Source organism: Faecalicatena sp., from assembly GCF_058819085.1.
In genome coordinates, this window is the sequence record NZ_JBZUUL010000007.1 from 1 (window position 1) to 57,671 (window position 57,671).

The following is a 57,671-nucleotide window of genomic DNA, read 5'->3' on the forward strand; positions in this document are numbered from 1 at the left end:
GGCAGAGGTGGAAGTGCAGCAATGCATGGAGCTGACTGTTACTAATAGGTCGAGGGCATAACCAAACATGGTGGTAGGATAATGGATGTAAAAGAATCTTTGTATGTAGTTTTGAAGGTACACACTTATAGCTAATATTCCTCGATAGCTCAGTGGTAGAGCATTCGGCTGTTAACCGAAGGGTCGTTGGTTCGAGCCCAACTCGGGGAGCTTGTAGACCGTGAGCACTACTTACGGTCTATAAAATTGTTAAGACTGTTGTTATTTAAGGCTCCGTGGTCAAGCGGTTAAGACATCGCCCTTTCACGGCGGTAACACGGGTTCGATTCCCGTCGGAGTCATTTAGTTTTGGACATTTGGTGATGAGTACTGGTTATGATCAGTTCTCGATAAAAGTTAGTATGCCGATGTGGCTCAATTGGCAGAGCAGCTGATTTGTAATCAGCAGGTTATCGGTTCGAGTCCGATCATCGGCTTTGTTCCTTTAAGGGACATAATACACGTGGACCTTTAGCTCAGTTGGTTAGAGCAATCGGCTCATAACCGATCGGTCCTGGGTTCGAGTCCCCGAAGGTCCACTAATTAAATAAGGCCCAGTGGCTCAGTTGGTTAGAGCGCCGCCCTGTCACGGCGGAGGTCGAGAGTTCGAGTCTCTTCTGGGTCGTTGACATCGGAGTAAAAAAGGTGTATAATCTTATCTGGTGGACAATTAAATATTATGGGATCTTAGCTCAGCTGGGAGAGCATCTGCCTTACAAGCAGAGGGTCATAGGTTCGAGCCCTATAGGTCCCATATATTATGCCGCAGTGGCGGAACTGGCAGACGCCCGGGACTTAAAATCCCGTGGGTAGTGATACCCGTACCGGTTCGATTCCGGTCTGCGGCATTAGTAAAAAGTGAGAGAAACGTTGAATTTACAGCGTTTCTCTTATTTTTTGTCTTCAAAAGTGTTGATTACACTTGATTACACATCCAAGATTTGTGTCATAATTTCGTTAGCCTGCCTGTCAGCTCCCTTTTGGCGGATATAATGAAATGTGGTTCGTGTATCACTATGCCCCAGAAAAGTAGAGAGCTGATTAACCTTGATCCCTCCCTCATAGAACTTAGTAGCCATAGTAAAGCGTATTTGATGGCTTGACCTATAAGGAATATCCAAAGTGGCACAGACCCTTTTTAAATGCTGATTAAACGAATCTGCAAAAATAGGCTGACCATTTCTCATAAACAAATATTCCCCTTCTGGATATAAAGACAAAGTCTTTTGAACAATTTTTTGTGCTTGTGGTGTCAGGGGGATAGAACGGAATCCTTCAATCTGATTTCCTTTTATACGTTCTTCCACATCATAGTAAACATTTCCAAACGTTAAGTCATCATTCATAGTTTGTCTTTTTCTGGTAGAACGTTGGATAAAGATTTGAGTTCCCTGTATATCAGCTTTTTTAATTGAAATTAGTTCCCCAATCCTTAAACAAAGGAAAAAAGCTAGTTGGATACTTAGAGAATATACATCAGATTTTGTGCTTAGATAGTCTAAAATTCGTCGCCGCTCTTCATCTGTATAATTCTTTTTTGTAGAGGAACCAGGCTTACAGCGTGTACGAAATTGTTTGAAATCAACATTTTGCATAGGACTATATTCAATGATTTTTAAACGGATAGCATGTTTAAAAACTCCATTCAAAACGCTTTTAACATTTGTTAAACGTTTGTAAGTGATTGCGTGCCCTTTGGTTATTTCAAGAAAAAAAGTTTCAATATCTGTAAATTCGATTTTTTTGACTTCTTTCTTTATAAACTGATTTTTAGCAAGAAAGCGGTTCCAATCATTTTTATTTTCCTTAATTGTTTTAGGGTCTGTACCAGTATCACGTCTCCATAACATCCAGAGCTCAAATAATTTTTCAAGGTTCATTTTCCCATTGCTATTCTTTTCGTTTCGTAGGTTATAGTCTTCAATAATTGCCTGTTGAATTTTTTCCTCAGATGATTTTGCAATTTGTCTTCTACCATGTGGTTTTGTATCATCTGGAAGATAGGTATACCAGCGGCCATTTGAGCCTTGAGAAATAGCATAAGGGTGTTGCTGAAGAATATCCATATTTTTCATAATTTCAATGTCGTTCAGCACATCTTCTAATGACATATTACACTTGTTACTTAAATATTTCAAGAGTATTTGTTCTGTATCTGGCATAGCTAAATTAACCTAGTAAATACTCACTAAATTTAACTTTCTTATCAATATCTTACTACCCCAAAGAGGTCTGCTTTACTGTACAGAACGATACATTACGATACGGTGGGTGTATTGACTAAGAATGTCTCCTTTCTTACTTTAGTTCATCGGTGAGCTGACCTACAGCTTCCATAAAGGCTTCTGCGCCTTGATTGCGAGGGTTATCACTCATACTAAATTCATCTTCCAGAGGGAAACCCTGTCTGGCGAAGAAATACCGGAGTCCTTCCAGTGTCACGTTACCATTAATGATTTCTTTTGTTTCATCATTGATAATACAGTAGTGTTCCACATATCCCGGATAACGATTCCCCTTGTAGCCTGCCCAGATGTTTTCCAGGTGACAGCCGCATTCCTTTACCATGCGTTTGACTCTGTCATTTGAGTAGGGGAGATAATCTGGCTTTGGTGTTGAAACTTTAAAGTTACCTAAATCAAGTTCTTCATCTGCCATAATAAGACCTCCCACTAATTAATATCAATCATACAGCGGTCGTCTTCGAGACTGACGGTGATGACTTCATCATCATCAAATACAATGTCTAACATTTCTGGAATGACATTGTCTGTTACTGGATGATGGTAGTTTATGTAGCTGATTCCTTCTGAATTTTTAATTAAATACAGCAGATACAGGAAAAAATCAGGATAGTGCATCTGATTCACCATTGACTCCAATACCTCTTTCAGTTTACGAACTTCTTTTTCTCTTGTTCTCATAATTGTTTCCTCCTTAATCTTTAAATGGTAATTCTTCTTGTTCCGCTTTGGTGACCTGGTGGAACGTATGCTCACGGTTCAGGTACTGATCTACAGAATCGTAAACCGTTATCGTTCCGTCCTCTTCATAAATCCTGACTTCATGGATACGGCGTAAGAACGCTTTCCACGTTTCTGGATTGTCCTTTTGCACTTCTGGGTATTGTTCCTCAAGCGGAATGTTTGTTGTAATATAAACAGCGTTATAACACGCATATTTATTTGTGTATCTGGCAGGTAATTCAATCGGATATATATCTAAGTAATTCAGCATATCAGATATCCTTAAACTACTCCTGAACTCTTCAAAGGCGATAACAGGCTGGCAGGAATAGCTGTCAAAGGGGTGCTGATAATCACTGACTCTGTATACATTTGCGTCACCATGTTCGTCTAAAACACCTCTTGTCTTGCCTCTACCTGTCACGCCGCTGATATATACCACCTTTAAATCAAGACGGCGTGTGCCCTTGTATTTCTCGATTAGAAGCATTGTTCTGACCTTATCCAGCTTATCTATATTCAGGATGTAATCTGTATTTAAAGCCAGTATTTCGGCATTACTGTACCCAGCCTGAATCAGCTCATAAAGCTCCTGCATATCGGCATTATTGCCTTTCTGTGTGGGAACTGTTCCCCATTCCTCAAAAGTACCTTCTACACGGGTGTCCGCTTTGTCTGTGTCCTCCCATTTCCCGGACTTTTTGATGTAGTTTATATTCGCCTGAACGGTTCCGGCAGGAACTACGATATGCGCCTCATCAAAATATTTCTTGACTTTTTTGAACCTGACACGGGAACTGAAACATACATAAATATGTGTATGTGGTGTTCCTTTTTCCCCGATTTCATCTGCCATACAGAAGTATTTCAGGGTGGGGAAATTCATAATCAAAATCTCTTTGATTTTATGGTGGTCATAACCATAATCCAAAGGATTATTGATGGTCAATTGGAATGCATGGCGTTGTACATTCGTTGCCGCTTTGGGGACGGTTTTTTCCTCTGGCGGTTTAACTATTTTACGGTTTAAATTGCACATAGTAACCATCTCCTTTGTTTTTAATGGCGGCAGTGTACCGCTGAGATACACCGCCTGTATTGATAAAGCATTCTATTCCTCATATTCTAAAGTAATAGAAATATTGAATTTTGCACCGGGATGCTTTTCTTCAAATTCTTCCAGCTTTGAAGTGACATCGGGATTTTCTAATTTCAAAAGCGTATTAACATCCTGCGTTTTCCATAACTTCTTGGTCTTTACGGATTTCTTCACAGGTTCCTCTGTATCACTTTCAGAAGCAGTACCTTGAAGTGATTTCTGTTCTTCACAGATGCCACGTTTTCTTTTCATATCCCGTACAGACATCTCCGGCTTAAATTCAGAAAGATACTGCTTAGGAACTTTCAGCATCTCCACAAGCTGGGAAGAGGAATATTTCTCATATTCCGGCAACAGACCTTTGCAGTCCTTACCATCGTTTTCAAGCTTGCCGAACTTCTTACAGATATTTATGTAATTACTGCAAGTGGCACGGCCTAACCCATACTTTTCCTGTACAAAGGCATAAATGTTGGGAAAGTTCTCGATTTTATACCACTCATGCGCATGGATAGTATAAACGCTTACTGCAATTTTCAAAAATGAAGTGTTTACCTGCATGATGTTCTTGTCGATGTTTTCACACTGCATGTGGAATTGCTTACATTCCTCAGCAGGAAACAGACGGGTGTCGATCACGTCACCTGTTACCTTTTCTATAGAATCAGGGGCAGGAGTTTCCTCCGGCTTTATAATCGGGACTGCCGCTTCTACTGCATCGGCCTTCTTCGCTGTACCAGCCTTCTTAGTGGAAGGACTTTTTTTCTCAGCTACAGTTTTCTTCGTTTCTTTTTTCTCTTCGATTTCTTGTACCTTTACTTCATTACTCATAGTATTGTCTCCTTCTTATCTTAGTTGTTCAGACGTTTGAACCTTTGCATCTGTATAAAAAGTTCAATAGTTCTTTGAAATACCGTTTCGTAAACCAGACGGGATTCACTTCCATACATAAGGTTTATCAAAGTAATCTTGTTCGCTGTGTTCATTTCATGCGAACAGGATTTTGGAAGGCTGAAACGCCCAGAATACAGGGGCTTTTGACCATTTTGAGATTGTTTGTGCAGGTCGGGGTAATACTATACCCCGACCTGCACCCGGAATCCCTTTCACCGCCCCTCGTTCCTGCCTTCGGCAGTCACTTGGGGCAGTGTCGGGATATCCGGCTACCTGCGGCAAAGAGAGCCTGTCCTACCTAAATCCTGCCCAAATCTTTACAATGGATTTGCTACCTTCTTTCTGGCATTCTATGGAATGGAATTTCAATTCGTGCCGCAAAATCTCATATTTACGTTGTAGCTGTAGATTCGCCACCTGCAACTCTGCTGGGTTGGCGTTCCCCATTTCAGACATCATCCCCAGTTCCAGAAGCTCGTTTTCCATTTCCTGCCGAAGCCGGGCAAAATAGATGTCTTTGGACTGATTCAGGGAGACAACGACTCTTGGACTTTCCAGATCAAGGGAGGTCTCAACTACGCACTCGCTTGCAATCCTCCACAGGCCGTTTGCGGCATCATAGGTACAGCAGGGAAGACTTATCTTTATTTGGCTATGGAAATATGGGCATTCCCCTAAAGGCGCCTCAATATGTGGTTTTAGAAACGCTTTCAGTTGCGCTTCTATTTTTAATTGTTCATTTCGATGAAGGGCGTTCTGCTGTTGCTGGTATTTCATATTTGTCATTTCGATTTTCTTCAAAATAGTATCTGCTAATTTATTTAACATAGGTTTGTCCTCCTGATTGATTTATTTTAATGTTTCGGTGGGTACATCGCACCCACCTGTGACTTTTATTCCCTGACAAGCAGGATGTTGTCTGCCGTGAACGACTCTTGGTAAGAATTTGAATATGTAGACCAATACAGCTTAACGCTTGCATTCTCGAACTCAACAAAAACCTTTTCATCCATTTCCCGGTGTGCCTGTAATTCCTCGGGTGGCATCAATGGAACGACGTGAGGAACTTTGAATGTATATTTTTCGTAAGAAGCTATATTGGCTACGGTGTATGCGTACCCGACAACTTTATTAGTTTTATTACTACTTCCAGTGTATTCATATACCTTCTTTATTTCTAGCAGAGCGTATACCTGTTCGGTTTCAATGACAGCCATTGGTACAACTTTGTTCCGCAGGCAAAGTTTGTGATAAGCCATGAGCGATATCTCCTTTTCTTTAAAAGCTCGATGTGTTAGTATGATATTGTGAAGTATCGTAACCACACATCATTGACGAGTTACGGTTGGTATGTCCTCTGCGTGTCAGCAGAGGGCATATCATTATTTTGGTTCATGAGACACAATCATTAGCACCACCCCCCTTTCTTAATTTGTTGATTATAATATCCCACATTTTACCTAAACTGAAAACCGCGCAGTATGCGGGTATACCGCATTTAATGCGGGGGTGGGTTTTCGCTACTTACCACAATGAATCAAATCATTTATGGCTTTACTGGTAATTTCTAGTAATTCCGCTAAAGCTATTATGTCAAAGTCCTCTGTCTTTCGACGATACTGTTCTATAAAAGAATTTGAATCATCCACATCTGGCTCGTCCTCACCGATAAACACTTGTAATGGTTCATTCAAAATACTACAGAGACGTTTCAGATTATTTATATCATCAAGTCCTTGTCCTCTTCCTTCCCATCTTTCATAATTTTTGATGTCAATTCCAAGTTCATCTGCCATATACTGCTGTGTATAAATTTTATCAATCTTTTTTTTCTTTTCACGAAGTTCCTTAAGTTTTTCTCCACGTTTGATTTTTTCTTCTGTATTTGTATTCATATACTCTTCCTGTATATGATGCGCACCACATGTAACCTTTCATTTGTATTTAAGTAAACGTTTATCTTATGATTTTATAATATACAAATAACTGATAAACGTCAGTGGGTAACAGATTCCCCAAAAACCAGCATTAAAAAAACACCCCGAAGGGTGTTATAGGAATGTTATTCTTTTAATATGTATTTGCTTCCTTAACTAAACTCTGTATCTCATCCAGTAAATCTTCACACTGCTGGCGCAACGTAAGATAATCCGGCGTGGAAGATGAAAAAGCCGGACGGTTACTCTTGTGTGATTCATAAGAGTATTTTCTTGTCAGAAATAAAATAAAGGCATTGACCGGGTTTTCCGCTTCATCTATATAATAAAGAAGCAACTCAAACAACTGCTTTAGATTTTCTGTTCCTAATGTTTGTAAATATTCTTCCGGGGTTTGTTCTGAAACTATAACAGAATCTAAAGACGTATATTTAATGTTTGGTTGTTCCGGTTTTTTGATTCCGTTTTTACTCTCTTCACTAAAAGTGCATTTCCGTATAAAATCTACATTGTATTTTGAGGGATGTTTGTTGTCTAAATATGCTAAGAAATTTGCTTCCTTACATTCCTTTTTTTCATCCTTATAGTTTTCATATAGATGGCGGATTTCTTTTACTTCCTCATAGCGGTATAAATCATTGCAGTATTTTCTCCATGCTTCTTTACATTTCAGCAAGGCATCATATTTTTGTTTCATCATATCCCGGTCACGAATTTCATGGATAAAATTTTGAATGGCATCAGTCACATACTGTCGGGTGGACTCTGGATATAAATTGCAAATATCAAAAATAGATCTCACTAATTCTGAATCAGTTGCCGTTTGAAGATATTCATGAATCTGTTTATTTTCTTCTTCTGAATAGGAAACGTTGTATTGTGGAATTGCATTTTTCATATATAGACCTTCCTTTTACTTTTGTAGCGACAGCGTTCAGACGTCTGAACTCATGCTAATTATCAATTAATTTTAAGATATCGTTCGGTGTACATTCAACATATTCACATATTTTAGCTAAAATATTTAAATCAACACGGGTTACTTTGTTTTTACAATAATTATTTAATTGTGTACGTTGCATATCACAATTTTGACATAGTTTGTTTTTGCTAATCTTTTTTTCTTTCAATAAATTTTCTAATTCAATATAAATTTTCATTCATTGCAACCGCCTTTTTCTTTTAGTATATCTGTGACTGTATTGCAATATAAGCTGGATTGTGATAGACTGTATTAATATACAGGTGTATTAAAATACATACCAAGACAAAACGGAGGTTACGAAAGATGAAAAGGAAAACGGTAGTTGCCTTATTAGCAACAATGACATTAACTGCTGGCAGTGTTGGCACTGTATTTGCCATGAATAGCAGTCAATTTTCAGATGTGAAAACGGGTGCATCTTATTTCAACTATGTTCAGACAGTATACGATGCAGAAATTATGCAGGGGTTAAGTGAGAATGAATTTGGTGTTGAGGAAAAGGAAAAACGATCAGACTTTATACAGTCTCTCTATGTGATGGCACAGAAGCCTGTTATGATGGTGGAAATGCCTTTTGATGACGTGGAAGCGGCTGAGGATCAGCTTGCTATTTCATGGGCCAGCCAGAAAGGGCTTTTTGAGGGATTAAAGGCGGATTTCTTCCAGAATGGAAAGTTTGACGCAGAAAAAGCACTGTCACGGGAAGAAATGGCAGTGATCCTTTACAACTATGCGAAAAACATTGACAGACTTGATATGACTTATGGAATTGGTTCCTATAATTCTTTTGCCGATCAGGCGGATAATAAGGTATCAGAGGAATACTCTGTACAGATGAAATGGGCTGTCGGAAATCAGATATTAGTCGGCGATGACAGACTGACCGATGAAGTGGAAAACAACCTGCGTCCAACCACAGAAGTAAATAAAACGGAAGTGGCAGAAGCTTTGGCAAAGTACATGGATTTAAGGGATGCATTGAATGCGGAAGCTGTAAAAGCAAGACAGACAGAAAATAAGGAAGCTGAACAGGATAAATCAGAGACAGTGAAAGAACATCAGCATAGTTGGGTTGACAACTATACAACAGTGCATCATGATGAGGTAGGTCATTGGGAAAATCAGAAGGTAAAGGATGCTTGGTCAGAAGAAGTGAAACATGACGCTGAGGGTCATTACGAGAAAGAACTGGTGAAGGACGCTTGGAGTGAGACAGTACATCATGACGCTAAGTACGAAGACAAATGGGTAGTTGACCATAAGGCTTGGACAGAAGAAATCCGGCATCCTGAGAAAGGTCATACAGAGTCCGTACTGGTAAAAGATGCATGGGTAGAAACTATCGAGCACCCGGAAGAGGGTCATACCGAATCCGTCCTTGTAAAAGAAGCCTATGACGAGGTTGTAAATCACCCAGCAGAATACGAAGACAGATACATTGTCGACCAGGAAGCCGTTTATGACACCATTCATCATGACGCCGTTTACGAAGACAAGTACATTGTTGACCAGGAAGCCGTTTATGACACCGTTCACCACGACGCCGTTTACGAAGACAAATACATCATCGACAAAGAGGCTTGGGACGAACCCGTATACGAAATAGGTACTCGCTTTATTTGCAGCGTTTGTGGTGCTGATATCACAAATATGGATATAGACGCTGAGCAGTCTGCTCATATGCTTGCAGGCGAGGGTAGTGGATGGCACACCGAGCAGCGTCAGGTTCAGGTAGACACTATTCATCATCCGGAAGAAGGTCATACTGAATCAGTCCTTGTTAAAGAAGCCTATGATGAACAGGTACTGGTATCTCCAGAAGTAGGTCACACTGAATCTGTTCTTGTAAAGGAGGCTTGGGAAGAGACTATCAGTCGTCCAGCAGAGTATGAAGATAAGTGGGTAGTCGATAAGGAAGCGTGGACAGAGACTATCAATCACGAAGCCGAATATGAGGACAAATACATTGTTGACGAAGAAGCATGGGTAGAAACCATTGAGCACCCGGAAGAAGGGCATATGGAAACTGTATGTGTACAGGAAGCCTATGATGAAGTAGTTGAGCACGAAGCCGAATACAAAGACGTTTGGGTAGAGGACAAAGCAGCATGGGTAGAAACAGTTTACCACGAAGCCGAATACAAAGACGTTTGGGTAGTAGATGTAGCAGCCTACGATGAGCAGGTACTTGACGGCAAAGTTTGCAGTGGTTGTGGTGAAGTACACAAGTAGATTTTATAATATTAAGAAACGGAAAGTCAGTTTTCGTACTGGCTTTCTTTTTTTAAAAATAAGTTTAGACGTTTGAATTTATATATTACTTATAACATTCTAATATTAGTGCAGGAAACAAGTGAATAAAAACTTTAAAGATTTTGACTGAGATATACTTGCAGATACCGGACGCTTGCACAGCCGGCCCACCGCCCTGTTAGGAACCGCCGCTCTGTGCATTTCCCTGTGGGAAAACGCTGGAAGAGAAGAGGACGAACAAGGAAATAGCTTATAAGAGGATGATTACACTTTTGATTACAATTTGTTGAAGATGTGCTGAAACCTCCTTTCTGTAAGTGGTTTGTAGTGTATAGGATTGTTCGATTCCGGTCTGCGGCATTACCTAAAAGTGAGAGAAACGTTGAATTTACAGTGTTTCTCTTTTTTTGTGTCTAAAAGTTTGAACACTTTAGGATGAAATCCCAAGTTTTTGAAAAGCAAGCATATCATTTTCACGTTTATTGATGTTTCGCAGATAGTGAAGCGTTGTTGCTGTCTCACTATGACCCATTAAATAAGTAAGGGTTGTGAGATTGTTTCCGTCAAAAGCAGTAGAAGCGTTGTAAAAGCGGATTTTATGGCTGGAATGATAAGGAACACCAGCTTCGTTACAATATTTCTTTAAACGGCGGTTAAAACTGTCCGTAGTCATAATTGAACCGTCGGGTTCAAGGACATATGTTCCGTTTGGATTTAATTCTTTTGCCTTTTCAAGAATTTTTAGTGCTTCATCTGTTAAGAACTGCTTACGAAAACCATGAGAGGTGTTCCCTTTCATCTGGTTTACCACCTTTACTTCCCTTTTGGAAAAAGATAGATCATCGTTCAGTGTACGTTCACAGGTTGCCTGTCTGTGCAGATATACGATTCTTTTATTGTAATCAATATCTTCCCAGCGTATTGCCGTAGTCTCACCTACACGGATAAACAGATAAAAGGATAGCTATCCCGCAAAGGGAATAAGGCTCTCTGATGATTTTTCAAGATCCTCCTTACTCTTTCTCTTGATAGATTGGCGGTTATTAGGTTTTGTCTCATCGGGTAAATAGGTACTCCAGCTTTTTTTAGATTCCGAGTAATAAATTTCATATTTGTGGCATTCCAAGATTTTTTGTTTGCCATATTTGTTAAATCTTTGAAGATTTCATCTGCTGGCAAGAAACTGGATATACCGAAGTCAAATTTTAACAGATATTGCAGAAATGAATTTCAAAGACTGGATACGAATTTAATCTGTAAAGTGTTCCATTATTTTGGCTGTGAAGTCGGAGAATTGATTATCTATGTAAAAGAATAGTGGAGTATTGCTGTTAATGGCATGGAGTGAATAAAAGGGGATACAGAGATATGGAAGTCTCTCATGCCTTTTTGCTTGTGCATTTTATAAAATAGAATTATACTGTGAGTAGTGGAAGCTGGACGAGTTAGAATTTACGGAGGTCGTATTAATGGAATTACCTATTCAAGAGTGCACAAATGAAGATAAAGAATATCTTGTGGAAAAACTTGTGGATTATAATTTATCAAAAGTTCAAGCAGAACAATCAGAACTGTTTATAGATTTAAGCCATAAAATAGAAAAAGGTGGAAAAATTATTGCTGGTATCATTGCTAGGATGTATTGTTGGAATGTCGCTTACATAGATACCCTTTGGGTTGATTCAAATTATAGAAGTGAAAAGTTGGGTACATTACTATTAAAAGCAGTCGAACAACAGGCAGTGAGTAATAATGTGTATTTAATCCATTTAGATACTTTTGATTTTCAGGCAAAAGAGTTTTATGAAAAGCAGGGATATGAAGTGTTTGGAGAATTGGATAATTGTCCTCGAAACCATACCAGATATTATATGAAAAAGGATTTTTAGATTCAGTTTTAAAAGCAGAAAATTTCAGTTTGTGGGTAGAAACCTTTGAACACCTAGACCGTGATGAAGTCTTCAAATTCCCTTCCTATTAGTAGTTGTTATTGTTTGAAACGGTTCGATCCCAGTCTGCGGCATTCGAAAGTGGTGCTTCACCCCCTTGTGAACAAAGGGCTTGGGGCACTTTTTATTTTCCCACAAAAGTTGTACAAAATTGTACAGCATAAGCGAAATCCCCCATAATTTTGTTATTGCAAGTAATATTTGCACAGCATATTATTCAATGCAATTCAGGCTTGCTAGTCATCTGAGGATACATAAAGCATAATAGATACTGAAAGGAGAAGACATGAAATTAGGAGAGACAATTGTAGGTATACGAAAAGAAAGAAAAATGACACAGGAAGAATTTGCCCAAATCTTTCATGTTACGCGGCAGACAGTATCAAACTGGGAGAAAGAAAAGAATTATCCAGATTTAGAAACTTTAGTTTCTATAAGTGAGGAATTTAATATCTCCCTAGACGTTATGCTAAAGGGGGATAAGCATATGGTAAAAAAATTGAATAAGGATATTAAATTCAGTGAAAATTTTAAGAAGAATGTACTTAAAGTTTTACTGGTGGTTGTGATTGCATTGGCAGTTAGCGCGCTTATTTGGGGCATAGCCTGGAAGAACGCAAAAGATTCCTTGGGAGTCAAATTTGCTGAGGGAGTTGAAGCAAATGAGTTTTATTTTGACGAACAATTAGGTTATTACAAAAAAGTAGTTGATCAAGATTCTTATTATACACTCCCCAATCAGTCAATGCCCGATTACTTCGAGTTTGTTCTTCACTATTACTCAACTGTTTTAGATTATTATACAGTGGAGAATGGAGAGAATATTCAAATACGGTGGTGGGAAAAAGAGGCCGGAGAGATCATCTACAATATCCATTATCTGGACGAGCATGGAAATATAAAAAGAACTCTTTCTGATAAACAGAAAAAAGAGTTATGTGAGGGGGATTCTGCAATAAACAGGATTATTAAAGAAGGCGAAAAAATATACGATAGTGTTTACGAATAGCATGAATGTCAGTCTTAGCAGGAAAAGCTACATTTGATGATTTTCCGGGGTCGGGAATTGTAGACAACAATATGATTATAGCCAGGATGCCGGAAAAGGAATTTGGGATACGGGGATATAAGAAATTGTTTGAGCTGATCAAAGGAAAAAAAGTGGCAGATACAACTATTAAAGTGATATTTTGACCCCACTAAGAATGCAGCGAAGCGGATTTTAAATATCCGCTTTGACTCTTCTTTCAGAAAAGCACTGTTTCATTTATCAGATACTTAAAACGTGATGAAATCAACAGATTTTGTGTTTATTATTGCGAAATAGGAAGGTGTAATCTATAATTACATTTCGGCTTGCGATGCTGTAGTGACCTGAGTTCAAGCCGGTGAGACTTACGAAGGCAGAGGAAACGTTGATCGCGACGTTTCCTTTATTTTGGCTTTTTTCGATTTGGGCAGAAGACGTTTGGGTAATGTGATAAAGTTTTCTGGAAGGGGTTAAGTGGTTTGGAAATCAACGAAAAAAAACGTATTTTAATTTTGGGAAGCCGTATCGTATGTGTATTCCTGGCTGCTTTTTTAATTTTGATCTTTACGGTGTATTCAGTGTTTTCCAAGAATTTTCAATCAATGCTTGCGGATTATACAATAAATTTGATGAGGTCAATGGTGGACCAGGGAGTCATATCCGTAGAAAATGAATTAAAAAGCAGTAAGGTGGTATTAGAGGATCTTGCAGATACTTTTGTTGTTCCTAAAGAGGAGGAAGCAGTTGAATTTCCAGAGAACATTTCTGGGTCCAATCTGCTGCGCCTGGTATATGTATCTGAGGAGGGAAGTGTTTCTTCTGATGGCAGGAAACTTGATATACGCAGCCGCGAGGATGTTAAGATGGCCTGCAGCGGCCAGATCGGTGTTTACGGGCCCTATTTTAATGAACAAAATGAATATGTGATGTGTTATTCAGCTCCGGTGTTCCAGGATGGCAGGATTGCCGGGGTGCTGAGTATGGAAAAGGATGGTTATTATTTTTGTGACCTGATCGAAAATCTTACATACGTGGATACAGGAGAATCTTATATTATCAATGGAGAAGGGACAGATATTGCAGTCAGCAATCAGGATCATATATCCTGGGTAAATGATTCTTATAATGCGAAGCAGATTTTTGAGGAAACGGAAGATGCAGGGGCACGATCTGTGATGGAACTAGAGCAGAAAGGCCTGGATGGGGAGTCAGGAGTCGGTACTTATTATTGGGATGACGGTCTGTGCTATGTTGTTTATGCCCCGATCCCTTCAGTACAATGGGTTCTGTTAGCAAAGATCCGTCAGGAGGAATTGGTTTCCATGATGGACTCCACATTTTTGACATCTATTTCTAAAGGTCCGGTACTCCAAGTGTGTCTTATTGTATTTTTGCTGTTAATTTCACTGGTTATTTACTGGATCCTCAGCAGTTCAAAAAAAAGTGCCGTAATTAATGCAAGATTAAACGTGATTGCCAATTATGATTCGCTTACAGGTACAAAGAATAGAAATAGTTTTCATACCGCGATCGATAAATTCGGGAGCCTTAATCTGTCACAGTTTGCCTGCGTATATCTGGATGCAAATGGACTACATGAGATTAATAACCGTCTGGGGCATCAGGCAGGAGACCGGATGCTCAGATCGGTAGCAGATATACTATGCCAGAATTTTCCACACGAATGTGTTTACCGGATTGGCGGAGATGAATTTGTGGTCCTATGCCAGAATATGGATAAACAGGATATAGAGGATCGGATGGATAAGGTTCGTCAGAATCTGATCTCTCTGGATTATGAGATCTCTTTTGGGATCGAATGGCGGGATCAGGATATTGATATCAAGGAAATGGTCAATCTGGCGGAAGGTTCGATGCAGCATGATAAGCAGCAGTATTATAAGGAAAATGGAAAAGAGCGTCAGATGCGTACCCTGAACCGGGCGCTAGAACAGATGGTCCTGGAGAAGCAGGATGCAGATACGTTTCTTTCTGTATTGTCGCCGGAGTTTAAAGGGGTGTACTTTGTTGATCTGGCAAGTGATACGATCAGGCATTTATTTATTCCATCTTATTTTGAGGAAATGCTAAAGGAATCCGGAGATATATTTAGTAAAGCGATGGGACTTTATGCAGAACGTATTGTAAAATCAGAATACCGCAGTGAATTTATAGAGTTCTGTAATTATGAGAATCTGGAAGTAAATCTGAATGAAAATGCCACGACAGAATATTCTTATCAAAGAGTAGACGGAAGCTGGATCACACTGCGGATTTTAAAGTTTAAAAATTATACGCCGCAGGCAAGGGAGACTTTGTGGATTTTTGAAGTAAATGAGAATGAGGAGGAGAGTGAACTCTGATCTCTTTTATATGTGTATTTGTTAGGAACAGGAGTGCTATTTATCTGGCACTTCTGTTTTTTTTGTACGGGACATTTGTTTAAATTTTTCCATGTGATAAGTATTAAGTAATATTTACAAAACCATTACAATAAGTAAATTATATTGACAAATATAAAAATTGTGTATACAATATTGTATACAAATACATATACAATACCAAGTTGAGAGGAGGACACCTCAATGGGGATGAGACAGATCGGAAATAAGAAGTCGCTGTCAGAGCAGGCATATGAAGTTTTAAAAGAAGCGATCATCACAGGTGAATTAAAGCCGGGACAGATACTGATTGAAGAGCAGCTGGCCAGTCAGCTTGTGATCAGCAGAACTCCGGTCAGAAGTGCAGTCAGGAGACTGGAGGCAGACAGCCTTGTGGAGATCACACCTTCTAAAAATATCGTTGTAGCAAGCATTACACAGAAGGAGATCCAGGACGCACAGCAGGCCAGACAGCTTGTAGAAGTGGAGGCAGTAGGGATGTTAGCCGAGACGATCACGAAAGAACAGTGCCAGGAGCTGGAGGAGGTCATCCTAAAGCAGCGGGATTCGATGGCCAGAAAAGAATATCTGGAATTTATGGAATATGAATATCAGTTTCATGTAAAGATCGGCAAATTTTGTGGAAACGTCTGGTATGAGAAGATGCTGGAGAGTATCAGCCTCCTTCAGCGCAGAGTATTGATTCTTACATGGCATCTCGAAAAGGATTGGGATTATGTGATCGATGAACACGCGCAGATCCTGGAAGCACTGAGAAGCCATGATAAAGAGAAAAGCCGTAAGGCGATGCAGTTTCATATCATAAACTCACCGATGGAGCTGAAGACTCAGAAATAAAGAAAGGGGCAGTAAAATGGGAACAAAGAAAAAAATCGTGATGGTCAACACAGAGGGCGTCGGAAAATCTGTAGAAGAGGCGTATTTACAGAGAAACGGCTATACGGATTATGAATTGATCCGTATTGACAGCGAGGACGATGAAGATTTCTTTCAGGAGGCCGAGGATGCGGACGGTGTGATCATCGTCTATGCAAACATGAATGAGCAGGCATTTTCCAGATTAAAGAAATGTAAGGTACTTACTACGCAGTGTATTGGAGTGAACAATATTGATCTGGAAGCGGCAACAAGGCATGGTGTCTATGTAGGAAATGTGCCGGATTATTGTATCGAGGAGGTGGCAGTACATACCGTCGCCATGTTCCTGGCATGCGTGCGTAAGATCGGGATTTATGACAGAAGCATCCGTGCCGGAAAGTGGGACGTAGCAGTCGGAGGGGAAGTTCACCGCACAAAAGGCAAGACTTATGGGCTGGTTTCTTACGGAAATATCCCGAAAAGGATCGCTGAGCTGCTGCAGCCGTTTGGAATCAGAGTAATCGCTTATGATCCATATGCGAAGGACAGTGCATTTGAAAATGGCAATGCTAAGCGTGTGGACACTTTGGAGGAACTGCTGGCAGAAAGCGATTATATTTCCATACACACGCCCCTTTTGGACAGCACCAGACACATGATCGGAAAAGAGCAGTTTGAAGCGATGAAGGATGGTGTAGTGATCATCGCAACAGGACGAGGCGGTGTTGTGGACGAGGAAGCGTTAAAGGAGGCTATTTTAAGCGGAAAAGCAGCTGCAGCGGGGATTGATGTGATCGAGGATGAAAAGGGCTGTAACAGTGTTTTAAAGGGGCTGGAGCAGGTGATCATGACACCCCATGCTGCGTATTATTCGGAAGAGGCACTCGTAGAGGTCAGGGAGAAGGCTGTTTCACAGATCCTGGAAGTTTTAGAAGAGAACAAAAAGCCTTCCTATCTGGTGAACAGACAGCAGTGAGAAGAGGTAGTAAATATGAAGAAAAAAGCCATTAATAGTTCTTATTTTGCACACAGTAACGCACCTTATTCCCATGGGATATTAATGAACGGAATGGTGTTCACAACCCAGATCGGGGAGACAGAGGATGGAAGCGTGATCAGTGAGGATGTCTATGAACAGACAAAGCAGACGATCGAGAATGCTGAGCGGATCATCAAGGAGGCAGGAGGTACTCTGGAAGATGTCTGTAAGGTAACGATCTATATGCTGGATATGAAAAATGATTTTGATAAGATGAATCGGGCATACAGGGAATTAATGCCGAATGATCCTTTCCCTGCAAGGGCTTGTGTCCAGGTAGGCGGCATGATCGAAGGAGTAAAGGTGGAGATGGAATTTACAGCATTTGTCGGCGCATAAACAGATCATAAATTAGAAGGGAGAAACGGATATGACAAATGCAGTTTGGACCTTGTTGGCTCAGATATTATTAATGATCGCATTTGGGATATTTATCACGAAGAAAAAAATCCTGACGGAGGGGATGAAGAACAATTTATCGACTTTTCTGCTCAAAGGAGTACTTCCTATCAGCATTTTATCCTCAGCCGGATCAGAATTTTCGATGGAACGTATTGGTGGATTTGGAATGACAGCGTTGATCGCCGTGGTCTACTATATCATCATGCTGGTCGTGATGAAAGCACTTTCTAGGCATTTAAAGCTGCCGGAAAAAGGGGAGCCTATTTTCGTAACGATGTGTACCTTTGCAAATGTCGGATTTATTGGACTGCCTCTTGCATCGCAGCTTTTCGGCGAGCTGGGCATGCTCTGTGCGATCGCGTTTAATATTCTTTATAACCTGATACTGTTCTCTTTCGGTGTGATGATGCTGAGCGGTGAGAAGACATTTAGTCCGAAGGTTATTTTTGGAAATTCGGCGATCCAGATGTCAGTGGTCGCAATGATCTTATATGTACTGCCGTTCAGATTCCCGGCATTTATCCAGACCACATTATCTTCTGTGGGAAGCATGATGGTGCCGTTGTCCATGATTATCATCGGATACGAGATCGCAGTGATGGATCTGAGGGATATCATTAAAGACAAGTATTCTTATCTGATCTCTTTGATCCGGCTTTTGATCGTCCCGGTCATTGCATGTGTGATCCTGAGTTTTCTGCCGGTCAATCATACTGTAGCCAGTGTCTGTGTGCTTTTGATGGCACTGCCGGCAGGCAGCTTTAATGTTATTTTAAGCCAGCAGTATGACTGTAACCCATCGTTTGCTGCGAGGTCAGTCACACAGAATATGCTGTTCATGGTTATTACACTGCCGGTTATTTTGTATCTGATGGGAGTTTTATTGTAGTTGAAGCATAGAGGAAACGTTTGAAAAGGAGGTTTCATCATGGTAGCGGATAAGATTTTTTACAACGGAAAGTTCTATACGATGGCAAAAGAAGGAGAGATCGTAGAAGCGGTCGCAGTGTATGACGGAAAGATCGCAGCAGTGGGGACAAATGAGGAAATCAAGGCCATCGGTGCAAAAGAGTTTATCGACATGAAGGGCCAGCCGGTCCTGCCCGGGATGGCAGATACCCATATGCATCTTTACTCAGACTGCCTGGAACAGGAAAAGGTGACGGCTGCAGATATCCACTCCTTTGCTGCACTTGTTGAAAGATGTAAGGAACATCTGGATGAGGTGAAGGAAGGCCAATGGCTGTTGATCGAGAATCTGCATATGGATTATCTGGAAGAGGGATGTTTTCCGACAGTTAAGGTTTTGGATGAGGCGTCCACAGAGATCCCGATCTGTGTGGGAAGCTTCTGCCATCATGTACATATCCTGAACTCAAAGGCAATGGAGCTATGTAATCTGGGACCGGATGTGGTGGAACATACACCAAACACGATTGATAGATATGAGGATGGGACACTGACCGGTGTGATCAGTGATCAGTCATACAGCGAATATGTGGAGCCTTATCTTCCGAAGCACACGATGGAAGAGAATATTGAGAAGGTCGATAAATATCTTCAGTACTGTTCTTCTGTGGGGCTGACACAGATGCATGCTTATCAGGAGGACAACCCGGATGGAATCAGAATGTATCAGGAAATGAGGAGGAAAAAAGGTCTGAAGTGCAGGGTTGCTTTCCATTTTGTGCTGGATGAGAATACCCCTCGTAATATCGTGACCGGATTTGGAGATGATATGCTGAAATTAGGTTCTGCAAAGTTCCTGCAGGATGGTTCTGTGGGTGCAGCCTCATGTCTGATGAATGAACCATTCACGGATCAGCCGGATAATTATGGAAAAGGCTGTTATACGCAGGAGGAATTGAACAAGGTAGTGAAGGATGCCTATGATGCAGGGCACGAGGTTGCTGTCCATGCAATCGGAGATAAGGCAAATGATATGCTGCTAACGGCGATTGAAAATGCCTACCGTCCGGAACTGGGATGGAACAGGCGCTTTTACATGATTCATGCCACAGTGATCAGTGAGACTTTTATTGAGCGGGCAAAGAAGCTGCCAGTCATCATCAGTATCCAGCCGATCTTCATTCGTAATTATGTCAGCATGGCCAGAAAACGTCTTGGGGATGAAAGGCTGCATTACTGCTTTGCGCTAAAGGATATGATGGATGCAGGACTGATCCTGACAGGCGGTTCTGATGCACCTGTCTGTGAAGTCAACCCATTCCATGGCATTCAATGTGCACTGACCAGAATGGACCTGAACGGAAACCCAGAGGTCATTTCGAAGGAACAGGCAGTTTCTGTATATGATGCGGTTTCACTTTATACAAGAAACGCGGCTTATTTCCTGGAGGAAGAGAATCTCAAAGGTACAATCGAAGTCGGGAAAGTGGCAGACTTTGTTGTGACAGATCGGGATATCTTTGAGACAAAGGCTGAGGAAATAGCTTCTATTAAAGTAATGCAGACTGTACTCGGTGGGAATACGGTTTATCAGGCTTGACCTACTGCAGGATATTTGCCATATCATCAGGCAGCGGTGCGGTAAAATCCATGATCTCACCGCTGATTGGATGCCGGAATGTCAGGCGGTGGGAGTGGAGGGCCTGCCTCTTTATATATTCCATGTCAGGATTGTAGAGATAATCTCCAACCAGGGGAAACCCGAGGTATTTCATATGGATTCGGATCTGGTGGGTACGGCCTGTCTCTAAAATGAGAGAGACAAGGCTGTGCCCATTCTTTTCTTCTGCCACTTGATAATGAGTGACTGCAGTCTCGCCATTCTCAAAATCCACAGTCCGCTCGATGATCGAACCAGGTTTTCGGGACAGCGGTGCATTGATGGTGCCGGCAGACGGCATGACATGCCCGCGTACAATGGCGAGATATTCCCGGCGGATCTCCTTACGCACTGCCATGCCGGACAGGATATTGGAGCTGAGCATGTGCTTGGCGATCACGGTCAGTCCCGAGGTATCCCGGTCAAGTCTGTTGGTACAGCGAAAAATGAACGCCTTGCCTTGATTCTGAAAATACCAGGCCAGCCCGTTAGCGAGAGAATTTTTATAATTATTCATAGAAGGATGGATCGGCATTCCCGCGGCTTTGTTGATTACAATAATATCCTCATCCTCATAGATGATATCCAACGGAAGCTGCATAGGAGGAATGTGCTCGGAAGATTCTGTCTCTTTGATATGGACGGTGAGGACATCGCCGGCATGTAATGTTTGTTTAAGATAGAACCATTTTCCATTGACAAGAATACTCTCGGGCATCTTCTTTAAGTCTGTAAAGTTCTGTTTGGAATAACCGTGTCTTTTCAGATACTGCTCGATGCGCAGACCGCTGTCAGATTCTGTAATGTGGTAAGTTAAAATTCTTTCCATGTCAATACTCCCATTTTTATTCAATGAGTATAGTATAGCTGTATCCTATTTATCTGTCAAAAAGTATTACTTTAATTTCATCAGGGAAGATACCTGTTTAATGGCGGGGAAATTTTCCAATATCCCCTTGAAAAGACTGTGCCAAAAACTTAAAAACAATAATTGATAATTAATTAACAAAATATCATGAATCACTTGACATTCACATAAAAAGGTGCTATATTTTAAGACAAGCAAGTAAAAGGGAGTAGCCGAACACCGAAAGGTGGGTTTGAAACCGTCACCCGATACCGAGAGGTATCCGTATCAAATGAGATGTGCAAGACTTTTATTGCGGCAGATATGTCGTGAATAAAAGTCTTTTTTTATTACCATCTTATAGAAGAACATCGACGATCTGCGGTAGGAAAGTGCACCAGAAAGGAGATTCTAATGATGAGAGAAAAGGAAAATGTTGTGGAGATGAATGAGGCGATCATTGCCGGGAAGAAGTCCCTGAATTTGATGAAAAGCGCGAGAGATGCCCTGAACAGTGCAGGAAACTGGGGAATCGCAGATCTGTTAGGAGGCGGCTTTATCGTAAATATGGTGAAGCATTCCAAGTTGGAGGAAGCGGCCGGAAAGCTGGAGGATGCAAGATGCCAGCTGGAGCTTTTCAGATGTGAATTAAAGGACGTGGATCTGCCATATGATTTTACAATACAGATTGATGACTTCCTGACATTTGCTGATTTCTTCTTTGACGGATTGATCACAGACTGGCTGGTCCAGTCCAAAATCAAAGAGGCGAAGGAAGAATTAGATTACGCGATCGAACGCGTAGAAACAATGGTTGCCAGTTTACAGACGTGGGAGAAGCAGCTGCTTCTTGGAAAGGAGGGGTAAGAGTTATGGGATGTCTTGGTAATGTCTTATGGTTTATATTTGGCGGATGTCTCAGCGGATTAAGCTGGGCGTTTGCCGGACTTTTATGGTGTCTCTCTATCGTGGGGATACCAGTAGGGATGCAGTGCTTCAAGTTTGCGGCACTTAGTTTTTTCCCGTTTGGGAAAGAAGTACATTATGGCGGCGGAGCCGGCTCTATGCTGCTCAATATTATATGGATGATAGTGTCCGGGATTCCGCTTGCACTGGAATCTCTGGTGATCGGGGCACTGCTTTGTGTGTCAATCGTGGGGATCCCATTTGGAATGCAGCAGTTTAAGCTGGCGAAGCTGGCATTGATGCCGTTTGGGTCTGAGGTATACTAACATATATTTGTAGAGAAGATGACGCCGATGATGATGCTGTCAGTATGCGGGACACTTATTTTTTGCGTGGTCATGTATCTGATGACGAAGGTCATGATCGACCGATCCTCAATGGGGATTTCATTAGTCAAGATTTTCGGATACCGAGAGAAAGAGATCAAAAAACTGTATCTCAGTGGTAACTTTCTGATAGCTGCTGCAGGAGCGGCTGTGTGCATTCCGCTTTCCAAGGCGGCTATGGATGTACTGTATCCTCTGTTAGTGTCCAATGCGGCATGTGGAATCAACACGCAGCTTCCTCCGGGATCTTATCTGGGACTTTACGGGGCAGTTCTTGGATTATATGTTATCATGAATCAATTTGTGGCCCGGCGGATTGAAAGGATCCTTCCTGCCGAGGTTTTAAAAAACAGGGAGTAGAATCGGAAAACAGAGGAAAAACTGTTGTAAAGGAAGGCGTAACTCCTGTATAATAGAATTCGTTATGATTCTTTGGAACCATAGGTAAGGAGTAAAAGAAAGAGGTACAAGATATCATGGATATTAATCAGAGATTGACAGAAGAATTAGACGTAAAACGCTGGCAGGTGGATGCTGCGGTAAATCTGATCGACGAGGGGAATACGATTCCTTTTATTTCACGATATAGAAAAGAGGTAACAGGCTCTCTGAATGATGAGCAGCTTCGTAAGCTGCATGAGCGTTTGATCTATCTTAGGAATCTGGAAGAGAAGAAGGAACAGGTCTTATCCAGCATTGAGGAACAGGGCAGGCTGACAGCGGAGTTAAAGGCGCAGATATTAGCTGCCGAAACGCTGGTAGTGGTGGAGGATCTATACCGCCCTTACCGGCCGAAACGCAGGACACGTGCGACGATCGCGAAGGAAAAGGGACTGGAGCCATTGGCGGCTCTGATTACTCTGCAGCAGACGAAGGAACCGCTGGAGAACGAGGCGGCGAAGTATCTCTCCGAAGAGAAAGGAGTCGGCAGCGCTGAGGAAGCCATTGCCGGGGCGAAGGATATCATTGCAGAGTCGATTTCTGATGAGGCAGATTATAGAATCTGGATCCGTAAGATTACGATGCAGAAGGGAAAACTGATCTCCACGGCAAAAGATCCGAAGGCAGAGTCTGTTTACGAGATGTACTATGAGTTTGAGGAGCCGGTAAATAAGCTCGCAGGACACCGGATCCTGGCTTTGAACCGCGGGGAGAAGGAGAAGATCCTGACGGTGAAGATCGAAGCACCGGAGGAGGATATCATCCGGTACCTGGAGAAAAAGACGATCCTTAAGGAGAATCCTTATACAACTCCTGTACTAAAGGAGGTCGTTGAGGACAGCTATAAACGTCTGATCGCACCTGCGATCGAGCGCGAGATCAGGAATGATCTGACGGAAAAGGCAGAAGACGGCGCTATCGAGGTGTTCGGAAAGAACCTGCACCAGCTTTTGATGCAGCCTCCCATCACCGGACAGGTCGTGCTGGGCTGGGATCCGGCTTTCCGTACAGGGTGTAAGCTGGCAGTTGTGGATGAGACCGGAAAGGTGCTTGGCACGACCGTCATCTATCCGACCGCTCCGACAACACCGCAGAAGATCAAGGCATCCAAGGAGCTTTTGAAGAAGATCATTGCAAAATATCATATTACTTTGATTTCCGTAGGAAACGGCACCGCATCCAGGGAGTCTGAACAGTTTATCGTAGAGCTGTTAAAGGAGATCCCGGAAAAGGTACAGTATGTGATCGTGAATGAAGCAGGAGCATCCGTGTATTCTGCAAGTAAGCTGGCATCCGAGGAGTTCCCGAAGTTCGATGTGGGACAGAGAAGTGCAGCATCTATCGCGAGAAGGCTGCAGGATCCGCTGGCAGAGCTTGTTAAGATCGATCCAAAGTCTATCGGAGTGGGACAGTATCAGCATGATATGAATCAGAAGAAGCTGGGTGAGTCACTGAACGGCGTGGTAGAGGATTGTGTCAATAAGGTCGGTGTAGATCTGAATACAGCATCTGCGCCGCTGCTTTCCTATATTTCCGGCATCACAGGCACGATCGCTAAGAATATCGTGATATACAGGGAAGAGAACGGCAGATTCAACGACAGGAAGGAACTGCTGAAAGTGGCGAAGCTGGGACCAAAGGCATTTGAACAATGTGCCGGATTCATGCGGATCATGGAAGGAAAGAATCCGCTGGATGCTACAGGCGTGCATCCGGAGTCTTATGAGGCTGCAGAAAAGCTGTTAAAGAAACAGGGATTCAACCTGGAAGATATTACAGGCGGCAATCTGACAGGTCTTTCACTGACTATCAAGGATTATAAGAAGCTGGCGGAAGAACTGGGAATCGGTGAGATCACCCTGCGCGATATCGTAAAAGAGCTGGAAAAGCCGGCACGTGACCCGCGTGATGAGATGCCAAAACCAATCCTTCGCACAGATGTGCTCGAGATGAAGGACTTAAAGGAAGGTATGGTTTTAAAAGGAACCGTGCGCAATGTCATCGATTTTGGGGTCTTTGTGGATATCGGGGTCCATCAGGACGGACTGGTACATATCTCACAGATCACGGACAGATACATCAAGCATCCGCTGGAGGCTGTCAGTGTGGGGGATATCGTAGATGTGAAGGTCATGAGCGTGGACCTGAAAAAGAAACGGATCCAGCTGACCATGAGAGGAATCCAGAATTAGGAACGCTCTCAGAAGCTTTGAAAAACAAAACTGCAGTCCGCAGGTAAAAGTCTATATGCATATAAAAAAGTCCTCTGCCAAAGTCTTTTCACTTTGACAGAGGGCTTTTTTAATAGGGTTAGATTCCAATGCGCTGGATGGCAGCTCTTAGTTTCGGCCCGAACAGGCAGGCAATGATAATTTTTATGATATCTCCGGGCAGATATGGAATGACTCCGGCGGCCAGGGCCTGAGGCAGAGAGAGGTTCATCTGGACCCCAAGCCAGATGGTGCCGAACAGATAGCAGAATGCAGTACCGAGGATCAAACCGAGTATAGCAAAGATCAGTTTCCCGGAAAAATGTTCGATAAAAAATCCGGCGATCACCACAAGGAAAATATAGCCGAGCATATATCCGCCGGTAGGTCCGGCAACTTTTGCAAATCCTCCGCTAAAACCGGAGAAAACAGGCAGGCCGACGGCACCGAGAAGCAGATAGATCAGGCAGCTGATAGTACCCAGCTTCATTCCCAGGACATAGGCTGCGATATAAAGCATCAGGGTCCCCAGGGTGATCGGCACCGGACTGAATGGTGTCGGAATGGCAAAAGGCGCCAGGATGCAGATGACTGCGGTCATAACACCGGCCAGGGCCAGCTGTTTCGTTGTAATAAAGGATGATTTAGCAGATGTTTGTTCCATAGTTTATGTTCCTTTCAGTTTTCATATTTACAAGAATCTGAGGCTTAGTATAGCGGAAAATATAGAAAATGTCAACCTAATAATAAAAACGGTTAACAAATAAGCGGATGCTACATAACATTCAGCGGTCATAGGTATATTTAACCTGGCAGATGCCCTAAAAAGTGCTTGCTATGGCAGGAAAAAAATTCCTGATATCCGGCTTCTGTCATAGACACTGTCACGTTACTATGATAAAATATAAACTATCACATATAAGATAGCTGATTATAAGAGGGGATTGGCAGGTGGTGTAAGTGGAGTGGAATATCACGGGAGAAATGGTTTCTTTGATCATGCTGGGCATTATATGGGTCTATGCAAGAAGGGGGAGTCATCTTCCTACGTTGAAGAATAAGATTTTTCAGAGCTGTCTGTTAGTAACGTTTGGTGCGGTCTTGACGAATCTTTTGTCTACGGCGATGATTTCACAATATAATAATTTCCCGATGTGGCTGACTTGGATCGTGACTACCGTTTATTTTATACTGACGCCTCTTATGGGATTTACATATTACTCGTACACAGTTTCTGTCATTTATATTGATATAGAGAAGGCCAGGAGGCTGATCTTAGCCGGAGTGATCCCAGGGGCGGTTTACATATTGATGGTCCTGAGCAATCCCTATAACCGGCATATATTTGATATCACTGAGTCAGAGGGATATATGAGAGGCGACTGGATCGCCCTGATGTATTGTGCCTTTTATATTTATTCACTGGCCAGCATGGGGGTGGCATTATATAACCGCAGGCAGCTGGATCAGGAGATTTATAATATCCTGATCGTCTGCCCGCTTCTTACGATGCTGGTGGTATTTGTACAGCAGCTTTTACCGTACGTGATGCTGTCCGGTTCGGCAGCAACATGTGCCCTTCTGATCATCTATCTGCATTTGCAGAATAAACAGATTTCGGTGGACTATCTGACAAACTTACCAAATCGGCAGGAATTGCTGGACATGATCGGACTTTTGTTAAAACGGGAGCCTGAGAAAAAATTTACGCTATTGATCGTTTCGCTAAGGTCCTTTCGGCAGATTAATAATAACTGCGGGCAGCAAAAAGGGGATCTCTTTTTAAAAGAGGTGGCCCGTTTCCTGAGTAAGCTGGGCCCAAAGGGGAATGTCTACCGTTTTAGCGGAGATGAATTTGCCCTGCTTTTCTTTGAGGCAGATGCGGATGTTGTGAAGGACTGCGTGATGACAATAAAAAAGCGGATGGAACAGCCATGGCAGGCGGACGAGTACCGTTTTATCCTTTCAGCGGCAATGGGGATCGTCTGGCATTCGGGAGGGACGGAGAGTCTTGAGAATATCATCAATTCAATTGAGTATGCTGTGGCGCAGGCGAAGCAGGGGAAAAATGAGAAGATCTGTTATTGCGATAAGAAGATGCTTGGGGCATTGGAAAGAAAGAGGAAGATTATACAGATCTTGGAAAACCAGTTTGAAGAGCCGCATTTTGAAATGTATTATCAGCCCATCTATTCCATTGAGGACGGGAAGTTTCTCTATGCAGAATCCCTGATGCGGATCATGGAATCTCCGGTCGGCCCGATCTATCCTTCGGAATTTATCCCGATCGCAGAGGAGACAGGACTGATCGTGGAACTGACCTATATTATCTTGGACAAGGTCTGTAAGTTTGTTGGCAGACTTAGGGAGAAGGGGGCAGAGATCGAAGCCGTACATGTCAATTTCTCGGCACTCCAGTTTTCACAGCCGGATCTTGTAGAACGGGTCTTAGATATTTTGGACAGGAATGATACACCTCCTGAGATGATAAAAATAGAGTTTACAGAGAGTACTCTTGCAGAAAGCCCTCAGGTGGTAGCTGATTTTGCGGAAAAGATGCAGGCGCAGGGAATCGGAATGGGATTAGATGACTTTGGAACAGGATATTCAAACATCGCAACGGTCATCAATATTCCATTTGGAACCGTAAAGCTGGATAAGAGTCTTGTGGATGCAGCCATGGAAAACGAGAACTCGGCCCTGGCAGTCAGAAATCTGTCAAAGATCTTTAAGGCGTTGGGAATGAAGGTAATCGCGGAAGGGGTGGAGACAGAAGAGCAGAAGAGAATGGTAGTGGAATTTGGAGTAGACCAGATACAGGGCTTTTACTATGCAAAGCCGATGCCAGAGAATAAGGCGCTTAAGTTTATTCTGGATAGAAAATAGCATATGAGATTATGTTTATAAAAACTGGTGTTGAGCCTGGCGGCTTGATGCCAGTTTTTTTATGATATAGGAAATTTCAGGGGAATTAAATAATGATCGTGAAAAAGGATGATATTTTGTTGTTAAAACAACATACTTGGGATGCCGGCTGTAATATACTGAACAGGTAAAGAAGTGGTAAGGGAATAGGTACGATATAAACATGAAAAGTAAAGGAGAAAAAAGATGGATGATAAGATGTTTTGCTTCCAGTGTGAACAGACTGCGGGAGGTTTTGGATGTACAAAAATGGCCGGAGTCTGTGGAAAGACAGCAGCAAATGCAAAGCTGCAGGATGAACTGACAGGGGCATTGATCGGACTTGCGCGTGCCTGCGCAGCGAATCCGAAGACAGAAGATACAAATCGTCTGATCCTGGAGGGATTGTTTACGACGGTGACGAACGTAAACTTTAATGATGAGACGCTCGTGGAGCTGATCAAAAGAGTCAGGGAAGAAAAAGACCGTATTGCCCCCGGATGTGCAGGCTGTCAGTCAAAATGCGGAAACACAGATGATTATGAGATGTCTCGTATCTGGGAGGCGGAGGAAGATATCCGTTCTCTCAAGTCACTGATTTTATTTGGGATACGGGGGATGGCGGCCTATGCCTATCATGCGATGGTACTGGGATACACAAGTGAGAGAGTGAATGAGTTTTTTTATAAGGCGCTGTATGTACTGGCGGAGGATTGGGGGATGGAAGATCTGCTTTTGGTTGTGATGGAGGTCGGAGAGGTGAACCTGGAATGCATGGAGCTGCTTGACCGTGCAAACACACAGACTTTCGGAACACCTGTACCTACAGAGGTGTCTCTGACAGTGGAAAAGGGGCCGTTTATCGTGATCACCGGACATGATCTTTATGACTTAAAGCTTCTGCTGGAACAGACAGAAGGGAAGGGGATCAACATCTATACCCATGGTGAAATGCTGCCAGCCCATGCATATCCGGAATTGAAGAAGTATCCTCATTTGAAAGGAAACTTTGGAACCGCATGGCAGAACCAGCAGAAGGAATTCAACCGGCTTCCGGCACCGATCCTTTATACGACAAACTGCCTGATGCCGGTGAAGGAGAGCTATGCGGACAGGGTATTTACGACAGAGGTTGTTTCGTATCCTGAGATGGTGCATATTGGTGAGGAAAAAGATTTTACGCCGGTAATCAAAAAGGCGCTGGAACTGGGAGGCTTTGCAGAAGACACGGCGTTCACCGGCATCAACGGAGGCAGTAAGGTGCTGACCGGATTTGGACATGGGACGGTGCTTGGTGTGGCAGATCAGGTAACAGAGGCTGTGAGGTCAGGAGCTGTGAGGCATTTCTTCCTGGTAGGCGGATGTGACGGTGCGCGTCCGGGCAGGAACTATTATACTGAGTTTGTAAAGAAGGCACCCGGGGATACAGTGATACTGACGCTGGCATGTGGAAAATACAGGTTCAATGATCTGGATCTGGGAACGATCGGGGGACTGCCGAGATTGATGGATATGGGGCAGTGTAACGATGCTTATAGTGCGGTCAAGGTGGCTGCAGCACTTGCGGAAGCATTCAAGTGCAGTGTGAACGAGCTTCCCCTGTCCATGATCCTGTCGTGGTATGAGCAGAAGGCGGTGTGTATCCTTCTGACCCTGCTCCATCTGGGGATTCAGAATATTAAGCTGGGTCCGACCCTGCCGGGCTTTCTTTCAAAAAATGTTTTAGGCTTTTTGGCGGACCAATATAAGATCGCTCCTATCGGGACACCAGAAGAGGACTTGAAGGAGATTCTGGGCTAAAGATCCAAAAGAATCAGGAAAGGCGCGGAAATTGGTTCCGCGCCTTTCTAAATCTACCGGGCTGTGCTCTCAAAGCGGTTTAAACGATCGTTGCCTGGATGAGCTCTTCATTGCTTAGCTTGGATAGGTCTTTCACTTTTTCAAAATCCAGTCCCATTGCTTCGGCTGCACGCCTGCCATATTCTTCATCGGCGAGATAGCAGTGGGCAGCATGGCGGTATTTGATATTTTCTGTGACAGGTGCGATGTTTGCGGCGGTATTCTTAATGAGGAGTTCCTTTTTATCTTCGGTCATAACACGCCACAGGTCGCCGCCGGCACGGAAATCATCGTTGGTCGGATCGTCCTTTGGATCGTAATTCCACATCGCCCCATCCAGCTTTAGAGGCGGTTCCATCACTTCCGGCTGGGCGGTCCAGACACCAAGGGAATTCGGGCTGTAAGCGGGGGCTTTGCCGTAGTTGCCGTCCGTGCGCATGGCGCCGTCACGGTGGTAATCGGCTACACCATTTTTTACGCCCTTTGCCTGGTTCACCGGGATCAGGTTGTGGTTGACGCCGAGACGGTAGCGCTGTGCATCGCCATATACAAAGAGGCGCCCCTGCAGGAACTTGTCCGGTGAGAAGCCGATCCCTGGTACCACATGTGCCGGGGTAAATGCTGCCTGCTCGACTTCTGCGAAATAGTTATCCGGCCAGCGGTTCAGCTCGAGTTCACCCACCTCGATCAGAGGAAATTCAGCATGCCGCCAGATCTTCGTGATGTCAAATGGATTTTCATAGTGGTTTTGGGCCTGTTCCTCGGTCATGATCTGTACATACATGGTCCATTTGGGATAATCTTGGCGCTGAATAGCATCAAACAGGTCATGTCCGGCACTTTCACGGTCCATTCCGTTGATCTTTTCTGCCTCCTCATCTGTCAGGTTCTTGATCCCCTGCCGGGTCCTGAAATGGAACTTGCACCATACCCGCTCGTTTTTATCATTATAAAAAGAGAAGGTGTGCTCGCCATACAGGTGCATATGTCGGAAACCGTCCGGGATGCCGCGGTCGGACATTACAACGGTGAGCTGGTGGAAGCATTCCGGCAAAAGGGTCCAGAAGTCCCAGTTATTCTGTGGATTGCGCATACCGGTATAAGGATCGCGTTTTACTGCGCGGTTCAGATCCGGGAAATTATGTACGTCGCGGATGAAGAAGGTGGGGGTGTTATTGCCTACCAGGTCCCAGTTCCCTTCCTCCGTATAAAACTTAATCGCAACACCGCGGATATCGCGCTCTGCATCTGCCGCACCGCGTTCCCCGGCAACAGTGGAAAAACGGACAAAGACTTCGGTCTCTTTACCGATCTCAGAAAAGACTTTTGCTTTGGTGTATTGTGTGATATCATGTGTAACGGTGAACTTACCATAGGCGCCCCAGCCCTTTGCGTGCATCCGGCGTTCCGGGATGACCTCGCGGTCGAAATGTGCCAGCTTTTCCATAAGCCACACATCCTGCATCATTACCGGGCCTCTGGGTCCCGCAGTGATGGAGTTCTCATTGTCGGCAACAGGTGCACCTGCTTCATTGGTGAGTTTTTTGTAATTTTCATTCATTTTGTTACTCCTTCCTGCCTATGCAGCATAAAAGTAAGGTGTTTAAACCTTACGCTGTCAAAGCAAATACTGTGATGTTGGGGGATGTGAGATTACCCTTCGTTTGAGGTAAAGATCAGGTGTAATAAAGGAAAAGACACTCCCGGATGAAGACGTTTGTTAGAATATAATAATAGTTCCTATTATTATCATATAGGATATTTTTCTCAGCGTCAAGAAAAAAGTATGTTTCATAGATTATCTGTGAAATGTGCTATATTTTGTCAGACAATTTAGGTAGATTTCCACAAAGAGGTAAAGTTGACAAAAAAAGTCAAGTAAGCTAAAATATTAACAAAGATAAGAGGTGGTCTCATGTTATTAACTAGAGAAAATGATTATGCGATCCGTATGATGCGTTCCATGAAGGATGGTGCCAAGCATACGGTTAAGGATATATGCGGGGAGGAAGAGATTCCAGAGGCTTTTGCCTACAAGATTCTCCGTAAGCTTCAGAAGGCCGACCTCGTGGCAGTGGACCGGGGAGCATCTGGAGGATGTTATTTGAAGAATTCTCTGGATGGGCTGAGTCTGTATGATATTGTGACTGCTGTGGATGAGGAACCGCTGATCATGACCTGTTTAAGAGAACGATGCAGCAGGAACGGGGATGGGAATGTATGCCGGGTGCATACTGAGCTCGTGAAGATTCAGAAGGTTTTGATAGAAGAATTGAAGGCGCGCAGGCTCTCAGATCTGTTTTAACCTGATCAGTAAATTGAAGTGGGTTTTGAATATCCGCCTTGTTTGTTATGTTGTAAATATCCCCTTTTTCGGAAGGGGAGATTTTTATAAATTTAAAGTGGACTAAAATTGTCATATTTAAGGAGGTACGATTATGAATCAATGTTATGGATGCAGCACATGTAAAAGCGCGGATAAACCGTTAGAGGGATTTATTGCGGATCTGCCAATGGAGACATCCCATCACCGTGTGGAAGGACAGAGTACCAAGTGCGCATTTGGACTGCAGGGGGTATGCTGCAGGCTGTGTGCGAACGGTCCCTGCAGGATCACGCCTGAAGCGCCGAGAGGGATCTGCGGTGCAGATGCAGATACCATTGTGGCAAGAAATTTCCTGCGGGCGGTGGCATCAGGCTCCGGCTGTTACATACATGTCGTGGAGAATACGGCCCTGAATGTAAAAAATGTGGCAAAGACGAAGGGGGAGATCAAGGGAGTGAATACACTGAACCGCCTTGCGTCTATTTTTGAGATCGAAGAGGCGGATGTGCATAAGAGGGCAGAAGCTGTAGCGGATGCGGTGCTAAAGGATCTTTATCTGCCAGAGTACGAGAAGATGGAACTGACGGAAAAGATGGCTTATGCTCCGAGATTTGAGAAATGGAAGGAGCTGGGGATCCTGCCGGGCGGTGCGAAGTCAGAAGTCTTCCACGGAGTTGTGAAGTGTTCCACGAACCTGAACTCAGATCCGGTCAATATGCTGCTGGACTGCTTAAAACTGGGAATCTCCACAGGAATTTACGGTCTGGTGCTGACAAACCTTTTAAACGATATTGTACTTGGTGAACCGGAAATCCGTTTTGCCCCGGTCGGGCTTCGTGTTATTAACCCGGATTATATTAATATTATGATCACAGGACATCAGCACTCCATGTTTACCTTCTTACAGGACCGTCTGACAGACCCGGATGTGGTTGAAAAGGCGAAAAGAGCGGGAGCAAAAGGCTTCAAGCTGGTGGGATGTACCTGCGTGGGGCAGGATCTGCAGCTTAGGGGAGCGCATTATACCGAGATCTTTGACGGGCATGCGGGCAACAATTATACGAGTGAGGCGATCCTGGCAACGGGCGGCATTGATGCGGTGATCTCCGAATTTAACTGTACCCTTCCGGGAATCGAGCCGATCTGTGATGAGCTTAAGATCAAACAGATCTGCATCGACAATGTGGCGAAGAAGGCAAATGCAGAGCTCAAGGAGTTTGATTTTGAGAATCGCCCGGCCGTAACGGAAGAGATCATCGATGAAGTCATCGAGGCATATACTGCTCGCCGCGGCAGTGTACCGATGAATCTGATGAAGGAACATGGATATGAAAATACATTGACAGGCGTCAGTGAGGTTTCGCTGAAGAATTTCCTGGGTGGCACCTGGAAACCACTCATTGATCTGATTGTATCAGGAGATATCAAAGGCGTGGCCGGTGTTGTGGGATGTTCAAATCTGACCGCAGGAGGTCACGATGTGCTGACTGTGGATCTGGTAAAGGAGCTGATCTCAAGGGATATCATCGTTTTGACGGCCGGATGTTCTTCAGGCGGGATCGAGAACTGTGGATTGATGACACCGGAGGCAGCCAAATATGCGGGACCGAAGCTTCGGGCTGTCTGTGAGAGCCTGGGGATTCCTCCGGTATTGAATTTTGGACCGTGTCTTGCAATCGGACGTCTGGAGATTGTTGCAACAGAACTGGCAGAAGCGCTGGGCGTAGACCTTCCAAAGCTTCCGCTCGTACTCTCAGCGGCACAGTGGCTGGAGGAGCAGGCTCTGGCAGACGGATGCTACGGACTGGCGCTGGGGCTTCCGCTTCATCTGGGGCTTCCACCGTTTATGACGGGAAGTAAGACTGCAGTAAAAGTGCTGACAGAGGACATGAAAGAGCTGACCGGAGGACAGGTGATCATCAACCCGGATGCAAAGGAATCTGCCGATATCCTGGAGCAGATCATTCTGGAAAAACGTCAGGGACTCCAGATATAGAAAGGGGCGGAGAATATGAAACGTATCATGGTTGATTATGAGAAATGTGATGGCTGCAAGAACTGTTCGGCAGCCTGCATGCAGGCACACAGAAAGTCTCCGGGAACGATATATGACCTGGATTTGACGGACCCTGAAAATGAGTCCCGCAACTTTATATTAAAAGACGACAAAGGCCGCTATAAGCCGCTGTTCTGCCGCCACTGTGATGATCCGGAGTGTGTGAAATCCTGTATGAGCGGTGCGCTTAGAAAGGACGAAGAAAGCGGGCATGTTTTTTATGATGAGACACGTTGTGGTTCCTGCTTTATGTGCGTGATGAACTGTCCTTACGGGGTACTAAAGCCGGATGGTATGACAAAGAGCAGGGTGATCAAATGTGACTTTTGTGTCAATGCAGGCGGAGAGCCGTCCTGTGTGGCCTCCTGTCCGAAAAAGGCGATCTATGTGGAGGAGGTGTAAGGTATGAAGCATGTAATTATAGGTGCGGGAGTTGCGGGTGTGGAAGCCGCGAAGACGATCCGGGGACTGGATAAAGATGCCGGGATCCTGATGATTTCTGCGGATACACAGATTCATTCCCGTTGTATGCTGCATAAGTTTATTGCAGGGGAACGGGACGAAAAGGGACTGGATTTTACAGAGGAGGGGTTCTTTGAGAAATACCGGATAGAATGGAAGAATGGTGTCAAAGTCGTAAAGGTATGTCCTGAGGAAAAACAGATCGAACTGGAGACAGGAGAATATGTGGGATATGATAAGCTGCTTCTCGCAAACGGAGCGGACAGCTGCATCCCGCCCGTCGGGGAACTGAGGAAAGCCTCCAATGTGTATGGACTGCGGAACTTGTGTGATGCACAGGCAATCGTAAAAGAGGCAGAGAATGCTGAGGATGTGCTGATCATCGGGTCCGGTCTTGTAGGGCTGGACGCAGCGTACGGTTTACTTGAGCGGGGGAAAAAGATCACGATCGTGGAAATGGCGCCCCAGATCCTTCCTGTCCAGCTGGATGCACACGGAGCGAAGAGCTATCAGGAGCTGTTTGAAAAGGCAGGCGTGCGTTTTGTGCTTGGAAGAAAAGCCTGTGAAGCACAGTGTGCACCGGATGGAAAGATCCACGAGGTAATCCTGGATGATGGAGAGAAGCTGGCTTGCGATATGATCATCGCTGCGGCGGGGGTAAGGGCAAGTGTCGGTTACCTGGAGGGCAGCGGAATCCTCTGCAACAGAGGTGTCACTACAGACGCTTATCTTAAGACGAACCAGGAAGATATCTATGCAGCCGGGGATATTACGGGATTATCAGGAATCTGGCCCAACGCTGCGGATCAGGGACGCGTTGCAGGGAAGAACATGTGTGGTGTTTTGACCGAGTATACGGATCGTTTTGCCATCAAGAATACTATTAACTTCTTTGGACTGTTAAGCCTGTGTGTAGGGCGTATCTGCCAGGAAGAGGGCGATGAGATCGTAGTGTGCGAAGATCAGCGTCAGTATAAAAGAGCCGTCTTAAAAGACGGAAGAGTAGAGGGAATCCTGCTCCAGGGAGATATTTCCCACGCAGGCACTTGGCAGTATCTGATTAAAAACAGGATTGATATTCGTGATATTCAGAAAAATATCTTTCAGATCAACTTTGCAGATTTCTATCGCGTGGGAGAACGCGGGAAATATGAGTGGGCTGTATAGCTTGCAGATAAGCAAGGGGTCTGACCCTTTTGAAAAGGGTCAGACCCCTTTGGACGTTCATCCATATCCATGACCGATCCTATGAATGGTATCATTTGGTTCATTAAACAAGTTCATTACTTGATTTTTTCAAGTAAATGGGATTTTTCTTTTCTCGACAGGGGACAGATACTGCCGCCGATCAGGACGGTATTCTGTTTCAGATCAATGGATTCTATTTTATCCAGGGCGGCCAGATAGGAACGATGGATCTTCAAAAAGCCCTCGCCCACTTCCTTTTCAATCTCTGAAAGCTTTCCCAGGAATTCAATCCGCGCCTTTTTACCATGCAGGATCACATAATGGGGGCGGGAAGAGGTCTCAAAATAATAAATATCCTCAATGGGGATATGGTACAGCTTGTCCCCGCTTTTACAGGTATAACATGCGGCGGCATCTTTTTTCTCTTCCTTCAGGCGCTGCACGACCGACTGCAGACAGTGGCAGATAGACTGGCTCAATTGTTTGGGGGAATCTTTTACAATATAATCAAAGGCTTCTATGTGATACTGAAAAGTCTTATATGCCAGATCCTTAAAACTTGTCACATAGATAATGGTTCCATTGGGATCCAGCCTGCGAATTTCTCTGCCAAGCAGAAAACCATCATATGTTGAGTTCTTCAGCTCCACATCCAGAAAATAAAGATTCCTTTTGGTATTGGTTTGCAGGATATGGGACAGAAGATGGGAAGGATCGGTATCACTGTGATTCACTTTCATATCATAATTTTGTATCAGAATCTGCTTTTCTATTTCCGTGCGTATATAGTTAAGCATCGTCTGTTCATCATCGCATATATAGATTTCTAACATTTCGATTCACTCCTGGTATGTAAAATAGAGATTTCGTGGATAAAACGGTTATCTTTTATCTGTACTGCATGAGTTACATTTGGATATTTCTCTATGATCTTCTGCAGAGAGATAAGCCCGATTCCATGATGGCTGTCTTTCGTAGTATATCCTTCTCTAAATAAGTCGGGCATGTTTACTTCATGGAACAGCTTATTATCTATGATGATATAAAGGCCGGCCTCCTGATTCGATAAGACTATATTTATGTCGCCCATATCATCTCTGACCTCTTCGATCGCATTGTCCAACAGAATCCCTAAAATCCTGCATAGATCCATAATATTAATTTTTACCGCTTGGATCGGATATAGTACTTCCAGATGCAGGGGTATCTGGTATTTATCTATCTTAGTGATTTTTTGGATCAGAAGGCTTTTTACTTCACTGATCAGAATATTGGACAGCTGGTTCGTCAGATTCATCTTCTTACCGATATCCTCATCAAAATCATCGATCAGCCTGGAAAGTGTTTTCTCCATTTCTTCCACATGCCCCTCTTTGCTTTGCAGGTAAAGGCTGGACATCATATTTTTATAATCATGTTTGAACGTACGCATATTCTGCTGGATCTTTTCCAGATGGTGAATATACAGATTCTGCTGGGTGAGCATCATGTCGCTATACTTTTTCTTGTCTTTCAAAGACAGGATATTTAGATAATATACCATTGACAGAGCCATAACAAAAACGATCAATATACACACCAGAAAAGAGGTCTGCATCACCTGAGAGAGCGTTGTCAGGAAATAATACACCAGATCGTATGCAAGTAAGATAACCAGTGTGATGCCAAGAGTTGTCATAAAGGAGTAGTTCTTATATTCAAATTCCTGGTATAGTCTTGCCATATCCAGCTTTTCTACGATCAGATAGACAAGCGCTAACAAAATCAGGATCATTAGAATAAGAAAAATCAGGAATAGCTGCGTGCTGCCGTTTGACAGTGATTGAAACACCCCATTTAGCGAAAGAAAAAGCATCAGAATACTGGAACTGACTGCAGCAGTCAGAAACAGAGAACGCTTCAGATTCCTGTCAAATATAAGAAGTGTAATAATCCAGCAGAAGAAGAAAATTTCTAATTCGTTGAGCAGTATCAGGCTGATTCCGGTAATTTGGGAGAAAGAATACAACAGGTCGCCTTTAGATCCAAACATCTCCAGTAATGTGAACAGCAAATAAATAATGATGACATAACCCATTTTCCTTCGATTCACTTTAAGCCCTGCTATTTTCTGATAAGCCCAGAATATGGATAATGTCCATAGTAGATTACCCAAAAAAGATATAAACAGTATCACTTCTTTGTACCTCCTGATCCAACACATCAGAGTATCATAAAATCAAATATTCTTAAATATTCTTAAATATTCTAAGATAATATTATAAAACGTCTGATTGATTATCTCAACCCCAAGAAAGTTGATGTATTCTAAGATGATTTGAGAATATTCTGAAAATGGACTGCAAAGGGGTCTGACCCCTTTGAAAAAAGTTCTTGACTTGGAGTGCACTCCATCGACTATAGTAAATATATGGAACATTCCAAAATTATGATAGAAAGAGGGACGTGATGTAATGAAGGTTTTAGCGGTTAATTCAAGCCCGCGCTCTGGCGGCAATTCGGATATTCTTTGTAATGAATTTTTAAGGGGTGCGAAGGAAAGTGGACATGAGACTGTTCAGATCAACCTGGGGCAGAAAAAATTGAATCCCTGCAGAGGCTGTGACGCCTGTGCTAAGACAGGGAAGTGTATCCAGAAGGATGATATGGAAGAGCTTTTGAGTAAGACAGAAGAAGCGGATGTGATCCTGCTGGCCACTCCGGTTTATTTCTATAGTGTGTCTGCACAGCTTAAGATGTTTATTGACCGCTGTTATCCTGCTTATCAGCAGCTGAGAGGGAAGAGGTTTTATCTGGCCGTGACAGCTGCGGATAGGGATCATGAGTCAATGGAACCTGCAGTGGCATCCATGAGAGGATATTTAAGATGTCTTCCAGAAGCGGAGGAATTGGGTGTTTTCTACGGAACCGGGGCTTGGAATAAAGGTGATATCCGGAATCTGCCTGTACTTGAGGAGGTATATCAGGCTGGGAAATGCTTGAATGTTGAATAGGAAATATTAAAAATCCAAAGGAAAGAAGGAAGAAGAGATGATTTACAGAGAGTTTCAGGGTAAGAAGCTTTCCGCACTGGGATTTGGGGCAATGCGTCTTCCGGTGCTGGGAGGCGATATGGCTGGACAGATCGATGAGAAGCAGGTGGAGGAAATGGTCTCCTATGCGATGGATCATGGCGTAAACTATTTTGATACGGCTTACGGATATCATGATGGCAAGTCCGAGGTGGTCATGGGAAAGGTTCTTTCTGCATATCCGCGGGAAAGCTATTATCTGGCGGATAAGTTTCCGGGATATGATCTGTCTAATATGGATAAGGTGGAGGAGATTTTTGAGGAGCAGTTAAAGAGATGCGGCGTAGATTATTTTGATTTTTACCTTTTTCATAATGTATATGAGAAAAATATTGACCCTTACCTAGATCCGAAATATGGGATCATGGAATATCTGCTGAAACAAAAGGAAGTAGGGCGCATCAGGCACCTCGGATTTTCTGCCCACGGACGCTATGATACGATCAAGCGGTTCCTTGATACATATGGGGAACATTTGGAGTTCTGCCAGATCCAGCTGAACTATGTGGACTGGAAGCTGCAGGATGCCAAGGCTAAGGTAGAGCTTCTCAATGAATATCAGATCCCGGTCTGGGTCATGGAGCCTCTGCGCGGCGGAAAGCTGGCATCACTGTCACACGAGAATGAGGCAAAGCTAAAGACGGTGCGCCCGGAGGAGGGAATTCCGGCGTGGGCATTTCGTTTCCTGCAGTCGTTAAAGGGCGTGACTGTGACATTGTCTGGCATGTCTGATCTGGAGCAGATGAAGGAGAATATCCATACTTTCGAGGAAGAAAAGCCTCTGGAGGAGGATGAGATGAAGGCGCTTCTTGAGGTGGCTGACAGTATGCTGGATATCCTTCCCTGTACGGCATGCCGCTATTGTGTTACCCACTGCCCGAAGGGGCTGGACATTCCGACGCTGTTATTACTTTATAATGAGGCCAGGTTTACCAATGGGCTGATCACCCATATGGCAGTAGATGCTCTTCCAAAGGAGAAACGGCCTGACCAGTGTATCGGATGCAAAAGCTGTGAGGCGGTCTGTCCGCAGCAGCTTAAGATCGCAGGGGCGATGAGTGATTTTACGGAGAAATTAAATCAGCCGGCAGGGCTGTAGGGATAGGCTGATTGCCTGTGAAGTAAATAGAGTATATTGTGAAATGAGCTAAACTGTGATAAATTGAATTTATAACAGTTTAGCTTTTTAACGTGACGAGGTGTATTGTATATCGAAACCCGCCTTAAAAATGCTGTACACACGAGGGGGACAGGAAGTGAGGAAGTTTTTTGATAAATGGGCCAGCCTGTACAGAACAAGGATCTGGTGCCAGATTGGAGTATGGTTTGCCATCCTATTCATGGGGATGGTCTTATTATTTCAGATTTTTTTAAAACGTGAGTATTATGATTATCTTATGGGAAGATACATGTCGATGAAATCCATCTTGATTAACACGCTGCAATATGATATCGGGCAGGCACTGGATGATGAGAAACTGTCGGCATCTGGCATCGTTATCCAGAAAGAAATGTATCATGCGGCGGAGGAAGCGGCGAAAGAGGATGTGGATATCTCCCAGATGCTAAAGACGCGCAGGATTTTACAGCAATACAGCCGGTATTCAGATAATATTATCAACCTCGCTATTATAAGCAGGGACGGTGATGTAATTCAATATGATAAGTATGGCACTGCCATGGGTGCGATGTGGAATGAAGAGAACCATCCTAAGCTGATGGATGCATATGCGGAGGTCATGGAGCGGATCCATTCGGGAGGCAAAGGGCTGAAGTATGTTGTAAAAACAGATGTCAACATACATTCCTCGGATAAGAATGCGTATGTGTTCTATGTGATGTACCCGATCATCGGAACCAGGAAGACATTCGATGATGTGACGAATGTGTTGTGCGTGACATACTCCATGCAGATGCTTGACCCGTTTTTAAAGACGGTGAATAAGGAAGAAGAGAATATGACCGTGTATATGGTGGACGAGAATGACCGGATCGTTTACCATGATGATAAAGACATGATTGGAAAAGAAGAAAAGGTATACTTAAATACGAGCACATTTATCAACGAGAAGAAAGGGATTGGTGGGAGTGCGTGGAGTGTAGCGGTAGCGATTGATGAAAATAAGATGCAGCACTTGGTAAATACGATATTCTACCGCGGTGTCGGTGTATATACGGCACTTGTCTTTCTTTTCAGCATTATACTATTCCTGGTACTTCGGCGGACGATTTCTCCGATTAAGATCGTGAAGAGGGAGATGGACAATATATCTAACGGAAATCAAAAGCAGAGTATTGCAATCGAAGGGGATAATGAAATTTGGGAGCTGGCAAAGCATTTTAACAGGATGATGGGATTTCTCGAAGAACAGGAGCAGGCGGTCAAGTATCACCATAAAGAAGAGATAAAGGCTCTGGAACGCCAGAGGGAAGCGGAGATAGAGGCGCTGGAGTCCCAGATAAATGCTCATTTTATCTCGAATACCCTGGGGGCAATCAGCTACGAAGCGATCGAGGCGGGCAATTATCATATTTCCAATATGATTAAAAAGCTGTCGAATATCCTGCGTTATACCTTTGACCAATCGCTGCAGGTCGTTAAGCTGTACAGGGAAGTGGAGTGGACAGAACAGTACCTGTATCTTCAAAAGGAACGGTTTATCGATGTATTTGATTATGAGACAGACTTTGATGAGAACTTCAAAGAAGCGAAATGCTGCAAATTGATGATGCAGCCCTTCATCGAGAACGCGATCGTGCATGGCTTTGAAGGCTGGGAAGAGGGCGGGATGATCTGGATTACCGTTGAGGCGTGGGAAGAAGGCTGGGTACTTATCATCCGGGATAACGGCGACGGCATGAATGAGGAGCATGAAAAGAAGATCAGCGGGATCCTGGACGGAAGCTTCGATGAAAGGATAGAAGATTCACTGGGGACCGGAGTCGGCATTTTAAATGCAGTGGCTAGGATTAAGCGGTTCTATGGCGATGATATTGCAATGAAACTGGAGACGGCACCGGGATGTGGAACAGCTTTTTACTTTTATGTGAGAGAAGAGGGAAGGGATTATGAGAATTTTAATAGCGGAAGATGAAAAAAGAGCGAGAAAAGGGCTGAGTAATCTGATCGCCTCTATTTCACCGGACTATGAAGTTGTGGCAGAGGCATCCAATGGGAGAGATGCACTGGAAATCATTAAAAGCCTGAAGCCTGATCTGGCGTTTATGGACATTAGGATGCCGCATATGAGCGGGATCGAGGTGATTGAAGAAGCGCACAGGCTGCAGCTTAAGACGGAGTTTGTCATACTGACTGCCTATGAGGAATTTGACATCGCAAGGAGAGCCATAGGCTGCGGCGTGATAGGATATCTGGTAAAGCCGATCGTAAGAGAGGAAATATTAGAGATCCTTTGCAAATGTTCCCCAAAACAGGAGCATGAAAAGAAAAAGCTGGCAGAGTGCTATCCTGATGTGCATCCGGTTATATTACGAACGCTGAAAGAGATTGAGAGGAATTATTCGTCCCCGATCAACCAGGGAGAGCTTGCCAGGGAGCTGGGAGTCAGCCAGGAGTATTTCAGCAACCTGTTCTCAAAGGAGATGGGGATCCCATTTTCAAGGTTTTTAAAAGAATACCGGATCGATATGGCTAAGGCTTTACTTCTGCATGGTGAGACTCCGATGCAGGAGGTGCCTTTTCTGGTCGGATTTTCGGATGAGAAGTATTTTAACCGCGTGTTTAAACAGGTAGTTGGAATAAGTGTGAGGACATTTGTGAATGAAAACAAAGAAATATTAAAAAATTACTAATATATTAAAATATTATCTTAAAATTGATCTAAAATATAAAAACTGTCAGTTGTTGGACTGGCGGTTTTTTTCTATAATGAGAGAAATTAAAAAAGCGTAATGAATAAAAGGAGGAAGCTTATGAGAAGAAAAAGTTGGATGACGGTACCTGCAGTGCTTTTAGTGTGCGCTCTTGCAGTAACAGGATGCGGCAAACAGGCAGATGAAAAAGGAAAGGCAAAAGAAGCAGATGCGCAGGCAGGTGAGGATGGGAAGGTAAGCGGCGAGATCTCTATCTGGCATTACCACAATGGTCTTGAATATGATCAGCTGACGAAGGCGATCGAGGAATATGAGGAAATGAATCCAGGGCTTACCATCACAGAGACATTTGTATCCCGGGATGAGCTGATGAACCAGTATAATATCGGCGCAGTGTCAGGGGAGCTTCCGGATATCGGAATGGTCGACTCACCGGACATGTCCTCTTACATATCTCTGGGCGTATTTGACGATATCGATGCGGAGCTTCAGGCATGGGGCGAGATTGACAACTTCTATGAAGGGCCATTGAATAGCTGCCGTGACTCAGAAGGACATCTCCATGGGCTTCCCATTTCATCAAACTGTCTGGGACTGGCCTGCAATATGGATATGTTAAGGGCAGCGGGCTATGAGGAGCCGCCTGCTACATGGGATGAGCTGTACGAGATCGCAAAAGCCTGCACAAAGGACGGCGTATACGGCTTTACGATGTCAGGAATCGCAACAGAGGAAGGAACGTTCCAGTTCATGCCATGGCTGTATTCTACAGGCGAGACGATTTCATCCCTTGACTCAGAGGGCGGGATCAAGGCAATGGAATTTCTGGCACGCCTGACAAAAGAAGGAATTATGAGCAAGGAAGTAACAAACTGGACACAGAGTGAAGCATTCAGGACATTTGCAGCAGGAAAAGCAGCAATGTCTATGGCAGGAACCTGGCATATCGCACAGGTAGACAGCGGAGATATCGCAGCTGATTTTGATCTGCAGTACGCACTGCTTCCGAAAGACAAAGAGTACTCAACCTGTATCGGAGGCGAGAATTATGGTGTCTGCTCCAATTCAGAGAATAAAGAAGCGGCAATCGGCTTCTTGAAGTATGCAATGAGCAAAGAGAAAAATGCAGAGTGGTGCGATGCGGTCAGCAGCCAGCCGATCAGAAAAGACTCCACAGAATTAGACGGAATCTGGAAGGCAGACGACCGTTTCCAGGTATTCACCCAGGCTATGGATTATTCAGTCGCACGCGGCCCGCACCCGGAATGGCCTACTATATCAGAAGCAGTGTACAGAAATGAGCAGGCAGCATTATTAGGAGAGAAAGATCCGAAGGAGGCAATTAAAGCGGCAGCAGAAGTAATTGACCCGATTTTAGAAAAAGAACCGATCAATGTGGAATAAGAATTAGGAGACGGCTATGAAAATGACAATGGAAAAGCGCAGAAGTATAGAAGGGTATTTCTTCATCCTGCCCGGGTTATTATATGTGCTTTTAGTGCTGGGCTACCCCCTGGTCTATAACATCATCCTAAGCCTAAAGGACGTGAATGTAAAAAACTTCACGACAGGGACATCGGTATTTGTGGGGCTGGACAATTATATTACACTATTTCATGATGAGGTATTTTTACTTGTCATAAGGAACACACTTGTATTTACATTTTTCAGCCTGCTGGTACAGTTTGTGATTGGATTCTTATTTGCCATGTTCTTTCAGAAAAAGTCAGCTTTATCAGGTCCTATGAGAGGCATTATCCTTATCAGCTATATGATACCGACCTCTGTGGCCGGACTTTTAGGAAAAAATATGTTTGCGATCGACGGCGGCCTGATTAATGATCTTTTGATGAAATGTGGAATTATCCAGCAGCCGATCGACTGGCTGATCAGTGCCGGCACGGCGATGTTCGCGGTGATTGCTGTGAACTGCTGGATCGGGATTCCTTATAACATGCTTTTGATGACCTCCGGTTTATCCAACATTTCGGCGGATGTATATGAAAGTGCCTCTATCGACGGGGCGAATGCATTACAGAAGTTCTTTTATATTACACTGCCCCTTGTAAAGCCTGCGATGATGGCAGTGCTGATGCTGGGATTCATCTATACCTTTAAAGCCTTTGACCTGATGTTCATAATGACAAAGGGCGGTCCTATGAATGCGACAGATACAATGGGGACATATGCATATCAATTATCGTTTAAAAAATTCGAGTTCTCACAGGGCTCTGCAGCGGCGATCGTATTATTCCTATGTCTGCTGGTAGTCGGGATTTTTTATCTGAGGCTGATATCCAAGGAGGAAGACTGATATGGACAGGAAAAAGAACATCATTTACAGTATACTGGCAGTTTTAATTGCAGTGATATTTCTGTTCCCGATCTACTGGCTCTTGTGCATGTCATTTAAGTCAGATGACGAAATATTCGGGAAAATATTGACTTATTTTCCTCATGAGTTTACGACGACTCCCTGGCTTGATAATTTTAAGGACGGAACATTCTTATTGTCTTTGAAAAATAGCGTGATTATCTCGACGCTGTCGATGAGCCTGTCGCTGATCTTTGGGATTCCGACTGCTTATGGGATGGGACGCTATAAAGTAAAGGGCGGGAAAGCATTTCTGCTGGCATTTTTGGTTACGCAGATGCTTCCTGCATCATTGATGCTGACTCCTATGTATCTGATTTTTAATCAGGTAGGGCTTCTGGGGACATACTTAGGACCTGCAATCGCGATCGCTTCGGGGTCAGTTCCTTTCATAATCGTAACTCTGCGGCCTTATTTCAAAGGAGTGCCTGTAGCTTTGGATGATGCGGCAAGGATTGACGGGTGCGGTGTGGTACGTTCCTTCTTCCTGATCATGATTCCGGCGATTAAGACAGGAATCATCACAGTGACGGTTCTTTCCTTCCTCAGCGGATGGAACGACCTCGTATATTCAATGACATTTAACGTAAAAGCAGAAATGCGTCCTCTGACAGCGAATATATACAAATTCCAGACGAAGTATGGGATGAAATGGAATAGCATCATGGCATATGGGGCAATCTTAGTCCTGCCGATCATCTTCATTTTCGTATTCCTGCAGAAATATATTGTTGGTGGAATGACTGCAGGGGCAGTAAAAGAATAGGAAATAGGTGAGCGTAGAAAATGATAAAAATAGAAGGCAATACATTAACATTCCGATATGATGCCGAGATCATGCAGATCGTTCCCTGGGGGGAAAATGCATTCCGTATCCGGGCCACACACAACTCTTCCTTTTTACCTGATGACAGTGTAAAAAGTGCCCTTACGGAAAGCGTGGAGGCATATGAGATCACAAAAGAAGAATTCGAGTATGGAGTAAAGATTACAAACGGTAAGATTTCCTGTCTTGTTGAAGAGACAGGAAAGCTGACCTTCTATAATCAGGAAGGAAAATGCCTGCTTGAGGAGTATGAGAGAAGTGACCTGCTTAATGAAGTGGGCAGGAAGAAAAAGTATTTCAGCAGTGGTCTGGCAATTGCGCCGAGAAGCTATGTGCCTGTCCGGGGAACAAATTACTATAAGATTACAAGCCGGTTCATAGGTGATGAACACCAAAAGTTATTCGGCATGGGACAGTACCAGCAGGAAAATCTGGACCTGAATGGCTGTAAGCTGGAGCTTTCCCACCGCAATTCACAGGCCAGCGTCCCGTTTGTGATTTCCAGCAAGGGATACGGCATGCTGTGGAATAATCCGGCAATCGGCGAGGTATGTTTTGGAAAAAACAGGATTGAATGGACAGCATATTCAACGACTCAATTAGATTACTGGATCACAGCCGGGGACAGCCCGGCAATGATCGAAGAGCAATATGCCTGTGTGACAGGCAGGGTTCCGATGATGCCGGAGTATGCAATGGGGCTTTGGCAGTGCAAGCTCAGGTATCGCACATCAGAGGAGCTGCTCTCTGTTGCAAGAGAGTACAAAAAAAGAGAACTTCCGTTATCTGTGATAATAGCTGATTATTTCCATTGGCCGAACCAGGGAGATTACAAATTTGATCCCGTTCTCTGGCCGGATGTAAAGGCTATGACAAAAGAATTGGATGAAATGGGAGTAAAACTGATAGTATCAGTCTGGCCGACCGTCGAAAAGTCTAGCTGCAATTATAAAGAAATGTTAGAGAATGGCTTATTAGTCAGAAATGACTCTGGAGACCGCCAGATACAATTAGGCGATGCGACAACCATAGATTTTACAAATGATGAGACAAAGCGTTATGTGTGGAAGAAGCTGAAGGAGAACTATCTGGATCAGGGGGTATATGATCTCTGGCTGGATGAAGCTGAACCAGAATTCAATGATTATGACTATATGAATTACCGTTGTCATATTGGACCGGTTATGGAGACAGGTAATGTATATCCGGTAGAATATATTAAGATGGCTTACGAAGGGATGAAAGAAGAAGGACGTACCGAGCAGATCCACTTGATCCGCTGTACCTGGGCAGGGTCCCAGAAATATGGTGCGCTTCTTTGGTCCGGGGATATCGACTCGTCATTTGAATCTTTGCGGGAGCAGCTGGCGGCCGGGCTGAACGCAGGCCTGGCAGGGATACCTTGGTGGACAACGGACATCGGTGGATTCTACGGAGGAGATGTCAGGGACGAGAAGTTTAAGGAATGCCTCGTGCGCTGGTTCCAGATGGCAGTATTCTGTCCTGTACTCAGGATGCATGGATTCAGAAAGCCGGTTGTTCCTCCGATCGGAGACCGCGGCGGGGCAAGGATGAAGAGCGGATCTCCCAATGAAATATGGAGCTATGGGGAAGAGATATATGAGATTCTAAAGAAATACCTGTTTCTTCGGGAAAGCCTGAAACCATATATCAAGGAGATTATGAAGGAAGCCCACGAAAAGGGAACTCCGGTGATGCGTCCGCTATTCTATGATTTTCCAAAGGACGAGACGTGCTGGGAGCTAAAAGATGAGTACATGTTCGGACCGAAGTACTTAGTGGCGCCGATTCTGGAAGCAGATATGACAGAGAGAACGGTCTACCTTCCTGAGGGAGTGTGGCGCAGATTAGGGCAGGAGCAGGAATATGAGGGCGGGAAGGTATATCAGGCTGAAGCGCCGCTTGAGGACATGCCTGTCTTTGAACGGGTGAACATCTTCTAGAGCTATCTTTGGGATGTCTGTTCTAAATGAAGTGATTATGATGAGGTGATATGAATGCGGTGGAAAGAAATGCTGGGCAAAGTTCAGTTCTATGAAGGAACAGGGAAACTTTTTGACCTCCTGCTTCTGGCTGTTTTATGGGTAGCGGGCATGGTGCCTGTTATCACAGCCGGGGCTTCATGCAGTGCATTTTATGATACGTTCCATAAGTGTATCTTAAAAGGGGAAGGGTATGTCTTAATGACGTTTGCTGATTCCTATAGGGATAATCTAAAGTACGGTATTGTGGGAACTGTGATGCTGGCACTGCTTGTTTTTATCTTAGGCACGAATATCGGGATAAGCACAAGCTTCCTGAAAGGGGATCTAAAAACAGCAGTATTTTGGTTTTATGTGCTGTTAATGGCACTGGCAGCAGGGTTCTTTGTATACCTTTTTGCCCTCATTTCCAGATTCCGCATGAAGCTTGGGTGGCTGGTTAAGGCGGCGCTCTATCTGGAAATCAAGAATCCACTTGGGACGGCTGTACTGGTGGCTATTGTAGGGGCAGATCTGTTCCTGATCCGGATGTCGCCGGTGTTTCTGGTAGCTGCACCCTGCATATCCGCGGCAGCGATACATAAACTTATCGAACCACTTATGGAGAAGCTGTATATGCCTAAAAAGGAGCAGGGTTAAAGATTAAAAGCAGGACAAAGGAACGGTTTTGTTGCATCTGTTAAGAAAAAAGTTTATAATAGTCCAATAAATATCAGGGTGTGTTAGTCTTTAGCACACCCTGATTGCTATAACCAGGATATTTGAGCAGGAATGGAAAGGACAAAATAAGATGATAAAAGCAGTATTTATGGATTATACAGGGACAATCGTTCAGGAGGAAGGCAAAGAGATCGGGGAGGTCGTGATGCGGATCTGTAAGAACAGCGATCTGCGTGATCCCAGGGAGGCCGTGGCATACTGGTGGAAACAGGTAAAGGAGTATGAGGAAAGCCGTTTTGGAGATACCTACCTGACAGAAGAGGAAATTGTGGATAAAGTGTTGAAAAAACTGGTGGATTCGTTTCATCTTGTGGATAACTTAAAAGAGCTGCATGAACTATTCCGGGAATTTTGGGTGAATGCTCCCCTTTTCCCGGATGTGAAAGCCTTTTTTGAACGGTGCAGTGTTCCGGTCTATGTAATCACAAATAACGGGGTACAGTATGTAGAGAAGAGTATGCAGGAAAAAGGACTTTCTCCGGCAGGGATTATCTCGGCAGATATGGTGAGGGCGTATAAGCCGCATCGGGAAATTTTTGAAAAAGCGCTGGAGATCAGCGGATGTAAAGCTGACGAGGTCGTGCATATCGGGGATTCTTATATGTCGGATGTAAAAGGCGCAATGGCAGCAGGCATACAGGCGGTATTGGTGAGCAGAGAGAAGGAAAGAGCATATCCGGAAGTGACGGTGGTGCGGTCATTGGATGAGGTTGAGATTTAGAACATTTATCAGCTTCAGATTAGGTTTGCAAAAATCTGTACAAGATATTCGCGGAGTTTACAAGCACTATAATGAACGCTATAATGAGATTAGCGGAATTATTAAGGAGGAGGGCTTGTTACAATGAGCGAAAATGAACTTAAGAAGAAAGAAAATTGGGGAAAGGAACTGTTGAAAAAAAGATTTACCAGGTATGTGATTGCTGTTTTAGTCATTGTATTGATATTGACCGGCACGGTAATTGGATTAAAAAATTTTATTTTCTCTGATAGTAAAACAACTAAACTTGGCTTTGAAGATATTGGGGAACTTGCCACCCAGTCTGCAAATTGTACAGAAGTAAATGTAACAGATGCATCCAGGGAGCTATGGGGTATGGAGATTCCCTTTACACAGAGCAAATATATTTATAGCTATGATGTAGTGATTAAGGCAGGCTTTGATTTCCAGAAAATTAAATGGAGTGTTGTTGATACTACCATCAAGGTCGAGCTGCCAAAGGCAGAGATCCTGAGCAATGAGATCGTAGAGGGTTCCTTTAAAGTCTATCATGAGGATGAAAGCATTTTTAGACAAATAACTCTGGAGGAGAACAATAAAGCGGTAGAAAATTTAAAAAAGAACGCGGAGAAAAATGCGATTGCGAATGGTCTGCTTGATGAGGCCGAAACAAATGCAGAATCAATGCTCACAGCTTTCTTTGGAAGTGCTTATGATATGGAGCAATATAAAATCAAGTTTACCTATAAATAGCAGGAGATAAGTAACAGGAGAAATATATGAAGAAAATTATTTTAATTGCATTGATAGTTATTATAGCAGCAATATTTTTATTCTACTTTGGTCTATTCCTAACTGCATAATCGTTATGAGGAAAGAAAAATCTCATTTACTTGAAAAATCAAGTGAATGAGATTTTTTATGAACAGAATCATACCATTCAGGAATGACCGCCTTCATAGGAGCGCAGAAAATGTTATATTACGCATGGAAAGGAAGGGATGAGAAAGAAAAAAGAGAGGATCCGTCTGAAATATATTTGTCATTTGATACGCTGTTTCTGTCAATCAGGAATCGGATATTTACAATTCCCCTATCTGTGATAAACTAAAAAAAACAAAGGAAAGAAACAACAAAAGAGAGTAAGTAAGAGAGTAAGTAAGAGAGTAAGGAAAGGGAGAAAATTATGTACAGAGTCGCAGTGTGCGATGATGATCAAAAGACAACAGAAGAGACAGCAGCACTTATCCGGGAATGGGACCCTGCGATACAGGTAGAATGTTTCCACTCAGGGGAGGAGCTGCTTGAGGCTTATACTTCCTTCCATGCGGTATTTCTAGATATAGATATGGAAGGCATGAACGGCATCGAGACGGGATTAAAGATACGCAGGCTGGATAAGGAAGTGAAAATCGTATATTTGACGGCCTATCGGGACTATGTGGCGGGAGCATTCAAAGTTCATGCATTTCAGTATCTGTTAAAGCCGGTGAACAGGCCGGATATCCACCAGGTATTGAAGGATATCTTCGATTATCTCTATAAGCCGAAGGGGGATGTGCTGGATTTTCAGACCGGGCAGGGGCTGATGTGCCTGCCTGTGGAGGAGATTTATTATTTTGAGTATCTGAGCCGGAAAGTACAGATTGTTGCTGCAGACGGCAGATATACGATGCAGGAGAAGATCGGGAGCGTGGCAGAACGTATGAAACCATTTGGGTTTTCCATGCCCCACCAGAGCTTCGTGGTCAATATGCTCCATGTGAAAAATGTACTGACAGGCAGGATCCTTTTGGACAATGGGATGGAGATCCCTCTGGCGCAGAAAAAACAGAAGGTCTGGAAACAGGAGCTGCTTGCCTATCTAGCCGGAAGATTGGAGGGGAATCGATGATGGATATAGTGATCTCAATCGTGATGCAGATCATTGATCTGGCAGTAATAATCGGATGTGCAATAAGCATGATGCATGTGTTTCCCGGCAGTGTGGAGACGCAGAAATGGAAGCGGATTGCCGCCTGGGCAGTATATGGGATCTTAGCAGTCGTGTTACCGCTGTTTATCAAATGGGATCCGGTCACCGTGGCGGGCCTGACCCTGTGGTCCCTGCTGACCGCATATCTCTTTTATTTTCGCAGCAGCTTAGGGATGGTGTGTCAGGTGATCTATCATGTACTTCTGGTAGCGGCACAGTATATCGCTCTTTACATTATGGTTTGGATCGATGAGGCTTTAAAGCTGAATACCCAGCTGTTCCTCTATGTGTTTATAATCCTGCGGTGTGCTGTTCTCATCTGTACGACAATCATTCTTAGGGAAGTGGTTCGAAAGAGGTTTCAGGACACGGAGCAATTGAAGATGAGGGGGATGGTCCTTGTACCGATCTTTAGTCTGGCTATGTTCTTTCTATATGTGATCGCTGGCGAAGTCTTCTTTATGAGATATGGATATGGCTGGCTGCTGATGGCTGCTGTATTGATGGGGGTTCTGAATCTATACTGTCTTTACTTTTGGTATGATGTTGCAAAGAACCAGGAGTTGAAGCACAGGCTGGAGCTGATGCAGCAGCAAAAGGTCATGACAGCCCAGTATTACGAAGAGATGGAGCGGAATTATAACGAATCCAGGAAGGTCATTCATGATATCAGAAATCATCTTCATGCGATCGAACAAAAGTATAAGATCGAGGACCGGAAATATATTGAAGATGTGCATGATATGCTTAATTCCATGGGAATGAAGTTTTATACGGAAAATAGGATGCTCAACATTGTCCTGAATGATCAATTAAAAGGAATTCCAGCAGAACAGGTGGACTGCAATCTGGGAGGGATCAGCCTGGAGTTCGTTTCTGATATCGATATCACGACCATATTTGCGAATCTATTGGTAAATGCAGTTGAGGCCGGGACCGGGCACAAGGATTTCTGGCTGAAGATCAGGGGAGAGGTGATACAGGATTTTACCATTGTAAAGATCAGCAATCCGCTGTTCGTCCCCTACCGGGAAGGAAAGTCAGCGAAAAAGGGACATGAGGGGATCGGACTGCAGAATGTGCGTCAGGCCGTTGAAAAGTACGGCGGGCAGATGGAGATCCAGACGGATGGAAAAGTATTTTCAGTAACAGTATTGTTTATGAATAAGGAGGATGCGTAATGGAAAATTGGAAATTTTTAGTAAAAGTGCTGCTGCTGGCTTTCATCACAGTCTGGAATGTGGGATTGACCGGATGTCAGAGTGCGGGGGCAGAGCTGTCGGATAAGTTTGATGAGGAAACTGTAAAAAATGAGGCGATGAAGAAGGTAGAGCTCTTTAACGAAAGAGATTACGAGGGACTTCTTGAGACAGGAGACCAGAGGTTAAAAGAATTGATAACGGCAGAACAGCTTGCCGAAAAAGGAAATCCTTATTTAGATAAAAAAGGGGATTTTCAGAAAATCGAGAAGACCGTGGTCCTGGGAAGTGAAGATAAGGCGAAAGAGTCAAAGCTGGCTGTCGTTGTGATGGTAGGTGTTTATGAAAAGGGAAAGCTGCAGTTCACCATCACCTTTAATGAAGCGATGGAGCTGACAGCATTTAAGATTAAGTAAGGGGAGGAAATATGATGTTATCTAAGATTGAGAGAAAGCAGCTGTTGATTTATGTGATCGTGGCGTATGGCGTCACGTATCTGATGGGGCTTCCCATGTGGTATGGATTTGAGGCAGAGAGGAGTGTGGGAGTCTTCCCGAGTGCCCAGATGCTGTATCCTGCAGCAGGCGTGATGCTGGCTTATCTGATTACCAGAAAGAGAGACAGCGGGATCCCGAAGAGGTTCTTTATCTCTTATCTTATTGTGACGGCACTTATGATACTGTGTGCGCTGGTAAGCGTGTTCACAGATGGTGGTAATTGGGAGCTTTACTGCCAGTTCATTCTGATCATAGGCAGTGTTGTCTGCGGAATCCTGATGCTGACGGAAAAGCGGGAGAAGAGGGCTGCATATGGATTAAAATGGAAGAATGGGAAAGGTTCTGCTTTCTGTATTCTGCTGTTCGTTGTCCTGTACGTGCTCAGGACCGCGATCGCCTATGGGGTATCCGGGCAGCTGGGGCTTATGGGTGAGATCGCGAAAAATCCTATGACATGGATGCTGCTGTTTTCTATCCTGCTCAATTTCTTTCTCGTATTTGCTGCATTCTTTGGAGAGGAATATGGCTGGCGGTACTATCTGCAGCCATTGATGCAGAGACGGTTTGGAAAGCGCGCGGGTGTGATCCTTTTGGGTGTTGTGTGGGGCCTGTGGCATCTCCCGGTGAATTTCTTCTATTATTATACACCCGAGAATGGCGTTTACGGCATGCTGGGTCAGCAGATCACATGTATTTCTCTGGGAATCTTCTTTGCTTATGCCTATATGAAGACACAGAATATCTGGGTTCCCGTGATCCTGCATTTCCTGAACAATAACCTGGTTCCGATCATTACGGGAACTTACAGCGCTTCGGTCATTGAAAACCAGGCGGTAGAATGGTCCAGCCTGATTCCGGGACTGCTCATAAATGGTGTAGTATTCGGCGGATTCTTATTTGCAAAGGTGTTCAGAAAAGAGGAAGAGCAGGAGAAAATCCAGGCAGAGTAATAACATGCGAAGCATTCGGTGAACGAAAAATATGGAACGAATCTATGGAATAGTCTCAAAATGAGACGGTTCCAGGGATTCGTTCCTTTTTTGTGCAATTATCACGTGTTAGCATGAAAATAGAAGATAAATTCGGTAAATGTGCTTAAATGTTTAAGGGGGTTGGAATGGAATTATACGATGGAATGATTCAGCGGACCAGAGAGTATTTATCGGCATACACACCCAGGCGGTATCCCTATGATGAGAGGAAATGCTGGAGAGAGACGGCGTCCGGCGAGATGATCATGCTTCGCGATGCGGCATTTGAATTGGGCGGCGGAAGCTGTGAGTCAGTGAATTATACCTGCGTGACTTCGGATCAGGAATTAACAGGGGGAAGTGAGATCCTTCTCTATGGACCGGAATTAAAAGAACTGAAAGAGGATACGTCTTTTGCCAGAATCGTATTTCTGACGATGGAAGAGGAGGCAGAGGATGGAATCAGGACGGAGGATGCACTCTACCGCTTTATCCGGGAGCTGGAGTATGTAAGGTACCATATTTTCCCCAAGGGATATATGGTAAGGACTTCTGCGAAAAGCAGCCGGGAGCAGGCCAGGGTCAGTAAAGCGGCAGTAAAGGCCGGAATCAGCTTTGAACGGCTGGGCAGTACATATATCAGGAGGTACCTTATGAATCCCGGCGTGAAAAGAGTGCAGGTTCTTTTTCTTGTGGGAATGAAGACACTGAAACCATTTGTAGAAGAAGCGCTTAAGGCGGATGAGGTGACGGAGGCACTGAACCACATTTTGAAGGGGATGCCGATGAACTGCGGCACATGTGATCTAAAGGGAATCTGTGATGAAGTAGAAGGGATGCGCGCAATGCATCAGAGAAGTAAGTGAAAGTGAGTAAAGGAGAACGCAATGGAAGGAAATGCAAAAGTAATTGCCGTAACCGGAAAGGGCGGTGTGGGAAAGACATCTCTTGCGGCGGCGCTGGTACGCAGCCTGACGGAGAAATATCAGGAGGCAAAGATCCTGGCGATCGATGCAGACCCGGCTGTAGGGCTTGCGACTGCACTGGATGTGGAGGTGAAGGAGACGCTGGATGATATCCGTCTGGAGATCACGTCAGGGGTATCGGATAAGTTAAAGGAGACACAGGACATTTTATCGGAGGCCAGATTCCGCCTGCTGGATATGATGGATGAGAAGGAGGGGTTCGCCTTTGTAGCGATCGGGAGGCCGGAATCCTCCGGGTGCTACTGTGCAGTCAATTCTTATCTGCGGGATGTGATCTCTATGCTGGCAGGACAGTTTGACTATGTGGTGATCGATGGAGAAGCGGGGATCGAGCAGGTGAACCGCCGGGTTATGGAACAGGTGACACATCTTCTGCTGGTGACAGACCAGAGCCGGAAGGGAATGCAGGTGATCGGGACGATCAAGGAGGTTGCGGACCGCTTAGTTATGTACGATAAGTTAGGCATTGCGGTCAATCGGATCACACAGACGGTCATTCCCATGGAGAATCCATTCCCGGATGCACCGTTCATCCAGATCGGAAATGATGAGGCACAGATCGTGAACGATATCCAGGGAAAGAGCGTGTTCTGTCTCCCTGCGGATTCGGAACTGATGAAGGGGGCCGGGGAAATCATCCGGGCTCTGGAATTGTAAAACATAAGATGGAGAGAGTGATGGGAAGAAAAAGGAGGCGGTCGTATTTATGAAGGATTTGAAACATCTGTATGAATTAGAACAGCAGTTGAATGAGTGCAACAATGACCTTGTGAAGAAAGCATGCGAAGAAGGCAGGATCGCAGTGGGAGATGTGTGCAGCATGATCCCGGAAGTACTCTTAAATCTGCCGGGATGCTTTTCCGTGCGTCTGCGGGCGCCGAGGACCGGGTCGATCGAGATCGGGACATATTATATGACCAGTCTTTTGTGCGAGTACTGCCGTGCCCTGGTGGAGCGCGCGGTGGAGGGAGGTTATAATTTTCTGGACTGTATCATAGCGCCGGATGCCTGTGCGGCGATGAACCGCTGCGTAGAGAATATGGAGCTGTTAAAAACGTGTGAAAAAGAGAAGTTTTTCATTACCTATTCGGATGTGCCCATGAAGTCGGATGAGACGGCTTTGAAGCACTACGTGAAGCAGATGCGTCTGCGCGTGCTGGAGCCTCTGCATGATGTCTATGGGATCGATGTGTCCGACGCGGCACTTTTTAAGGCGGTAGAGCAGCATAACAGGATGTGCCGTCTGATACGGGAACTGGGAGAATTCAGGAAGGAGGAATATCCGAGGATCACGGGTTATGAGTTCTATCTCTTCTGTCTTGCGACCTACTGTTGTCCGAAGGAGGAACTGCTTCCTATCCTTGAGGAGACTTTAGAAGAGGTGAAAAGCAGGGAGCCGGATGAGGAAAAACTTTACCGTATCCGTGTGGTGCTGGCTGGTTCTGAGATCGATGACCTGGACTTCGTGAAGCTGATCGAGGACAACGGCGCCATGGTAGTGGCAGACAGACACTGCTTCGGTTCTTTCCCGGGGCGTGATGAGATTCCGGTGCATGAGGGAGAAGATATGCTGACCCAGATCTGCCGTCATTACATGGTAACAGGGCAGTGTCCGAGGTTTATGAACACGGAGAAGATCAACGAACGTAAAACATATGTAGATCAGCTGGCGAAGGAGTACCATGCGGACGGGATCATTTACGAGCAGATGAAGTTCTGTGATTACTGGGGATACGAGCGAATGGCTGCCAGCTATATCATGCATGAAGAATATGGCTACCCTGTTCTTTCTATCGACAGGCCCTATGTGGTCGGAAGTTCCGGACAGCTTAGAACCAGGGTGCAGGCATTTGTGGAGAGTGTGGAAATCAAGAAGATACAAGGAGGGAGATAGATGGGCAGGAAGATCAACAGTGAAAAACTGGGCAGCCTTTATTATGGGAAAAAGACGAAGAAGCGCCGTGAATGGCGCGGTGTTTCGGACACGTGGTATGACTATACACGCTGGCTTCATAACTGGGCAGTGATGACGAAGTTCATGGCAAAGCCTGCGAACCTCAAAGGTTTTTTCCGTTACCGCTGGATGGGCAATTATCTGGCAGTACCGGATTTTGTAGACCGTCATACAGAGGGGCTTAGGGGACCGCAGCTTCGGATCGCGCACCAGGAGTTTGATTTTATCGTGGAGCATGTGTGTGATACCATCGGCAATCTGTTTCGGGCGGACCCGAAGTGCGGCAATGACCAGGAATTCAATAAAAAGATCGTTGTATTTGATGAAAATATGATGTCCCAGATCATGAACGGCTTCCCGAACCTGCAGATGGTCTGCCGGGAGATCCCCATCGTGTATACCCCTTCGACGGTTGCACAGGAGGGTGTCCTTCATTACATCGATGTGGCAGAAGAATTCGGCCTGCCTTCCGATGTATGTCCGATGCCTGCGGCAGAGTTAGGATGTGCGATCGACGACGATTACCCTCTGGTGGGAGTCTGTGCGGTGAACT

Annotated in this window: 56 protein-coding genes and 7 tRNA genes (1 of these 63 running past the window's edge); 47 read left to right on the plus strand and 16 right to left on the minus strand. The window is 44.2% G+C overall.

Going from position 1 to position 57,671, the window contains the following annotated elements:
- Positions 1-138: 138 nt before the first annotated feature.
- From AC4OGX_RS04920 to AC4OGX_RS04950, 7 genes are all read left to right on the plus strand, one after another.
- A tRNA-Asn gene (locus AC4OGX_RS04920) sits at positions 139-210 on the plus strand.
- Positions 211-269: 59 nt separating this feature from the next.
- Positions 270-341 (plus strand) — tRNA-Glu (locus AC4OGX_RS04925).
- A 62-nt stretch (positions 342-403) separates the two neighbouring features.
- A tRNA-Thr gene (locus tag AC4OGX_RS04930) sits at positions 404-476 on the plus strand.
- Between the two features lie 28 nt (positions 477-504).
- A tRNA-Ile gene (locus AC4OGX_RS04935) sits at positions 505-578 on the plus strand.
- Positions 579-590: 12 nt separating this feature from the next.
- Positions 591-664: transfer RNA gene (locus AC4OGX_RS04940), tRNA-Asp, on the plus strand.
- Between the two features lie 56 nt (positions 665-720).
- A tRNA-Val gene (locus tag AC4OGX_RS04945) sits at positions 721-793 on the plus strand.
- A gap of 8 nt (positions 794-801) precedes the next feature.
- A tRNA-Leu gene (locus AC4OGX_RS04950) sits at positions 802-887 on the plus strand.
- Between the two features lie 78 nt (positions 888-965).
- On the opposite strand, the gene AC4OGX_RS04955 is transcribed toward AC4OGX_RS04950, so the two are convergent.
- The 10 genes from AC4OGX_RS04955 to AC4OGX_RS05000 all read right to left on the minus strand — a co-directional run bounded on the left by AC4OGX_RS04955 (position 966) and on the right by AC4OGX_RS05000 (position 8,095).
- The gene (locus AC4OGX_RS04955; protein ID WP_493328839.1) at positions 966-2,150 is read right to left on the minus strand and encodes a tyrosine-type recombinase/integrase; all 1,185 of its coding nucleotides are present in this window, start codon (positions 2,148-2,150) and stop codon (positions 966-968) included.
- 187 nt (positions 2,151-2,337) lie between these two features.
- Entirely contained in the window at positions 2,338-2,697 is a 360-nt protein-coding gene (locus AC4OGX_RS04960; protein ID WP_493328840.1) for a hypothetical protein, read from the minus strand.
- 14 nt (positions 2,698-2,711) lie between these two features.
- Positions 2,712-2,963 carry a hypothetical protein gene (locus AC4OGX_RS04965; protein ID WP_493328841.1) on the minus strand — a complete coding sequence of 84 codons (252 nt, stop codon included), beginning with the start codon at positions 2,961-2,963 and terminating at the stop codon, positions 2,712-2,714.
- 13 nt (positions 2,964-2,976) lie between these two features.
- The gene (locus AC4OGX_RS04970) at positions 2,977-4,044 is read right to left on the minus strand and encodes a hypothetical protein (RefSeq protein WP_493328843.1); all 1,068 of its coding nucleotides are present in this window, start codon (positions 4,042-4,044) and stop codon (positions 2,977-2,979) included.
- 72 nt (positions 4,045-4,116) lie between these two features.
- Positions 4,117-4,935, minus strand: coding sequence for a hypothetical protein (locus AC4OGX_RS04975; protein WP_493328845.1), 819 nt, complete (start codon positions 4,933-4,935; stop codon positions 4,117-4,119).
- 357 nt (positions 4,936-5,292) lie between these two features.
- On the minus strand, positions 5,293-5,826 hold the full coding sequence (locus tag AC4OGX_RS04980; RefSeq protein ID WP_493328846.1) for a hypothetical protein: 534 nt from the start codon (positions 5,824-5,826) through the stop codon (positions 5,293-5,295).
- 65 nt (positions 5,827-5,891) lie between these two features.
- Positions 5,892-6,257 (minus strand): hypothetical protein, encoded by a 366-nt coding sequence (locus AC4OGX_RS04985; RefSeq protein ID WP_493328847.1) that lies wholly within the window; start codon positions 6,255-6,257, stop codon positions 5,892-5,894.
- 261 nt (positions 6,258-6,518) lie between these two features.
- Complete coding sequence (locus AC4OGX_RS04990; RefSeq protein WP_493328848.1) at positions 6,519-6,893, minus strand: hypothetical protein; 375 nt, start codon at positions 6,891-6,893, stop codon at positions 6,519-6,521.
- A gap of 175 nt (positions 6,894-7,068) precedes the next feature.
- Positions 7,069-7,833, minus strand: a complete 765-nt coding sequence (locus AC4OGX_RS04995; RefSeq protein WP_493328849.1) for a hypothetical protein — start codon at positions 7,831-7,833, stop codon at positions 7,069-7,071.
- Between the two features lie 55 nt (positions 7,834-7,888).
- The gene (locus AC4OGX_RS05000) at positions 7,889-8,095 is read right to left on the minus strand and encodes a helix-turn-helix domain-containing protein (RefSeq protein ID WP_493328850.1); all 207 of its coding nucleotides are present in this window, start codon (positions 8,093-8,095) and stop codon (positions 7,889-7,891) included.
- 128 nt (positions 8,096-8,223) lie between these two features.
- On the opposite strand from AC4OGX_RS05000, the gene AC4OGX_RS05005 reads away from it, so the two are divergent.
- Positions 8,224-10,152, plus strand: coding sequence for an S-layer homology domain-containing protein (locus AC4OGX_RS05005; protein ID WP_493328851.1), 1,929 nt, complete (start codon positions 8,224-8,226; stop codon positions 10,150-10,152).
- Positions 10,153-10,603: 451 nt separating this feature from the next.
- Here the strand turns inward: AC4OGX_RS05005 and AC4OGX_RS05010 are convergent, their stop codons facing one another.
- Positions 10,604-11,125 carry a tyrosine-type recombinase/integrase gene (locus AC4OGX_RS05010; protein ID WP_493328936.1) on the minus strand — a complete coding sequence of 174 codons (522 nt, stop codon included), beginning with the start codon at positions 11,123-11,125 and terminating at the stop codon, positions 10,604-10,606.
- Between the two features lie 162 nt (positions 11,126-11,287).
- On the opposite strand from AC4OGX_RS05010, the gene AC4OGX_RS05015 reads away from it, so the two are divergent.
- From AC4OGX_RS05015 to AC4OGX_RS05060, 10 genes are all read left to right on the plus strand, one after another.
- Positions 11,288-11,491: a helix-turn-helix domain-containing protein gene (locus tag AC4OGX_RS05015; protein WP_493328852.1), complete on the plus strand. Its 204-nt coding sequence runs from the start codon at positions 11,288-11,290 to the stop codon at positions 11,489-11,491.
- 151 nt (positions 11,492-11,642) lie between these two features.
- Complete coding sequence (locus AC4OGX_RS05020; RefSeq protein WP_493328853.1) at positions 11,643-12,062, plus strand: GNAT family N-acetyltransferase; 420 nt, start codon at positions 11,643-11,645, stop codon at positions 12,060-12,062.
- Between the two features lie 346 nt (positions 12,063-12,408).
- The gene (locus AC4OGX_RS05025; protein ID WP_493328854.1) at positions 12,409-13,131 is read left to right on the plus strand and encodes a helix-turn-helix domain-containing protein; all 723 of its coding nucleotides are present in this window, start codon (positions 12,409-12,411) and stop codon (positions 13,129-13,131) included.
- A 5-nt stretch (positions 13,132-13,136) separates the two neighbouring features.
- Positions 13,137-13,316, plus strand: coding sequence for a hypothetical protein (locus AC4OGX_RS05030; protein ID WP_493328855.1), 180 nt, complete (start codon positions 13,137-13,139; stop codon positions 13,314-13,316).
- Positions 13,317-13,631: 315 nt separating this feature from the next.
- On the plus strand, positions 13,632-15,515 hold the full coding sequence (locus AC4OGX_RS05035) for a sensor domain-containing diguanylate cyclase (protein ID WP_493328856.1): 1,884 nt from the start codon (positions 13,632-13,634) through the stop codon (positions 15,513-15,515).
- A gap of 222 nt (positions 15,516-15,737) precedes the next feature.
- Positions 15,738-16,391 (plus strand): GntR family transcriptional regulator, encoded by a 654-nt coding sequence (locus AC4OGX_RS05040; RefSeq protein WP_493328857.1) that lies wholly within the window; start codon positions 15,738-15,740, stop codon positions 16,389-16,391.
- 16 nt (positions 16,392-16,407) lie between these two features.
- Positions 16,408-17,388 (plus strand): C-terminal binding protein, encoded by a 981-nt coding sequence (locus tag AC4OGX_RS05045; RefSeq protein WP_493328858.1) that lies wholly within the window; start codon positions 16,408-16,410, stop codon positions 17,386-17,388.
- 15 nt (positions 17,389-17,403) lie between these two features.
- A complete protein-coding gene (locus AC4OGX_RS05050) occupies positions 17,404-17,790 on the plus strand; it encodes a RidA family protein (RefSeq protein WP_493328859.1) in 387 nt (128 codons plus the stop codon).
- A 31-nt stretch (positions 17,791-17,821) separates the two neighbouring features.
- On the plus strand, positions 17,822-18,742 hold the full coding sequence (locus AC4OGX_RS05055; RefSeq protein ID WP_493328860.1) for an AEC family transporter: 921 nt from the start codon (positions 17,822-17,824) through the stop codon (positions 18,740-18,742).
- A gap of 39 nt (positions 18,743-18,781) precedes the next feature.
- On the plus strand, positions 18,782-20,362 hold the full coding sequence (locus AC4OGX_RS05060; RefSeq protein ID WP_493328861.1) for an amidohydrolase: 1,581 nt from the start codon (positions 18,782-18,784) through the stop codon (positions 20,360-20,362).
- A gap of 1 nt (position 20,363) precedes the next feature.
- Here AC4OGX_RS05060 and AC4OGX_RS05065 read toward each other — a convergent pair whose 3' ends face one another.
- Positions 20,364-21,251 (minus strand): RluA family pseudouridine synthase, encoded by an 888-nt coding sequence (locus AC4OGX_RS05065; RefSeq protein ID WP_493328862.1) that lies wholly within the window; start codon positions 21,249-21,251, stop codon positions 20,364-20,366.
- 432 nt (positions 21,252-21,683) lie between these two features.
- Here AC4OGX_RS05065 and AC4OGX_RS05070 point away from each other — a divergent pair, with 432 nt between their 5' ends.
- From AC4OGX_RS05070 to AC4OGX_RS05085, 4 genes are all read left to right on the plus strand, one after another.
- Positions 21,684-22,136, plus strand: coding sequence for a hypothetical protein (locus AC4OGX_RS05070; protein ID WP_493328863.1), 453 nt, complete (start codon positions 21,684-21,686; stop codon positions 22,134-22,136).
- A 5-nt stretch (positions 22,137-22,141) separates the two neighbouring features.
- Entirely contained in the window at positions 22,142-22,501 is a 360-nt protein-coding gene (locus AC4OGX_RS05075) for a YccF domain-containing protein (RefSeq protein ID WP_493328864.1), read from the plus strand.
- Between the two features lie 27 nt (positions 22,502-22,528).
- Positions 22,529-22,921: an FtsX-like permease family protein gene (locus AC4OGX_RS05080; RefSeq protein ID WP_493328865.1), complete on the plus strand. Its 393-nt coding sequence runs from the start codon at positions 22,529-22,531 to the stop codon at positions 22,919-22,921.
- Between the two features lie 116 nt (positions 22,922-23,037).
- A complete protein-coding gene (locus tag AC4OGX_RS05085; protein ID WP_493328867.1) occupies positions 23,038-25,194 on the plus strand; it encodes a Tex family protein in 2,157 nt (718 codons plus the stop codon).
- Positions 25,195-25,312: 118 nt separating this feature from the next.
- On the opposite strand, the gene AC4OGX_RS05090 is transcribed toward AC4OGX_RS05085, so the two are convergent.
- Positions 25,313-25,876, minus strand: a complete 564-nt coding sequence (locus tag AC4OGX_RS05090) for a biotin transporter BioY (protein WP_493328868.1) — start codon at positions 25,874-25,876, stop codon at positions 25,313-25,315.
- A 320-nt stretch (positions 25,877-26,196) separates the two neighbouring features.
- On the opposite strand from AC4OGX_RS05090, the gene AC4OGX_RS05095 reads away from it, so the two are divergent.
- Together AC4OGX_RS05095 and hcp are read left to right on the plus strand one after the other, a co-directional pair.
- Positions 26,197-28,098 (plus strand): putative bifunctional diguanylate cyclase/phosphodiesterase, encoded by a 1,902-nt coding sequence (locus AC4OGX_RS05095; protein WP_493328937.1) that lies wholly within the window; start codon positions 26,197-26,199, stop codon positions 28,096-28,098.
- Positions 28,099-28,323: 225 nt separating this feature from the next.
- Entirely contained in the window at positions 28,324-29,916 is a 1,593-nt protein-coding gene (gene hcp, locus AC4OGX_RS05100; RefSeq protein ID WP_493328870.1) for a hydroxylamine reductase, read from the plus strand.
- A gap of 79 nt (positions 29,917-29,995) precedes the next feature.
- On the opposite strand, the gene AC4OGX_RS05105 is transcribed toward hcp, so the two are convergent.
- Positions 29,996-31,516 carry a catalase gene (locus AC4OGX_RS05105; RefSeq protein ID WP_493328871.1) on the minus strand — a complete coding sequence of 507 codons (1,521 nt, stop codon included), beginning with the start codon at positions 31,514-31,516 and terminating at the stop codon, positions 29,996-29,998.
- A 354-nt stretch (positions 31,517-31,870) separates the two neighbouring features.
- On the opposite strand from AC4OGX_RS05105, the gene AC4OGX_RS05110 reads away from it, so the two are divergent.
- The 4 genes from AC4OGX_RS05110 (at position 31,871) to AC4OGX_RS05125 (ending at position 35,966) form a co-directional block, all read left to right on the plus strand.
- Positions 31,871-32,260, plus strand: a complete 390-nt coding sequence (locus AC4OGX_RS05110) for an RrF2 family transcriptional regulator (protein WP_493328872.1) — start codon at positions 31,871-31,873, stop codon at positions 32,258-32,260.
- Positions 32,261-32,393: 133 nt separating this feature from the next.
- Positions 32,394-34,277 (plus strand): anaerobic carbon-monoxide dehydrogenase catalytic subunit, encoded by a 1,884-nt coding sequence (gene cooS, locus AC4OGX_RS05115; protein ID WP_493328874.1) that lies wholly within the window; start codon positions 32,394-32,396, stop codon positions 34,275-34,277.
- A gap of 15 nt (positions 34,278-34,292) precedes the next feature.
- Complete coding sequence (locus tag AC4OGX_RS05120) at positions 34,293-34,739, plus strand: 4Fe-4S dicluster domain-containing protein (RefSeq protein ID WP_493328875.1); 447 nt, start codon at positions 34,293-34,295, stop codon at positions 34,737-34,739.
- A 3-nt stretch (positions 34,740-34,742) separates the two neighbouring features.
- Positions 34,743-35,966: an NAD(P)/FAD-dependent oxidoreductase gene (locus tag AC4OGX_RS05125; RefSeq protein WP_493328876.1), complete on the plus strand. Its 1,224-nt coding sequence runs from the start codon at positions 34,743-34,745 to the stop codon at positions 35,964-35,966.
- A gap of 116 nt (positions 35,967-36,082) precedes the next feature.
- Here AC4OGX_RS05125 and AC4OGX_RS05130 read toward each other — a convergent pair whose 3' ends face one another.
- Positions 36,083-36,820, minus strand: a complete 738-nt coding sequence (locus AC4OGX_RS05130; protein ID WP_493328877.1) for a LytR/AlgR family response regulator transcription factor — start codon at positions 36,818-36,820, stop codon at positions 36,083-36,085.
- Positions 36,814-38,079 (minus strand): sensor histidine kinase, encoded by a 1,266-nt coding sequence (locus AC4OGX_RS05135; RefSeq protein ID WP_493328878.1) that lies wholly within the window; start codon positions 38,077-38,079, stop codon positions 36,814-36,816. Before AC4OGX_RS05135 ends, AC4OGX_RS05130 begins: the two co-directional genes overlap by 7 nt.
- A 361-nt stretch (positions 38,080-38,440) precedes the next feature.
- On the opposite strand from AC4OGX_RS05135, the gene AC4OGX_RS05140 reads away from it, so the two are divergent.
- The 19 genes from AC4OGX_RS05140 to AC4OGX_RS05230 form a co-directional block, all read left to right on the plus strand.
- On the plus strand, positions 38,441-38,980 hold the full coding sequence (locus AC4OGX_RS05140) for a flavodoxin family protein (RefSeq protein WP_493328879.1): 540 nt from the start codon (positions 38,441-38,443) through the stop codon (positions 38,978-38,980).
- A gap of 37 nt (positions 38,981-39,017) precedes the next feature.
- Positions 39,018-40,157, plus strand: coding sequence for an aldo/keto reductase (locus tag AC4OGX_RS05145; RefSeq protein WP_493328880.1), 1,140 nt, complete (start codon positions 39,018-39,020; stop codon positions 40,155-40,157).
- Positions 40,158-40,287: 130 nt separating this feature from the next.
- Complete coding sequence (locus AC4OGX_RS05150; protein ID WP_493328881.1) at positions 40,288-42,153, plus strand: sensor histidine kinase; 1,866 nt, start codon at positions 40,288-40,290, stop codon at positions 42,151-42,153.
- A complete protein-coding gene (locus tag AC4OGX_RS05155) occupies positions 42,128-42,871 on the plus strand; it encodes a response regulator transcription factor (protein WP_493328883.1) in 744 nt (247 codons plus the stop codon). Before AC4OGX_RS05150 ends, AC4OGX_RS05155 begins: the two co-directional genes overlap by 26 nt.
- Before the next feature lie 120 nt (positions 42,872-42,991).
- Entirely contained in the window at positions 42,992-44,296 is a 1,305-nt protein-coding gene (locus AC4OGX_RS05160; protein WP_493328884.1) for an ABC transporter substrate-binding protein, read from the plus strand.
- Between the two features lie 16 nt (positions 44,297-44,312).
- A complete protein-coding gene (locus AC4OGX_RS05165) occupies positions 44,313-45,206 on the plus strand; it encodes a carbohydrate ABC transporter permease (protein ID WP_493328885.1) in 894 nt (297 codons plus the stop codon).
- Between the two features lies 1 nt (position 45,207).
- A complete protein-coding gene (locus tag AC4OGX_RS05170; protein WP_493328887.1) occupies positions 45,208-46,032 on the plus strand; it encodes a carbohydrate ABC transporter permease in 825 nt (274 codons plus the stop codon).
- A 20-nt stretch (positions 46,033-46,052) separates the two neighbouring features.
- The gene (locus AC4OGX_RS05175; RefSeq protein WP_493328888.1) at positions 46,053-48,056 is read left to right on the plus strand and encodes a glycoside hydrolase family 31 protein; all 2,004 of its coding nucleotides are present in this window, start codon (positions 46,053-46,055) and stop codon (positions 48,054-48,056) included.
- Positions 48,057-48,110: 54 nt separating this feature from the next.
- The gene (locus AC4OGX_RS05180) at positions 48,111-48,734 is read left to right on the plus strand and encodes a DUF624 domain-containing protein (RefSeq protein ID WP_493328889.1); all 624 of its coding nucleotides are present in this window, start codon (positions 48,111-48,113) and stop codon (positions 48,732-48,734) included.
- 151 nt (positions 48,735-48,885) lie between these two features.
- Positions 48,886-49,536 (plus strand): HAD family hydrolase, encoded by a 651-nt coding sequence (locus AC4OGX_RS05185; protein ID WP_493328890.1) that lies wholly within the window; start codon positions 48,886-48,888, stop codon positions 49,534-49,536.
- A 123-nt stretch (positions 49,537-49,659) separates the two neighbouring features.
- Entirely contained in the window at positions 49,660-50,289 is a 630-nt protein-coding gene (locus tag AC4OGX_RS05190) for a DUF4230 domain-containing protein (protein ID WP_493328892.1), read from the plus strand.
- A 433-nt stretch (positions 50,290-50,722) separates the two neighbouring features.
- Entirely contained in the window at positions 50,723-51,430 is a 708-nt protein-coding gene (locus AC4OGX_RS05195; RefSeq protein WP_493328893.1) for a LytR/AlgR family response regulator transcription factor, read from the plus strand.
- On the plus strand, positions 51,427-52,692 hold the full coding sequence (locus AC4OGX_RS05200; protein WP_493328894.1) for a GHKL domain-containing protein: 1,266 nt from the start codon (positions 51,427-51,429) through the stop codon (positions 52,690-52,692). The genes AC4OGX_RS05195 and AC4OGX_RS05200 overlap by 4 nt, the downstream gene beginning before the upstream one ends.
- The gene (locus AC4OGX_RS05205; protein WP_493328895.1) at positions 52,692-53,126 is read left to right on the plus strand and encodes a DUF3887 domain-containing protein; all 435 of its coding nucleotides are present in this window, start codon (positions 52,692-52,694) and stop codon (positions 53,124-53,126) included. Before AC4OGX_RS05200 ends, AC4OGX_RS05205 begins: the two co-directional genes overlap by 1 nt.
- 11 nt (positions 53,127-53,137) lie before the next feature.
- The gene (locus AC4OGX_RS05210) at positions 53,138-54,157 is read left to right on the plus strand and encodes a CPBP family intramembrane glutamic endopeptidase (RefSeq protein ID WP_493328896.1); all 1,020 of its coding nucleotides are present in this window, start codon (positions 53,138-53,140) and stop codon (positions 54,155-54,157) included.
- A 167-nt stretch (positions 54,158-54,324) separates the two neighbouring features.
- A complete protein-coding gene (locus AC4OGX_RS05215; RefSeq protein WP_493328897.1) occupies positions 54,325-55,044 on the plus strand; it encodes a hypothetical protein in 720 nt (239 codons plus the stop codon).
- Between the two features lie 21 nt (positions 55,045-55,065).
- Positions 55,066-55,821, plus strand: a complete 756-nt coding sequence (locus AC4OGX_RS05220) for an AAA family ATPase (protein ID WP_493328899.1) — start codon at positions 55,066-55,068, stop codon at positions 55,819-55,821.
- A 49-nt stretch (positions 55,822-55,870) separates the two neighbouring features.
- The gene (locus AC4OGX_RS05225; protein WP_493328900.1) at positions 55,871-57,058 is read left to right on the plus strand and encodes a 2-hydroxyacyl-CoA dehydratase family protein; all 1,188 of its coding nucleotides are present in this window, start codon (positions 55,871-55,873) and stop codon (positions 57,056-57,058) included.
- On the plus strand, positions 57,059-57,671 hold the 5' end (the start) of the coding sequence (locus AC4OGX_RS05230; protein WP_493328901.1) for a 2-hydroxyacyl-CoA dehydratase family protein. Its footprint extends 926 nt past the window's final position; the window shows 613 of its 1,539 coding nt (coding positions 1-613); its start codon is at positions 57,059-57,061; the stop codon falls past the right edge of the window. It abuts the gene before it with no gap.

Bases quoted from the DNA above. Each gene is read 5' to 3' on its own strand.
- AC4OGX_RS05110 (WP_493328872.1), top strand. From the start codon at position 31,871: ATGTTATTAACTAGAGAAAATGATTATGCGATCCGTATGATGCGTTCC.
- AC4OGX_RS05185 (WP_493328890.1), top strand. From the start codon at position 48,886: ATGATAAAAGCAGTATTTATGGATTATACAGGGACAATCGTTCAGGAG.
- AC4OGX_RS05090 (WP_493328868.1), bottom strand. From the start codon at position 25,876: ATGGAACAAACATCTGCTAAATCATCCTTTATTACAACGAAACAGCTG.
- AC4OGX_RS05025 (WP_493328854.1), top strand. From the start codon at position 12,409: ATGAAATTAGGAGAGACAATTGTAGGTATACGAAAAGAAAGAAAAATG.
- AC4OGX_RS04975 (WP_493328845.1), bottom strand. From the start codon at position 4,935: ATGAGTAATGAAGTAAAGGTACAAGAAATCGAAGAGAAAAAAGAAACG.
- AC4OGX_RS04985 (WP_493328847.1), bottom strand. From the start codon at position 6,257: ATGGCTTATCACAAACTTTGCCTGCGGAACAAAGTTGTACCAATGGCT.
- AC4OGX_RS04995 (WP_493328849.1), bottom strand. From the start codon at position 7,833: ATGAAAAATGCAATTCCACAATACAACGTTTCCTATTCAGAAGAAGAA.
- AC4OGX_RS05150 (WP_493328881.1), top strand. From the start codon at position 40,288: ATGCTGTACACACGAGGGGGACAGGAAGTGAGGAAGTTTTTTGATAAA.
- AC4OGX_RS05130 (WP_493328877.1), bottom strand. From the start codon at position 36,820: ATGTTAGAAATCTATATATGCGATGATGAACAGACGATGCTTAACTAT.
- AC4OGX_RS05140 (WP_493328879.1), top strand. From the start codon at position 38,441: ATGAAGGTTTTAGCGGTTAATTCAAGCCCGCGCTCTGGCGGCAATTCG.
- AC4OGX_RS05170 (WP_493328887.1), top strand. From the start codon at position 45,208: ATGGACAGGAAAAAGAACATCATTTACAGTATACTGGCAGTTTTAATT.
- AC4OGX_RS05050 (WP_493328859.1), top strand. From the start codon at position 17,404: ATGAAGAAAAAAGCCATTAATAGTTCTTATTTTGCACACAGTAACGCA.
- AC4OGX_RS05065 (WP_493328862.1), bottom strand. From the start codon at position 21,251: ATGGAAAGAATTTTAACTTACCACATTACAGAATCTGACAGCGGTCTG.
- AC4OGX_RS05220 (WP_493328899.1), top strand. From the start codon at position 55,066: ATGGAAGGAAATGCAAAAGTAATTGCCGTAACCGGAAAGGGCGGTGTG.
- AC4OGX_RS05075 (WP_493328864.1), top strand. From the start codon at position 22,142: ATGGGATGTCTTGGTAATGTCTTATGGTTTATATTTGGCGGATGTCTC.
- AC4OGX_RS05045 (WP_493328858.1), top strand. From the start codon at position 16,408: ATGGGAACAAAGAAAAAAATCGTGATGGTCAACACAGAGGGCGTCGGA.
- AC4OGX_RS05060 (WP_493328861.1), top strand. From the start codon at position 18,782: ATGGTAGCGGATAAGATTTTTTACAACGGAAAGTTCTATACGATGGCA.
- AC4OGX_RS05055 (WP_493328860.1), top strand. From the start codon at position 17,822: ATGACAAATGCAGTTTGGACCTTGTTGGCTCAGATATTATTAATGATC.
- AC4OGX_RS04955 (WP_493328839.1), bottom strand. From the start codon at position 2,150: ATGTCATTAGAAGATGTGCTGAACGACATTGAAATTATGAAAAATATG.
- AC4OGX_RS05105 (WP_493328871.1), bottom strand. From the start codon at position 31,516: ATGAATGAAAATTACAAAAAACTCACCAATGAAGCAGGTGCACCTGTT.
- hcp (WP_493328870.1), top strand. From the start codon at position 28,324: ATGGATGATAAGATGTTTTGCTTCCAGTGTGAACAGACTGCGGGAGGT.
- cooS (WP_493328874.1), top strand. From the start codon at position 32,394: ATGAATCAATGTTATGGATGCAGCACATGTAAAAGCGCGGATAAACCG.
- AC4OGX_RS05040 (WP_493328857.1), top strand. From the start codon at position 15,738: ATGGGGATGAGACAGATCGGAAATAAGAAGTCGCTGTCAGAGCAGGCA.
- AC4OGX_RS05070 (WP_493328863.1), top strand. From the start codon at position 21,684: ATGATGAGAGAAAAGGAAAATGTTGTGGAGATGAATGAGGCGATCATT.
- AC4OGX_RS04970 (WP_493328843.1), bottom strand. From the start codon at position 4,044: ATGTGCAATTTAAACCGTAAAATAGTTAAACCGCCAGAGGAAAAAACC.
- AC4OGX_RS05145 (WP_493328880.1), top strand. From the start codon at position 39,018: ATGATTTACAGAGAGTTTCAGGGTAAGAAGCTTTCCGCACTGGGATTT.
- AC4OGX_RS04965 (WP_493328841.1), bottom strand. From the start codon at position 2,963: ATGAGAACAAGAGAAAAAGAAGTTCGTAAACTGAAAGAGGTATTGGAG.
- AC4OGX_RS05160 (WP_493328884.1), top strand. From the start codon at position 42,992: ATGAGAAGAAAAAGTTGGATGACGGTACCTGCAGTGCTTTTAGTGTGC.
- AC4OGX_RS04990 (WP_493328848.1), bottom strand. From the start codon at position 6,893: ATGAATACAAATACAGAAGAAAAAATCAAACGTGGAGAAAAACTTAAG.
- AC4OGX_RS05215 (WP_493328897.1), top strand. From the start codon at position 54,325: ATGGAATTATACGATGGAATGATTCAGCGGACCAGAGAGTATTTATCG.
- AC4OGX_RS05175 (WP_493328888.1), top strand. From the start codon at position 46,053: ATGATAAAAATAGAAGGCAATACATTAACATTCCGATATGATGCCGAG.
- AC4OGX_RS04960 (WP_493328840.1), bottom strand. From the start codon at position 2,697: ATGGCAGATGAAGAACTTGATTTAGGTAACTTTAAAGTTTCAACACCA.
- AC4OGX_RS05195 (WP_493328893.1), top strand. From the start codon at position 50,723: ATGTACAGAGTCGCAGTGTGCGATGATGATCAAAAGACAACAGAAGAG.
- AC4OGX_RS05155 (WP_493328883.1), top strand. From the start codon at position 42,128: ATGAGAATTTTAATAGCGGAAGATGAAAAAAGAGCGAGAAAAGGGCTG.
- AC4OGX_RS04980 (WP_493328846.1), bottom strand. From the start codon at position 5,826: ATGTTAAATAAATTAGCAGATACTATTTTGAAGAAAATCGAAATGACA.
- AC4OGX_RS05080 (WP_493328865.1), top strand. From the start codon at position 22,529: ATGATGATGCTGTCAGTATGCGGGACACTTATTTTTTGCGTGGTCATG.
- AC4OGX_RS05120 (WP_493328875.1), top strand. From the start codon at position 34,293: ATGAAACGTATCATGGTTGATTATGAGAAATGTGATGGCTGCAAGAAC.
- AC4OGX_RS05005 (WP_493328851.1), top strand. From the start codon at position 8,224: ATGAAAAGGAAAACGGTAGTTGCCTTATTAGCAACAATGACATTAACT.
- AC4OGX_RS05190 (WP_493328892.1), top strand. From the start codon at position 49,660: ATGAGCGAAAATGAACTTAAGAAGAAAGAAAATTGGGGAAAGGAACTG.
- AC4OGX_RS05180 (WP_493328889.1), top strand. From the start codon at position 48,111: ATGCGGTGGAAAGAAATGCTGGGCAAAGTTCAGTTCTATGAAGGAACA.
- AC4OGX_RS05200 (WP_493328894.1), top strand. From the start codon at position 51,427: ATGATGGATATAGTGATCTCAATCGTGATGCAGATCATTGATCTGGCA.
- AC4OGX_RS05085 (WP_493328867.1), top strand. From the start codon at position 23,038: ATGGATATTAATCAGAGATTGACAGAAGAATTAGACGTAAAACGCTGG.
- AC4OGX_RS05210 (WP_493328896.1), top strand. From the start codon at position 53,138: ATGATGTTATCTAAGATTGAGAGAAAGCAGCTGTTGATTTATGTGATC.
- AC4OGX_RS05095 (WP_493328937.1), top strand. From the start codon at position 26,197: ATGGTTTCTTTGATCATGCTGGGCATTATATGGGTCTATGCAAGAAGG.
- AC4OGX_RS05125 (WP_493328876.1), top strand. From the start codon at position 34,743: ATGAAGCATGTAATTATAGGTGCGGGAGTTGCGGGTGTGGAAGCCGCG.
- AC4OGX_RS05020 (WP_493328853.1), top strand. From the start codon at position 11,643: ATGGAATTACCTATTCAAGAGTGCACAAATGAAGATAAAGAATATCTT.
- AC4OGX_RS05030 (WP_493328855.1), top strand. From the start codon at position 13,137: ATGTCAGTCTTAGCAGGAAAAGCTACATTTGATGATTTTCCGGGGTCG.
- AC4OGX_RS05225 (WP_493328900.1), top strand. From the start codon at position 55,871: ATGAAGGATTTGAAACATCTGTATGAATTAGAACAGCAGTTGAATGAG.
- AC4OGX_RS05000 (WP_493328850.1), bottom strand. From the start codon at position 8,095: ATGAAAATTTATATTGAATTAGAAAATTTATTGAAAGAAAAAAAGATT.
- AC4OGX_RS05165 (WP_493328885.1), top strand. From the start codon at position 44,313: ATGAAAATGACAATGGAAAAGCGCAGAAGTATAGAAGGGTATTTCTTC.
- AC4OGX_RS05205 (WP_493328895.1), top strand. From the start codon at position 52,692: ATGGAAAATTGGAAATTTTTAGTAAAAGTGCTGCTGCTGGCTTTCATC.